The 54,871-nt window shown below is 71.8% G+C and carries 60 protein-coding genes, 1 tRNA gene and 2 pseudogenes (1 of these 63 cut by a window edge); 34 read left to right on the top strand and 29 right to left on the bottom strand.

The window, feature by feature from the left end; genetic code table 11:
- Positions 1-592, top strand: the 3' portion of a protein-coding gene (hemB, locus tag ACFHWU_RS17845) for a porphobilinogen synthase (protein WP_416556247.1). It extends 380 nt beyond the left edge of the window; only the last 592 of its 972 coding nucleotides appear in the window; its start codon lies beyond the left edge, outside the window; it ends in the stop codon at positions 590-592.
- A gap of 36 nt (positions 593-628) precedes the next feature.
- On the opposite strand, the gene ACFHWU_RS17840 is transcribed toward hemB, so the two are convergent.
- Both ACFHWU_RS17840 and ACFHWU_RS17835 read right to left on the bottom strand, forming a co-directional pair.
- A complete protein-coding gene (locus tag ACFHWU_RS17840) occupies positions 629-1,651 on the bottom strand; it encodes a GNAT family N-acetyltransferase (RefSeq protein WP_416556246.1) in 1,023 nt (340 codons plus the stop codon).
- 70 nt (positions 1,652-1,721) lie between these two features.
- Positions 1,722-3,008 carry a lytic murein transglycosylase gene (locus ACFHWU_RS17835; protein ID WP_416591088.1) on the bottom strand — a complete coding sequence of 429 codons (1,287 nt, stop codon included), beginning with the start codon at positions 3,006-3,008 and terminating at the stop codon, positions 1,722-1,724.
- A gap of 57 nt (positions 3,009-3,065) precedes the next feature.
- Between ACFHWU_RS17835 and ACFHWU_RS17830 the strand changes: the two genes are divergently transcribed.
- On the top strand, positions 3,066-3,302 hold the full coding sequence (locus ACFHWU_RS17830; RefSeq protein ID WP_416556244.1) for an FmdB family zinc ribbon protein: 237 nt from the start codon (positions 3,066-3,068) through the stop codon (positions 3,300-3,302).
- A 92-nt stretch (positions 3,303-3,394) separates the two neighbouring features.
- Positions 3,395-6,175 (top strand): ATP-binding protein, encoded by a 2,781-nt coding sequence (locus ACFHWU_RS17825; protein WP_416556243.1) that lies wholly within the window; start codon positions 3,395-3,397, stop codon positions 6,173-6,175.
- Positions 6,176-6,273: 98 nt separating this feature from the next.
- On the opposite strand, the gene ACFHWU_RS17820 is transcribed toward ACFHWU_RS17825, so the two are convergent.
- Positions 6,274-6,804: a phospholipase gene (locus ACFHWU_RS17820; protein WP_416591087.1), complete on the bottom strand. Its 531-nt coding sequence runs from the start codon at positions 6,802-6,804 to the stop codon at positions 6,274-6,276.
- A gap of 255 nt (positions 6,805-7,059) precedes the next feature.
- Positions 7,060-7,218 (bottom strand): hypothetical protein, encoded by a 159-nt coding sequence (locus tag ACFHWU_RS17815; protein ID WP_416556241.1) that lies wholly within the window; start codon positions 7,216-7,218, stop codon positions 7,060-7,062.
- Positions 7,219-7,554: 336 nt separating this feature from the next.
- Between ACFHWU_RS17815 and ACFHWU_RS17810 the strand changes: the two genes are divergently transcribed.
- On the top strand, positions 7,555-8,574 hold the full coding sequence (locus ACFHWU_RS17810; RefSeq protein ID WP_416556240.1) for a potassium channel family protein: 1,020 nt from the start codon (positions 7,555-7,557) through the stop codon (positions 8,572-8,574).
- Between the two features lie 22 nt (positions 8,575-8,596).
- On the opposite strand, the gene ACFHWU_RS17805 is transcribed toward ACFHWU_RS17810, so the two are convergent.
- Together ACFHWU_RS17805 and ACFHWU_RS17800 are read right to left on the bottom strand one after the other, a co-directional pair.
- Entirely contained in the window at positions 8,597-9,661 is a 1,065-nt protein-coding gene (locus tag ACFHWU_RS17805; RefSeq protein ID WP_416556239.1) for a 2-oxoacid:ferredoxin oxidoreductase subunit beta, read from the bottom strand.
- Positions 9,654-11,501 carry a 2-oxoacid:acceptor oxidoreductase subunit alpha gene (locus tag ACFHWU_RS17800; RefSeq protein ID WP_416556238.1) on the bottom strand — a complete coding sequence of 616 codons (1,848 nt, stop codon included), beginning with the start codon at positions 11,499-11,501 and terminating at the stop codon, positions 9,654-9,656. The genes ACFHWU_RS17805 and ACFHWU_RS17800 overlap by 8 nt, the downstream gene beginning before the upstream one ends.
- Positions 11,502-11,826: 325 nt before the next feature.
- On the opposite strand from ACFHWU_RS17800, the gene ACFHWU_RS17795 reads away from it, so the two are divergent.
- A complete protein-coding gene (locus ACFHWU_RS17795) occupies positions 11,827-12,204 on the top strand; it encodes an NADH-quinone oxidoreductase subunit A (RefSeq protein ID WP_278171611.1) in 378 nt (125 codons plus the stop codon).
- Positions 12,205-12,238: 34 nt separating this feature from the next.
- Here ACFHWU_RS17795 and folP read toward each other — a convergent pair whose 3' ends face one another.
- On the bottom strand, positions 12,239-13,108 hold the full coding sequence (folP, locus tag ACFHWU_RS17790) for a dihydropteroate synthase (RefSeq protein ID WP_416591086.1): 870 nt from the start codon (positions 13,106-13,108) through the stop codon (positions 12,239-12,241).
- 166 nt (positions 13,109-13,274) lie between these two features.
- Here folP and ACFHWU_RS17785 point away from each other — a divergent pair, with 166 nt between their 5' ends.
- From ACFHWU_RS17785 to ACFHWU_RS17770, 4 genes are read left to right on the top strand one after another with little or no spacing between them, the layout of a single operon-like run.
- Entirely contained in the window at positions 13,275-13,829 is a 555-nt protein-coding gene (locus ACFHWU_RS17785; RefSeq protein ID WP_416591085.1) for a DivIVA domain-containing protein, read from the top strand.
- Positions 13,826-14,311, top strand: coding sequence for an SRPBCC family protein (locus ACFHWU_RS17780; protein WP_416556235.1), 486 nt, complete (start codon positions 13,826-13,828; stop codon positions 14,309-14,311). Before ACFHWU_RS17785 ends, ACFHWU_RS17780 begins: the two co-directional genes overlap by 4 nt.
- Positions 14,308-14,910 carry a DNA-3-methyladenine glycosylase I gene (locus tag ACFHWU_RS17775; protein WP_416556234.1) on the top strand — a complete coding sequence of 201 codons (603 nt, stop codon included), beginning with the start codon at positions 14,308-14,310 and terminating at the stop codon, positions 14,908-14,910. The genes ACFHWU_RS17780 and ACFHWU_RS17775 overlap by 4 nt, the downstream gene beginning before the upstream one ends.
- Positions 14,911-14,942: 32 nt before the next feature.
- Positions 14,943-15,569: a hypothetical protein gene (locus tag ACFHWU_RS17770; protein ID WP_416556233.1), complete on the top strand. Its 627-nt coding sequence runs from the start codon at positions 14,943-14,945 to the stop codon at positions 15,567-15,569.
- Between the two features lie 52 nt (positions 15,570-15,621).
- Here ACFHWU_RS17770 and ACFHWU_RS17765 read toward each other — a convergent pair whose 3' ends face one another.
- Positions 15,622-16,413, bottom strand: coding sequence for an enoyl-CoA hydratase-related protein (locus ACFHWU_RS17765; protein ID WP_416556232.1), 792 nt, complete (start codon positions 16,411-16,413; stop codon positions 15,622-15,624).
- 48 nt (positions 16,414-16,461) lie between these two features.
- Positions 16,462-17,274 (bottom strand): PaaX family transcriptional regulator C-terminal domain-containing protein, encoded by an 813-nt coding sequence (locus ACFHWU_RS17760; protein ID WP_416556231.1) that lies wholly within the window; start codon positions 17,272-17,274, stop codon positions 16,462-16,464.
- A 190-nt stretch (positions 17,275-17,464) separates the two neighbouring features.
- On the opposite strand from ACFHWU_RS17760, the gene ACFHWU_RS17755 reads away from it, so the two are divergent.
- Together ACFHWU_RS17755 and ACFHWU_RS17750 are read left to right on the top strand one after the other, a co-directional pair.
- Complete coding sequence (locus ACFHWU_RS17755; protein ID WP_007455245.1) at positions 17,465-17,632, top strand: DUF3117 domain-containing protein; 168 nt, start codon at positions 17,465-17,467, stop codon at positions 17,630-17,632.
- Positions 17,633-17,872: 240 nt separating this feature from the next.
- Complete coding sequence (locus ACFHWU_RS17750) at positions 17,873-19,321, top strand: leucyl aminopeptidase family protein (RefSeq protein WP_416591098.1); 1,449 nt, start codon at positions 17,873-17,875, stop codon at positions 19,319-19,321.
- 14 nt (positions 19,322-19,335) lie between these two features.
- Here ACFHWU_RS17750 and ACFHWU_RS17745 read toward each other — a convergent pair whose 3' ends face one another.
- Entirely contained in the window at positions 19,336-19,956 is a 621-nt protein-coding gene (locus ACFHWU_RS17745) for an O-methyltransferase (protein WP_416556230.1), read from the bottom strand.
- 236 nt (positions 19,957-20,192) lie between these two features.
- Between ACFHWU_RS17745 and ACFHWU_RS17740 the strand changes: the two genes are divergently transcribed.
- Both ACFHWU_RS17740 and ACFHWU_RS17735 read left to right on the top strand, forming a co-directional pair.
- Entirely contained in the window at positions 20,193-21,620 is a 1,428-nt protein-coding gene (locus ACFHWU_RS17740; protein ID WP_416591084.1) for a S1C family serine protease, read from the top strand.
- Positions 21,621-21,697: 77 nt separating this feature from the next.
- Positions 21,698-22,144 (top strand): preprotein translocase subunit TatB, encoded by a 447-nt coding sequence (locus ACFHWU_RS17735; protein ID WP_416591083.1) that lies wholly within the window; start codon positions 21,698-21,700, stop codon positions 22,142-22,144.
- A 28-nt stretch (positions 22,145-22,172) separates the two neighbouring features.
- Here ACFHWU_RS17735 and ACFHWU_RS17730 read toward each other — a convergent pair whose 3' ends face one another.
- Genes ACFHWU_RS17730 through ACFHWU_RS17720 form a run of 3 tightly spaced genes read right to left on the bottom strand, consistent with a single transcriptional unit; the run spans position 22,173 to position 25,199 of the window.
- Complete coding sequence (locus ACFHWU_RS17730; RefSeq protein WP_416556227.1) at positions 22,173-23,321, bottom strand: P-loop NTPase; 1,149 nt, start codon at positions 23,319-23,321, stop codon at positions 22,173-22,175.
- A 38-nt stretch (positions 23,322-23,359) separates the two neighbouring features.
- Entirely contained in the window at positions 23,360-23,941 is a 582-nt protein-coding gene (locus ACFHWU_RS17725; protein WP_416591082.1) for a DUF1003 domain-containing protein, read from the bottom strand.
- On the bottom strand, positions 23,934-25,199 hold the full coding sequence (locus ACFHWU_RS17720; protein ID WP_278171595.1) for a magnesium transporter MgtE N-terminal domain-containing protein: 1,266 nt from the start codon (positions 25,197-25,199) through the stop codon (positions 23,934-23,936). Before ACFHWU_RS17720 ends, ACFHWU_RS17725 begins: the two co-directional genes overlap by 8 nt.
- 32 nt (positions 25,200-25,231) lie before the next feature.
- Between ACFHWU_RS17720 and ACFHWU_RS17715 the strand changes: the two genes are divergently transcribed.
- Positions 25,232-26,128, top strand: a complete 897-nt coding sequence (locus tag ACFHWU_RS17715; RefSeq protein WP_416556225.1) for a PhzF family phenazine biosynthesis protein — start codon at positions 25,232-25,234, stop codon at positions 26,126-26,128.
- 52 nt (positions 26,129-26,180) lie between these two features.
- On the opposite strand, the gene ACFHWU_RS17710 is transcribed toward ACFHWU_RS17715, so the two are convergent.
- Positions 26,181-26,696 carry a hypothetical protein gene (locus tag ACFHWU_RS17710; RefSeq protein ID WP_416556224.1) on the bottom strand — a complete coding sequence of 172 codons (516 nt, stop codon included), beginning with the start codon at positions 26,694-26,696 and terminating at the stop codon, positions 26,181-26,183.
- Between the two features lie 125 nt (positions 26,697-26,821).
- On the opposite strand from ACFHWU_RS17710, the gene ACFHWU_RS17705 reads away from it, so the two are divergent.
- Positions 26,822-27,778, top strand: a complete 957-nt coding sequence (locus tag ACFHWU_RS17705; RefSeq protein ID WP_416556223.1) for a DMT family transporter — start codon at positions 26,822-26,824, stop codon at positions 27,776-27,778.
- Positions 27,779-27,890: 112 nt separating this feature from the next.
- Here ACFHWU_RS17705 and ACFHWU_RS17700 read toward each other — a convergent pair whose 3' ends face one another.
- Positions 27,891-28,352: a DUF4190 domain-containing protein gene (locus ACFHWU_RS17700; protein WP_416556222.1), complete on the bottom strand. Its 462-nt coding sequence runs from the start codon at positions 28,350-28,352 to the stop codon at positions 27,891-27,893.
- A gap of 30 nt (positions 28,353-28,382) precedes the next feature.
- A complete protein-coding gene (locus ACFHWU_RS17695) occupies positions 28,383-28,862 on the bottom strand; it encodes a DUF4190 domain-containing protein (RefSeq protein ID WP_416556221.1) in 480 nt (159 codons plus the stop codon).
- 111 nt (positions 28,863-28,973) lie between these two features.
- Here ACFHWU_RS17695 and ACFHWU_RS17690 point away from each other — a divergent pair, with 111 nt between their 5' ends.
- Positions 28,974-29,924, top strand: a complete 951-nt coding sequence (locus tag ACFHWU_RS17690) for an SDR family NAD(P)-dependent oxidoreductase (protein WP_416591081.1) — start codon at positions 28,974-28,976, stop codon at positions 29,922-29,924.
- Positions 29,925-29,932: 8 nt separating this feature from the next.
- Here ACFHWU_RS17690 and ACFHWU_RS17685 read toward each other — a convergent pair.
- From ACFHWU_RS17685 to ACFHWU_RS17675, 3 genes and pseudogenes are all read right to left on the bottom strand, one after another.
- Positions 29,933-30,160 (bottom strand): annotated as a pseudogene (locus ACFHWU_RS17685) (CoA-binding protein); the annotation flags it as partial.
- 30 nt (positions 30,161-30,190) lie between these two features.
- Positions 30,191-31,219: an Rv2578c family radical SAM protein gene (locus tag ACFHWU_RS17680; RefSeq protein ID WP_416556219.1), complete on the bottom strand. Its 1,029-nt coding sequence runs from the start codon at positions 31,217-31,219 to the stop codon at positions 30,191-30,193.
- 49 nt (positions 31,220-31,268) lie between these two features.
- Complete coding sequence (locus ACFHWU_RS17675) at positions 31,269-32,300, bottom strand: LacI family DNA-binding transcriptional regulator (protein WP_416556218.1); 1,032 nt, start codon at positions 32,298-32,300, stop codon at positions 31,269-31,271.
- A gap of 304 nt (positions 32,301-32,604) precedes the next feature.
- Here ACFHWU_RS17675 and ACFHWU_RS17670 point away from each other — a divergent pair, with 304 nt between their 5' ends.
- Complete coding sequence (locus ACFHWU_RS17670) at positions 32,605-33,777, top strand: Gfo/Idh/MocA family protein (RefSeq protein ID WP_416556217.1); 1,173 nt, start codon at positions 32,605-32,607, stop codon at positions 33,775-33,777.
- Between the two features lie 91 nt (positions 33,778-33,868).
- Positions 33,869-34,627: a sugar phosphate isomerase/epimerase family protein gene (locus ACFHWU_RS17665; protein WP_416556284.1), complete on the top strand. Its 759-nt coding sequence runs from the start codon at positions 33,869-33,871 to the stop codon at positions 34,625-34,627.
- A gap of 20 nt (positions 34,628-34,647) precedes the next feature.
- On the opposite strand, the gene trxA is transcribed toward ACFHWU_RS17665, so the two are convergent.
- Complete coding sequence (gene trxA, locus ACFHWU_RS17660; RefSeq protein WP_416556216.1) at positions 34,648-35,010, bottom strand: thioredoxin; 363 nt, start codon at positions 35,008-35,010, stop codon at positions 34,648-34,650.
- A gap of 577 nt (positions 35,011-35,587) precedes the next feature.
- Between trxA and ACFHWU_RS17655 the strand changes: the two genes are divergently transcribed.
- The 9 genes from ACFHWU_RS17655 (at position 35,588) to ACFHWU_RS17615 (ending at position 42,915) form a co-directional block, all read left to right on the top strand.
- Positions 35,588-36,229 carry a TrmH family RNA methyltransferase gene (locus tag ACFHWU_RS17655; RefSeq protein ID WP_416591097.1) on the top strand — a complete coding sequence of 214 codons (642 nt, stop codon included), beginning with the start codon at positions 35,588-35,590 and terminating at the stop codon, positions 36,227-36,229.
- A 160-nt stretch (positions 36,230-36,389) separates the two neighbouring features.
- A complete protein-coding gene (locus ACFHWU_RS17650; protein WP_416568448.1) occupies positions 36,390-37,088 on the top strand; it encodes a DUF6758 family protein in 699 nt (232 codons plus the stop codon).
- Positions 37,089-37,194: 106 nt separating this feature from the next.
- Positions 37,195-37,353, top strand: a complete 159-nt coding sequence (locus ACFHWU_RS17645; protein WP_199757972.1) for a hypothetical protein — start codon at positions 37,195-37,197, stop codon at positions 37,351-37,353.
- A 6-nt stretch (positions 37,354-37,359) separates the two neighbouring features.
- Entirely contained in the window at positions 37,360-38,232 is an 873-nt protein-coding gene (locus tag ACFHWU_RS17640) for a PH domain-containing protein (RefSeq protein ID WP_416556215.1), read from the top strand.
- A gap of 103 nt (positions 38,233-38,335) precedes the next feature.
- On the top strand, positions 38,336-38,974 hold the full coding sequence (locus ACFHWU_RS17635; RefSeq protein ID WP_416556214.1) for a SigE family RNA polymerase sigma factor: 639 nt from the start codon (positions 38,336-38,338) through the stop codon (positions 38,972-38,974).
- 118 nt (positions 38,975-39,092) lie between these two features.
- Entirely contained in the window at positions 39,093-40,388 is a 1,296-nt protein-coding gene (locus tag ACFHWU_RS17630) for a hypothetical protein (RefSeq protein WP_416591080.1), read from the top strand.
- The gene (locus ACFHWU_RS17625; RefSeq protein ID WP_416591079.1) at positions 40,385-41,242 is read left to right on the top strand and encodes a PHP domain-containing protein; all 858 of its coding nucleotides are present in this window, start codon (positions 40,385-40,387) and stop codon (positions 41,240-41,242) included. Before ACFHWU_RS17630 ends, ACFHWU_RS17625 begins: the two co-directional genes overlap by 4 nt.
- Positions 41,243-41,312: 70 nt before the next feature.
- Positions 41,313-41,927, top strand: coding sequence for a MarC family protein (locus ACFHWU_RS17620; RefSeq protein WP_416556211.1), 615 nt, complete (start codon positions 41,313-41,315; stop codon positions 41,925-41,927).
- Between the two features lie 31 nt (positions 41,928-41,958).
- A complete protein-coding gene (locus tag ACFHWU_RS17615) occupies positions 41,959-42,915 on the top strand; it encodes a PD-(D/E)XK nuclease family protein (RefSeq protein WP_416591078.1) in 957 nt (318 codons plus the stop codon).
- Here the strand turns inward: ACFHWU_RS17615 and ACFHWU_RS17610 are convergent.
- The 3 genes from ACFHWU_RS17610 to ACFHWU_RS17600 form a co-directional block, all read right to left on the bottom strand.
- Positions 42,878-43,768: an oxygenase MpaB family protein gene (locus ACFHWU_RS17610; protein WP_416556209.1), complete on the bottom strand. Its 891-nt coding sequence runs from the start codon at positions 43,766-43,768 to the stop codon at positions 42,878-42,880. The two genes, ACFHWU_RS17615 and ACFHWU_RS17610, sit on opposite strands and share 38 nt — an antisense overlap.
- Positions 43,765-44,184 carry a Fur family transcriptional regulator gene (locus tag ACFHWU_RS17605; protein ID WP_416556208.1) on the bottom strand — a complete coding sequence of 140 codons (420 nt, stop codon included), beginning with the start codon at positions 44,182-44,184 and terminating at the stop codon, positions 43,765-43,767. The genes ACFHWU_RS17610 and ACFHWU_RS17605 overlap by 4 nt, the downstream gene beginning before the upstream one ends.
- A gap of 116 nt (positions 44,185-44,300) precedes the next feature.
- Entirely contained in the window at positions 44,301-44,729 is a 429-nt protein-coding gene (locus ACFHWU_RS17600; protein WP_416591077.1) for a translation initiation factor 2, read from the bottom strand.
- A 10-nt stretch (positions 44,730-44,739) separates the two neighbouring features.
- On the opposite strand from ACFHWU_RS17600, the gene ACFHWU_RS17595 reads away from it, so the two are divergent.
- The gene (locus ACFHWU_RS17595; protein WP_416591076.1) at positions 44,740-44,925 is read left to right on the top strand and encodes a hypothetical protein; all 186 of its coding nucleotides are present in this window, start codon (positions 44,740-44,742) and stop codon (positions 44,923-44,925) included.
- A 29-nt stretch (positions 44,926-44,954) separates the two neighbouring features.
- Here the strand turns inward: ACFHWU_RS17595 and ACFHWU_RS17590 are convergent, their stop codons facing one another.
- Together ACFHWU_RS17590 and ACFHWU_RS17585 are read right to left on the bottom strand one after the other, a co-directional pair.
- On the bottom strand, positions 44,955-45,323 hold the full coding sequence (locus ACFHWU_RS17590) for an FmdB family zinc ribbon protein (RefSeq protein WP_416556205.1): 369 nt from the start codon (positions 45,321-45,323) through the stop codon (positions 44,955-44,957).
- A 100-nt stretch (positions 45,324-45,423) separates the two neighbouring features.
- Entirely contained in the window at positions 45,424-46,110 is a 687-nt protein-coding gene (locus tag ACFHWU_RS17585; protein WP_416591075.1) for a 5-formyltetrahydrofolate cyclo-ligase, read from the bottom strand.
- A 126-nt stretch (positions 46,111-46,236) separates the two neighbouring features.
- Between ACFHWU_RS17585 and ACFHWU_RS17580 the strand changes: the two genes are divergently transcribed.
- The 6 genes from ACFHWU_RS17580 (at position 46,237) to ACFHWU_RS17555 (ending at position 52,700) form a co-directional block, all read left to right on the top strand.
- Complete coding sequence (locus ACFHWU_RS17580) at positions 46,237-48,582, top strand: diguanylate cyclase (protein ID WP_416591096.1); 2,346 nt, start codon at positions 46,237-46,239, stop codon at positions 48,580-48,582.
- 9 nt (positions 48,583-48,591) lie between these two features.
- Positions 48,592-49,551 (top strand): UTP--glucose-1-phosphate uridylyltransferase, encoded by a 960-nt coding sequence (locus tag ACFHWU_RS17575; protein WP_416591074.1) that lies wholly within the window; start codon positions 48,592-48,594, stop codon positions 49,549-49,551.
- On the top strand, positions 49,548-50,867 hold the full coding sequence (glp, locus tag ACFHWU_RS17570) for a gephyrin-like molybdotransferase Glp (protein ID WP_416591073.1): 1,320 nt from the start codon (positions 49,548-49,550) through the stop codon (positions 50,865-50,867). Before ACFHWU_RS17575 ends, glp begins: the two co-directional genes overlap by 4 nt.
- A complete protein-coding gene (locus tag ACFHWU_RS17565; RefSeq protein ID WP_416591072.1) occupies positions 50,864-51,505 on the top strand; it encodes a GNAT family N-acetyltransferase in 642 nt (213 codons plus the stop codon). Before glp ends, ACFHWU_RS17565 begins: the two co-directional genes overlap by 4 nt.
- Positions 51,506-51,647: 142 nt before the next feature.
- Complete coding sequence (locus ACFHWU_RS17560) at positions 51,648-52,481, top strand: hypothetical protein (RefSeq protein ID WP_416556200.1); 834 nt, start codon at positions 51,648-51,650, stop codon at positions 52,479-52,481.
- Between the two features lie 142 nt (positions 52,482-52,623).
- A tRNA-Ala gene (locus ACFHWU_RS17555) sits at positions 52,624-52,700 on the top strand.
- Positions 52,701-52,714: 14 nt separating this feature from the next.
- On the opposite strand, the gene ACFHWU_RS17550 is transcribed toward ACFHWU_RS17555, so the two are convergent.
- From ACFHWU_RS17550 to ACFHWU_RS17535, 4 genes and pseudogenes are all read right to left on the bottom strand, one after another.
- Positions 52,715-53,554: an MOSC domain-containing protein gene (locus ACFHWU_RS17550; RefSeq protein WP_282232316.1), complete on the bottom strand. Its 840-nt coding sequence runs from the start codon at positions 53,552-53,554 to the stop codon at positions 52,715-52,717.
- Between the two features lie 77 nt (positions 53,555-53,631).
- Positions 53,632-54,381, bottom strand: a complete 750-nt coding sequence (locus ACFHWU_RS17545) for a thioesterase II family protein (RefSeq protein WP_416557569.1) — start codon at positions 54,379-54,381, stop codon at positions 53,632-53,634.
- Complete coding sequence (locus tag ACFHWU_RS17540) at positions 54,378-54,542, bottom strand: acyl carrier protein (protein WP_416591095.1); 165 nt, start codon at positions 54,540-54,542, stop codon at positions 54,378-54,380. The genes ACFHWU_RS17545 and ACFHWU_RS17540 overlap by 4 nt, the downstream gene beginning before the upstream one ends.
- 17 nt (positions 54,543-54,559) lie before the next feature.
- Positions 54,560-54,808: pseudogene (locus ACFHWU_RS17535) on the bottom strand (IS30 family transposase); the annotation flags it as partial.
- Between the last annotated feature and the right edge of the window lie 63 nt (positions 54,809-54,871).

Here is a 54,871-nt window from a genome sequence, read left to right as displayed (position 1 = left end):
GCATGGGCACTGTGGCCTGCTCGCCGCCGATGGGACGGTGGACAACGACGCGACGCTCGCCGCGTACGCGCAGCTGGCGATCGCGCAGGCCGAAGCTGGCGCGGACATGCTCGGCCCGTCCGGGATGATGGACGGCCAGGTCGGGGTGGTGCGCCGGGCGTTGGACGCGGCCGGGTACACCGACACCGCACTGCTCGCGTACGCGGCGAAGTACGCCTCGGCGTTCTACGGGCCGTTCCGCGACGCGGTGGAGTCGGCACTGGTCGGTGACCGGCGGACCTACCAGCAGGATCCGGCGAATCTTCGGGAGTCGCTGCGCGAGGTCGAGCTGGACGTCGCCGAAGGTGCCGACCTGGTGATGGTCAAGCCGGCGCTGCCGTACCTGGACGTGATCGCGGCGGTCCGCCAGCGGGTGCACGTTCCGGTCGCCGCCTACCAGGTCTCCGGCGAGTACGCGATGGTCGAGGCAGCTGCCGCGAACGGCTGGATCGACCGGGACCGGGTGATCCTGGAAACGTTGACGTCGATCCGGCGGGCCGGCGCGCAGATCATCCTTACCTACTGGGCGACGGAGGTCGCGAACACCCTCTGACCGGGGCTGCCGGAGCCAGCCGCCGACCCGGGTCGTTCAGCTGCGCACGCCGAGCCGGTGCATCAGGGTCGGGATGTCGGCTCCGTAGTCCCACCAGTCCCGGTCGGGCTGGTAGCCGAGCTCGGCATTGATTGCGATCAGATCCTCGTCGCCCTCGGCGTTCCAGGTCTGCACCTCGGCCAGCCTCGGCTCGACGGTACGCAGCTCCAGCAGCATCCGGGCCTTGATCGCCCGGTCGATGCCGTGCCCCAGGTGGGCCTGGGCGACGATGGTGTCGTATTGGTCGGCCCGGGTCGGGTGCTGTGCTGGCACCACCACCTCGGTCAGCCCGGCCACCGCACCACTGGCCAGGTGCCGGGCCAGCACGATGTACGGCGTCATGCCGCGGCGACGCAGGCAGTCGAGGCTGTCCCGGAGCCGGTCCGGGTCGTAGGAGCTGGGCCGCAGATCCAGGTCGCCGTCCTCCGGTATGCTCTGCTCGGCCTTGGTCCGGGCGTACGCATCGACCAGAGCATCCGGCGGCCCGCCCGGATGGAACTCGATCTGGTACCCGGGGACCGGGTCCTGCGCCGTCTTCTCGATCGCGGTCCAGTCGACCGCCGGCAACCGGAGCACGCTGCGGATTTCCCGGAACTGGCGGGCGAACCCCAATGAATCGTAGAAATCGACGGCGCAGGTGCCCCCGATGACCTCGACGCCGACCGAGCTGAACCCCTCGTGGTAGGCGCGGCGTACGGCGAGCGCCAGCAGCTCCCGGCCCAGGCCGGTGCGCCGGGCGTCGGGCCGGACCAGGATCTCGAGCACCCCGATGTCGCCGAGGAGCAGCACGTTGACGTGCCCGTTGACCGGCCCTGGCCGGCCGTCGCCGGCGGCCTCCTCGGCCAGCCAGCAGATCCGTCGGACCCCGGGCATCGTTTCGGTCAGGTACTCCCGCAGGGAGTCTGGCCGCCAGTACGGATCGCCTGGCAGGTCAGCCTCGAATACCCGGTTGAGACAGTCCAGCAGAGATGAGATCTCGGCGGACGACGCGGTTCGGGGGTCCCACTCGCGTACCTTCACGCGTCTAGCTTGCCGCCAAGTCGCCGGTTGCGAAAGTGGCCGGGCCGGAAATTGTGGCTATCTGATTGCACTAAGTACGGCTACGTACGCCGTAGTCGTTGGCGGTGTCGAAGACTGCCTGGGCGTACGGCTGCACGTTGTTGTACGACAGGATCGCACTCCACCAATCAGAAGGTGTGGACAGATCGCGCCCGTTCCGGCACAAGTAGTTAGCAGCGGCGAGGCTGGCGTCATCGATATCCTGCGGATCGATGACACCGTCGTTGTCCGCGTCCACCGCGAATTCCGCCCAGGTGGTCGGGATGAACTGCATCGGGCCGACCGCCCGGTCGTACACCGGGTCGTTGTCCAGCTCGCCGTTGTCGGTGTCGGTGATCCGCTGACGTCCGCCGGCACCGTCCAACGGCAGCCCGGTGATCGGCGGTACGGCGCGGCCGTCGGCGTCCAACCGTGACCCGTTCGCCCGGCCGTGGGTCGACTCGATCATGCCGATCGCGGCCAGCGTGGTCCACGACAGGCGGCAGTCCGGCGTGGTGGTGGCCAGCACCAACTCGGCGTAGCCGTACGCCTCCATCGCCACTACCGGAATGTCGACCCGGCTGGCTGTGCGGGTCGCCCAGGCGGCGAGGACCGTGGCCGGCCGGGTCGGGGCACCCGGGTTCAGCCCGCCGTCGAGCGGGGGAACCGCCGGTGGCTCGAGCAGGTCGGGGTCCGTGGTCTCGGGCAACTGCGGTACGGCGGTGGTGCCGAGCGCCGTGGGCGAGGCGGCCGGTTGCCGGTCGCCGGCAGCCGCTGGGACCAGCACCGCACCGGCGGCACCGCTGCCAGCGATCAGAGCGAGCAGGAGCAGCCCGGGCAGGGCCAGCCGCCCGGCCGGCCGGCGACTCCACGCGCCGGCCGCTCGGGCCGCCCGGCGGAGGCCACGCCGGACCGGTCGCAGCCGCGCCGGGTGCAGCCAGCCGATCCGGGTGCCGAACGGCGCGTCCTCTCGCCGGTGCCGGCCGACCACGGCAAGCGTGGTGGCCGGTGCCGGTGCCGGTGCCGGTGCCGGCCCGGGCAGATCGGTCGCCGGTCGCGCCTGCTCGTCTGCGCAGGCCCCGGTCGGCTGGGTGCCGCTGTCGGCGGTCGGCCGGGTGTCGTCGCCGCCCCCTGCGGTGGGTCCGGTATCGCCGGGTGGTCGGGGCTCGCTGGTCGGTCCGGTGTCGCTGCCTGGTCCGATATCGCCGGTCGACGCGGCGTCGGTCGACCGTACCGGGTCCGGGCCCGGGATGCTTTCCTGCCGCGGTGGCCGGGCAGCCGTCGGCACCGCCGGACGCAACCGATGTGGTGGTGGCGTGCCCGACCCGTCCTCGACCATGCCGTCGAGTATCACCCATCCGGCCGGAAGCGTCAGTTCCCGCCGTACCCTATCCACATGCCCCGGTACGAGTTCCGCTGTCGCGCGTGTGGCGACACCTTCGAGGTCAACCGTCCGATGACTCAGGCTGGCGATCCGGCGTCCTGCCCGCAGGGACATTCCGACTCGGTCAAACTGCTGTCCACCGTCGCGATCACCGGCCGTGGTGCCGGGACCTCCGGTGGAGTGCCGGTCATGCCGCCAGCCCCGGCCGGCGGCGGTGGCGGCTGCTGCGGTGGCGGGTGCGGATGCTAGTTGACCCACAGCGGTGACCGGTTCGCGATGAGCTGGGTTGCCGGACTGCGGCAGCATGAACGCGACTTCCCAGCGGGGCGGAGGTTCCACGGGTGTCGGCACCGATCGCACTGCCGAGCGGACTGGTCACCTTCATGTTTACCGACATCGAAGGATCGACGAGGCTGGCCCGACTGCTCGGCCGCGACTACCGCCCGGTGCTCAGCGAACACCGTCGGTTGGTACGGCGCACCTTGTCGGCCAGCGACGGCACGGAGTTGTTCACCGAAGGGGATTCGTTCTTTGTGGCGTTCGCCGACGCGTCCGCCGCACTGGACGCCTGCCGGCGTGCGCAGCGGGCGCTGGCCGCGCACGAGTGGCCGACCCCGGATGTCGCACCCCGGGTGCGGATGGGGCTGCACACCGGGCACGCCGAGCCGGTCGGGGGTGAGTACGCCAGCCCGGAGGTGCACCGCGCGGCGCGGATCGCGGCGGCGGCGCACGGTGGCCAGGTCCTCTGTTCCGCTGCGACCGCCCAGGCCGCCGATCCGTTGCCGGTCGGCGTCTCGCTGCTCGATCTCGGCCTGCACCGGCTGCGCGGGTTCGACGACCGGGAGCGGCTGTTCCAGTTGATCGCCGCCGGGCTGGAGCGCCAGTTCCCCAGACCGCGTACGGCCGACTCGGCCAGCCACAATCTGCCCAATCAGATCAGCTCCTTTGTCGGTCGCCGGATCGAACGCCAGGAGCTGCGCCAGCTGGTCGCCGAACACCGGCTGGTCACCGTGGTGGGTGCCGGCGGTGCCGGCAAGACCCGGCTGGCGATCGAGGTCGCGGTCGACGCCAGCGGTGACGCCGCGCAACCACCGGCCGTGGACCCGGCCAGGGCCGGCCACCCGGACGGGGTGTGGTTCGTCGATGTTGCGACGGTGACCGATCCCGGCCTGGTCGCGTTCGCCGTCGCCGCGGTGTTCGGCCTGCGGCCGGAGCCGGGCCGGCCGATCCTGGACACCGTCGTCGAGTATGCGGCCGCCCGCCGGCTGCTGCTGGTGCTCGACACCTGCGACGCCCAGCCGGCGGCGTGTGCCGAGGTGATCGCCCGGCTGCTCGGCGGTGGCCGGCAGGTCCGGGTGTTGACGACCAGCAGGGAGCCGCTGGGGGTGCCCGGCGAGGTGGTGTGGCGGATACCGCCGATGTCGGCCGAACCGGGGCCGGCCGGCGGCCCCAGCGACGCCGTGGCGCTGTTGCTCGACCGCACGGCGGCGGCCCGGGGCGGTCACCCGCCGGGTCCGACCGAGACCGCCCAGCTGCATCGGGTGGCGGCTCGGCTGGACGGGTTGCCGCTGGCGATCGAGCTCGCCGCCGCCCGGCTTCGGGTGCTCTCCGTCGGGCAGCTCGTGGACCGCCTCGACGATGTCCTGGGGGTGCTGGACGCGGGGCAGGAGGAGCCGGTCGGCGCGCAGCGCCCTGCCGGGCGGCGGCACGGCACACTACAGGCGACGGTCACCTGGTCCTACCGGACGCTGGCCCCCCGGGCGGCCCGCCTGCTGCGCTGGATGTCGGTCTTTGCCGGACCGATCGATCTGGGCACCGTGGAGTGGCTGCTCGAGGATGATCCGCTGGGGCCGTTGGCGGTGCTGGTCGACAAGTCGATGATCCAGGCCGAGCCGGCGGCCGGCGGCACCAGCTACCGGATGCTCGACCCGATCCGGGCGTACGCGGCACGGCGGCTGGTCGAAGCGGGTGAGGAGCAGGCTGCCCGGGACCGGCACGTGGCCTGGGCCCTGCACGCGTTGCAGCGTGCCTACCTGGGCCCGGACGGCAAGCCGGTCACCCTTTCGCTGTACACCCTCGATCCGTTGGCCGACGAGCTGCGGGCCGCGCTTCGGTGGAGCACCACAGGTGGCAGTGCCCGGCGTGGCCTGCAGCTCGCCAGCGGGCTCGACCAGTGGTGGCGCGAACGCGGCCTGGCCCGGGAAGGCCGGCTGTGGCTGTTCCGGCTGTACGGGCGGATCGCCGAGACCGGCGAGGCGATTCCCGAGGCGGAGTTGGCGGCCGCGTACCACATGCATTCGCAGCACGCGGGCGCGGACGGCGAGTTCGGCGAGGAGATGCGGTTTTCGCACCGGGCGGAGGCCGCCGCCCGGCAGGCCGGCGACGCGGGCCTGCTGGCCCGGGTGCTGGCCGGTCGGGGCGCCTCGCTCATCGATCTCGGGCAGTTCGTCGAGGCCGAGCAGGTGTGCCGGCGGGTGATCGACTGGGCGGCGGCGAACGGCGCGGTCGGCGACGCGCTGTTCGCCGTGTACAGCCTGGCCGAGCTGCTCTGCCGGCGAGGGGCGTTGGACGAGGCAGCCGAGGTGCTGGCTACCGCCCGGCCGGCGGAGGCCGCCCGGCCGGCGGAGCGCGGCCGGCGGACCGTGGACATGCTGCTCGGGCTGGTGGCGTTGGGCCGCCGGGACCTGGTCGCCGCGCACGACCATCTGGTGGTGGCGCTGCGTTCCCGGATGCGGTACGGGTTCCACCGGCGGGCCTGCGACACGCTGAACGCGATGGCGGTCCGGTGCGCGCTGGGCGGTGACCCGTCGACCGCTGCCCGCCTGTTCGGTGCCGCTCAGGCGACCCGCTCGGCGCTGCGCAGCACGGCCGGCATGTTCGGCGGCTACTGGGCGCAGGAGCAGGCCAAGGTACGGTCGGCGATCGGCGACAGGGCGTTCGACGCCGGGTACGCGCAGGGTAGCCGGATGAGTCTGGTCGAGGCGGCGGCGTTGGCGCTCGCCGTTGAGCATCCGGACCTGACGACCGTCGCCCGGTGGCTCGCCGACGAGTCCGCCGGCGCGGTCGGTGACGCCGACCCGCTCGGCGGCCGTGGTGACCGGCGGCCGGCCCGGCCGTGGTGACCGCCGGCCCGGCCGTGGTGACCGCCGGCCGGCCCGGCACTGGGAGAGGGCGGGCCGGCCGGTGCGGCGCAATGCGGCGCGGTGCGGGGCGGTGCCGGTCAATCGGTGCCGGCCAGCCGTGGTCCGGCGGCCCGCAGTTGCCGGGCCCGATCCAGGTCGGCGGCGGTCACGACCGGCGCGCCGAAGATGCGCACCGCCTGGTAGTACGTCCAGGTCAGGCTCAGGCATGCCGGCCGGACGAAGCTGCTGTAGCGGGCGCACGCCCGCTTGAGGTCCTCGTAGAAGGCGCTGTCCACCCGTGCCTTGTTGGCGGAGAACTGGCCGATCGCCTTGTAGTTGCGGTAGCCGAAGTCGTGCCGGTGGCAGGAGAGCCGGAAGTCGAAGCCGAGCGGGTTGTCCGGGCTGGACGAGCAGTAGTCGGTCGACCAGTCGAACTGGTAGGCGGCCCAGGCTCCCTGGTTGAGCCGGGCCGAGTTCCAGGCGCTGTAGCTGCTCGCGCTGGTCTGGGTCCAGCCGGACAGCACTGCGGGCTTGTCAGCGGGCACGGCGGCGGCTGGGCCGGCCGAGCCGAGGGCGGCGGTGAGGCCGAGCAGTGCGGCGGTGAGCAGGGTGGTCAGGCGTCGGGACATCGCGATACCTCCGGTGGACGGCCCGTGGGTGGTGTCGGCGCGCTTGTTACCGGCGGGTCACAAGCGGGTCCACAGTCTCGTGGTATCAGCTAGAGTCGATCCTTAGGTGGCCTGATTGTTTGTCCATCAGTGTGCAAACAGACGAGTCGGCCGGACCGGTCACATCGCCCGGCCGTCTCGGCTGTTCGGCCCTCCCTGCCGTCTGGTCCCCGGTCGCCCGGACGGCCCGTGATCAGCCGCCCGGACGGCCCGTGATCAGCCGACGTCGGTGGCGTCGGCTCGGGTCGCACCGGGCAGCGCGGCGACCCGGACCAGGGCGACCACTCGGCCGAGCCCGCCGCCATCCGTTCCGAGGGAACGTCCGACGATCCACACCCACCGATTGTCGTAATAGACCGACAGATCGGGTCGCATCTGCTGCACCTGGAGTATGAGATTGTGTCCGCCGTACCGCCAGTCGTCCTTGCTGAGTCGTAACACCGTCCCCGGGGCGATCATGGGAATGGCGTTCGGTCGTGGTGGGTGCACAGACTGCTCCGGAAGCTGGCGGATGGATGGCTGCTGGGTGAGCATCGACAACACTGCGTCCCGATGCAATGTCTCTAAGCAAGATTTGAGGCAGCGGGATACGACCGCTTCCGTCCCGGACGCACCTGGCACAAGGTGTTGTCCAGGCGATCAAGATCAGGCGGTACGGAACAGCTATGTTGTGGGCGTGTACGGGGACATGGAGGCGGAGGCGGGCCGGCGGTGATTCACTTTCCCGCCGTACGGCAGGGGCCGCTGCGGGCACTGAGTCTGCGGCTGATGGCGGCGGTCGGACTGGTGCTCGGCGTGGTGGCCGTGGTGTACGCCGACCGCGACGGCTACCGGGACGCCAACGGCGACGGCGTCTCGCTGCTCGACAGCTTCTACTACGCGGTGGTCAGCCTCTCCACCACCGGGTACGGCGACATCGCTCCGGTCACCGAGGCGGCCCGGCTGGTCAACGTCCTGATCATCACGCCCGCCCGAGTGGTCTTCCTGATCATCCTGGTCGGCACCACCCTGGAGGTGCTCACCGAGCAGTACCGGACGAACCTTCGACTGACCCGGTGGAGAAAGAACGTGAAGGACCACGTGATCATCTGCGGCTACGGCACCAAGGGCCGTAGCGCCGTCTCCGCGCTGCTGGAGAACGGCTTCGACAAGCAGCACATCGTCGTCGTGGAGAGCAGCGGGATCGCTCTGCGGCAGGCGACCTCAGCCGGGCTGGTGGCCATCGAAGGATCGGCCACCCGCTCGTCGGTGCTCAACGAGGCGCACGTCAAGCACGCCAAGGCGGTGATCATCGCGACCGACAGCGACGATGCCTCGGTCCTGGTCACGCTGACCGTCCGGCAGTTGACCGCAGGGAAGGTACGGATCATCGCCGCCGCCCGCGAAGCGGAGAACGCGCCGCTGCTACGGCAGAGCGGCGCGCACCATGTCATCGTCTCGTCCGCCACCGCGGGCCGGCTGCTCGGCCTGTCCACGTCGGCGCCGCCGCTGATCGACGTGGTCGAGGATCTGCTCACCCCAGGACAGGGGATGGCGCTGGCGATGCGTTCGGCGAACCGCGACGAGGTGGGCACCTCACCGCGGGAACTGGCCAACCTGGTGATCGCGCTGATCCGGCGCGGCCGAGTGGTGTCGCTCGCCGACCCGGACAGCGTCAAGATCGAGACAGGTGACCTGTTGGTCTATGTCCGCGACGACCGGACCTCGGCCAGCACGCCGTCGATCGGCTGACCGCCGAGCCGACCGGCGCCGGTCAGTTGATCGACCAGGTGTCGCCGCTGCGCAGCAGCCCGGCAAACTGCTCCTCCGGGGTGCCCTCGGCCGCCGCCCGGGCCTGCTCGACCTGGGTCTGGATCAAGCTGTCGTAGCTGGGCCGGGACACGCTGCGGAACACCCCGATGGGCGTGTTGCGCAGATCGGCGGCGGGCAGCCGGGACAGCGCGAACGCGTAGGCGGGCTCGGCGATCGTGGCGTCGTGCACCACGATCTGCTCGGCCGGCACCGACGCGGTCTCGCGGACCTCCAGCCCGAAACCGCCGGGCGGGTGGACCACGCAGAACTGCCCGTCGGCCCCGAACGTGATCGGCTTGCCGTGCTCCAGCCGGATCAGGTAGTCGTCCCGGGTCGCCGGCTCCTTCAACTGCTCGAACGCGCCGTCGTTGAAGATGTTGCAGTTCTGGTAGATCTCCACAAACGCCGAACCCTGGTGCTCGGCGGCGGCACGCAGCACCGACTGCAGATGCTTACGGTCGGAGTCGATGGTCCGAGCGACGAACGTCGCCTCGGCGCCAAGGGCGAGCGACAGCGGGTTGAACGGCGAGTCGGCCGAGCCGACCGGCGTCGACTTGGTGATCTTGCCCAGCTCCGACGTCGGCGAGTACTGCCCCTTGGTCAGCCCGTAGATCCGGTTGTTGAACAGCAGGATCTTGAGGTTGACGTTGCGGCGCAGCGCGTGGATCAGGTGGTTGCCGCCGATCGACAACGCGTCACCGTCCCCGGTCACCACCCAGACCGACAGGTCCGGGCGGGACACCGACAGGCCGGTGGCGATCGCCGGCGCCCGGCCGTGGATGGAGTGCATGCCGTACGTGTTCATGTAGTACGGGAAGCGCGACGAGCAGCCGATGCCGGAGACAAAGACGATCCGCTCCCGGGGCATGTTCAGCTCCGGCATGAATGACTGCACCGCGGCGAGGATCGCGTAGTCACCGCACCCGGGGCACCAGCGCACCTCCTGGTCGGACTTGAAGTCCTTAGCGGTGAGCTTGACCGCCACCGGCGTACCGCCGGGGCGTCCGTTGCGGGCGGGCTCAGACATTCTTCACGACCTCTTCCAGCATGGTTTCCAGCTCCGTGGCGGTGAACGGCAGGCCACGGACCTGGTTGTAACCGATCGCGTCGACCAGGTAACGGGCCCGGATCACGTGGGCCAGTTGACCGAGGTTCATCTCCGGAATCACTACCCGGTCGTAGTTGCGCAGCACCTCGCCGAGGTTGGCCGGCAGCGGTGCCAGGTGCCGCAGATGCGCCTGGGCGACCGACAGGCCACGCTGGCGCAACGCCCGGCAAGCGGCACCGATCGGCCCGTACGTCGACCCCCAGCCGAGCACCAGCGTTCGGGCGTCGCCGTTCGGGTCCTCCACCTCGACGTCCGGCACCGGGATCGCGTCGATGCGGGCCTGCCTGGTCCGCACCATGAAGTCGTGATTCGCCGGGTCGTAGGAGATGTCGCCGGTGCGGTCGGCCTTCTCCAGACCGCCGATGCGGTGCTCCAGGCCGGGGGTGCCGGGGATCGCCCACGGCCGGGCCAGCGTCTGCGGGTCGCGCAGGTACGGCAGGAAGGTCTTGCCGTCGTCGTCGTTGGCCTCGGTGGCGAACTCGACCCGCAGGTCGGGCAGGGAGTCGACCTCGGGCAGCAGCCACGGCTCGGAACCGTTGGCCACGTAGTTGTCGGACAGCAGCAGCACCGGGGTGCGGTAGGTGAGTGCGATCCGGGCCGCCTCGATGGCGGCGTGGAAGCAGTCCGACGGCGACCGCGGCGCGATCACCGCGACCGGTGCCTCGCCGTGCCGGCCGAACAGCGCCATGTTCAGGTCGGCCTGCTCGGTCTTGGTCGGCATGCCGGTAGACGGCCCGGCCCGCTGCACATCGACGATCACCAGCGGCAGCTCCAACGCGACGGCGAGCGAGATGGTCTCGCCCTTGAGCGCCACGCCGGGCCCGGAGGTGGTGGTGACGCCGAGGGCGCCGCCGTACGCCGCGCCGAGCGCCGCGCCGACCGCGGCGATCTCGTCCTCGGCCTGCATGGTGACCACACCGAACCGCTTGTGCTTGCTCAACTCGTGCAGGATGTCCGAGGCCGGTGTGATCGGGTAGGCGCCGAGGAAGATCGGCAGCTTGGCCCGGACCCCGGCGGCCACCAGCCCCAGCGACAGCGCCGCGTTGCCGGTGATGTTGCGGTACGTGCCCGGGCGCATCCGGGCCGGGTTGACCTCATAGCGTACCGAGAAGTCCTCGGTGGTCTCGCCGAAGTTCCAGCCGGCCTTGAACGCGGCGATGTTCGCTGCTACCAGGTCCGGACGCTTGGCGAACTTGCGCTCCAGGAACCGGATGGTGGACTCGTACGGCCGGGAGTACATCCACGAGAGCAGACCCAGCGCGAACATGTTCTTTGCCCGTTCGGCGTCCTTCTTCGAAACGGACAACTCGGCGAGCGCGCCGATGGTCATCGAGGTCAGCGCCACCGGATGTACGGCGTACCCGTCGAGCGAGCCGTCCTCCAGCGGGCTGGCGGCGTATCCGACCTTGGCGAGGTTGCGCCGGGTGAACTCGTCGGTGTTGACGATGATGTCCGCGCCGCGCGGCAGGTCGCCGAGGTTCGCCTTCAGCGCCGCCGGGTTCATGGCGACCAGGACGTTCGGCGAGTCACCGGGAGTGAGGATGTCGTAGTCGGCGAAATGCACCTGGAAGCTGGACACCCCGGGCAGGGTGCCGGCGGGGGCCCGGATCTCGGCCGGGAAGTTCGGCAACGTGGAGATGTCGTTGCCGAGCTGCGCGGTCTCCGAGGTGAACCGGTCGCCGGTCAGCTGCATGCCGTCACCGGAGTCGCCAGCGAAACGGATGACCACCCGATCCAGTTGACGGACCTGCTTGGTCACGTGAGCTGACCTCCTCGATTCCTGCCGGCGGCGTGGATCGCCGGCTGTGCTGGGGCGGTTGCCGGCGTCCTGCGGCTGTTGCCGGCCGTGGCGCTGTCGTTGCCCGGTGCCACGATGGGTGTCCCGGTAAGGGCGTCCTAACCATGGTGACACTCTGAGGGAAGCCTACGTCGGATCGGGTCGGATACCCGGCTCGGGTCCGCCCGGTGGGACTGGAATCACCCAACGGTCGCGGGGCGGTGACGCCGGTCTCCGCCGGTCGTCCGAGCCGGCCCGGACGACCGGACGACCGGACGGTCGGCTGTCGGACGGTAGGCTGTCGGACATGCAGGGCTACCTCGGCTCGTACGCGACGTTGGGGCTGTTGCTGCTGGTCGGCGTCGCCTTCTTCACCGTCGGCTACGGCGCCAACCGGTTGCTGCGGCCGGGGCAGCCGGCCGACCCGGTCGGCAAACGGGCCAGCTACGAGTGCGGCCTCGACCCGGTGGGCGGCGACTGGGCCCAGGCGCAGATCCGCTACTACGTGTACGCGTTTCTGTACGTGCTCTTCGCGGTGGAGGCGGTCTTCCTCTTCCCCTGGGCGGTGATCTTCGACCGGCCGGGGTTCGGCCCGGTCACCGTCGCTGAGATGGGCGTCTTCGTGGCGGTCCTGGCGCTGGGCATCCTCTACGCCTGGCGCAAGAACGTGCTCCGCTGGACCTGACCGCGACCTGACCTGCACCCGTACCCGAACCCGGTCAGGCCAACGCCCGGCGGGACACCGCCGGCGGGCGGTCGCCCCGGATCGACGCCACCATGTCCAGCGCTCGCCGGGTCGCCGCCACCTGGTGCGCCCGGAACACCCGGGCACCCAACCAGGCGGAGACCGCCGTCGCCGCCAGGGTGCCCTCCAGCCGCTGGTCGACCGGCAGATCCAGGGTCTCGCCGATGAAATCCTTGTTCGAGAGGGCGACCAGGACCGGCCAGCCGGTGTCGACCAGTTCGGCGAGCCGCCGGGTGACCTCCAGCGAGTGCCGGGTGTTCTTGCCGAAGTCATGCGCCGGGTCGATCAGGATGCCGTCCGGTCGTACCCCGAGACCGACCGCGCGCTCGGCAAGGCCGGTCACGGTGCCTACCACGTCGGCCACCACGTCGTTGAACGCGGCCCGGTGCGGTCGGGTGCGCGGCGTGGTCCCACCGGTGTGCGAGCAGATCAGCCCCGCCCCGGTCGCCGCCGCGACCTCGGCGAGCCGGGGGTCGGCACCGGCCCAGGTGTCGTTGAGCAGGTCGGCGCCGGCCGCGACCGCCTCACTGGCCACCTCGGCCCGCCAGGTGTCGATCGAGATGACCAGGTCCGGGAAGGCAGCCCGGACCGCCGCGATCGTGCCGACCGTACGGTCGATCTCCTCGGCCACGTCGACGGCGGTCCCGGGCCCGGCCTTCACCCCGCCGATGTCGACGATGTCCGCACCGGCGTCGACCGCGGCGGCGACCGCGTGCAGCGCGGCGTCCGCGGCGAAGGTCGCGCCGCGGTCGAAGAACGAATCGGGCGTACGGTTGACGATCGCCATCACCGCGAGGTCCCCGGGTGCCAGGGACCGTCGGCCGAGCCGCAGCGTACGCCCCATCCGTGCCTCCGATCCCGTCCCGCCTGCCAGGAGGCTAGCCGGCTGCGGTACGCCGACTGCCGGCGGTCGCCGCAAGCGGCGGTCACCGGGGCGGGAGAGCCCGCCGCCGACCGACGACGCGCCGCAGGGGGTCGCCCTCGCCGCGCCGGCATGCCACGATTCGGTCATGGATCAGTTTCTCCTCGTTCTGGTCGCCGCGTTGACCGTCGCCGCAGTCGTCTTCGGGGTCACCGTGCTCGTCACCGGCAACGATCCGGGGCTGGTCCCGGTCGAGCCGGACGGGCGGGCGGTCCCGCTGCCCGGCACCCGGCCGTTGCTGGAGCACGACGTCAGTCAGGTCCGGTTCGACACCGCGCTGCGCGGGTACCGGATGGCGCAGGTCGACCAGGCACTGCGCCGGGCGGCGTACGACATCGGGTACAAGGACGAGTTGATCGAGGTGCTGCAGGCCGAGGTAACCGCGCTGCGGGAGGGGCGTACCGAGGACGCCGACCAGTTGCGGCGGGCCCGGGACGCGGCCCTCGTGCCGGCCGCCGACCTGGCGGGGAACCCGGTGGCCGGTACGTCCGCGACCGAGTCCGGGCCTGCCGACGGGTCGGAGTCCGGGCCTGCCGACGGGTCGGAGTCCGGGCCTGCCGAGGGGTCGGAGTCCGCCCTGTCGCCCACGGCCGACGCAGCCGCCGGGCCGGAGGTCCGCCCGGCGGACGGTGCTGCCAGGTGAGTGGTCCGAACGAGGCTGCCGCCGGCACCCCCGGAGCCGGAGAGGTGACCGCGACGGTCATCATCCGGGCCCCGGCCGAACGGGTCTTCGCCGCCTTCACCGCCTGGGAGCGGCAGTCCGAGTGGATTCCCTTCACCGACGTGAAGGTCGTCTCGGGCGACGGCGGCGAGGGCAGCCTGATCGCGGCGGTCACCGCGGTCGGCCCGGTGGCGTTGCGCGACGAGATGCGGGTCGTCCGGGTCGACGCTCCCTACGAGGTCCGGGTGGTGCACTGCGGCACCCTGCTGCGTGGCCCGGGGGTGCTGCGCTGTACCCAGATGGACCACGACCGCACCCAGGTCGTCTGGCACGAGTGGTTCCACCTGCCCGGCGGCGCCGCGGGCCGAATGGCCTGGCCGTTGCTCTGGCCCGGATCCAAGGTGAGCCTGACCCAGGCGTTGAAGAAGTTCGGCCGGCTGGTCGAGACCGGGGCACTGCCGTGACCGGGCTGAGCGTCGGGGCGGACGGCCTGGCCCGGTGCGGCTGGAGCGCCGGCTCGGCGGACTACCGCCGGTATCACGACCAGGAGTGGGGTCGACCGGTCCGCGACGACGACGCGCTGTACGAACGACTGACCCTGGAGGCATTTCAGTCCGGTCTGTCCTGGCTGACGATCCTGCGCAAGCGGGAGGCGTTCAGGGCTGCCTTCGACGGTTTCCGGATCGAAAAGGTCGCCGGGTACGGCCCGGCCGACGTCGAGCGGCTGCTCGCCGACGCCGGCATCGTCCGCAACCGGGCCAAGATCGAGGCCGCCGTGTCGAACGCGCGGGCCGTGCTCGACCTGCCCACCGATCTGTCCGAGCTGCTCTGGCGACACGCCCCGCCGCCCCGGTCCGCCCGGCTCGCCTCGATGGACCAGGTGCCAGCGGTCACCGCCGAGTCGACCGTGCTGGCCCGGTCGCTCAAACGACACGGCCTCCGGTTTGTCGGACCCACCACCGCGTACGCGTTGATGCAGGCGACAGGGATGGTCGACGACCATGTCGCTGGCTGCCACGTGCCGCCGTCGACGCGGCCCGGCGGTCCGGTCGTGGTCCGGTGATCCGCCGCCCCGCGTCGTGATGAGATAGGAGCATGCGCGAGACCAGCCAGCTCGACGATCAGCCCGCGACGCCCGGCCCGGCCCGGCCCGGCACCGGTGCCTGGGCGGTGGTCATCCCGGCCCAGCGCTACGAGGCGGAGCGGCTGTTCCACCACGACACCCTGGAGGTGACCGGCCTCGACGGTGACCCCCGGCCGCCGTACGGCGCGCCAGTGCTGGTCGTCACCGACGGTGACCCCCGGTTCGTCGTCGCGCTCGGCCGGATCGGTGGCGCCGGCGGCGGCGTCGAGGGCGGGGAGACCCGGGCGGCCGAGCCCGAACCGCTGGTGGTGCACTACACCTGCCGGGCCTTTGACGAGCCGGTGCCGGCGGCCGCCCTGCGGCTGACCGGGGCGGTGACCCCGGTGGACGTGACCACCTACCGGTCGTTGGCCAGCCGGCTCTCCCCGGCCGGTGATCGTCGTGCCTGGCTGGTCAGCCTCGATCTGCCGATCGAGGCACCGACGGCGGCGGAGGCGGTCCGGCTGTTCTGGTCGTACGTGCGTGAGCTCGGCCCCCGCGAACTGCCGGCCTTCGTCTGTCCGAGCGGCAACGAGCTGGCCATGCAGGCGTTCGTGCTCGGTGCCGAGGCCAACCAGGACCCGGAGGAGGACGACTGACGGCTGTGGCCCGGTCAGCGGGCACGCGGCTCCTGGTCAGGCCGTGCCGGCTTCAGTGCCCGTCGAACACCGGCCGCTGCTTGGCGACGAACGCCGCTGTCGCCTGCCGGTGGTCGGTGGTGGCACCACAGATCGACTGGGCCTGCGTCTCCGCAGCCAGCGCGTCGGCCAGCGAACCGGAAGCGCCGATGGACAGCGCCCGCTTGATCGCCCCGTACGCGACGGTCGGCCCGGCCGCCAACCGTTCGGCGAGTTCGTGGGCTACCGGCAGAATCTGCTCGTCGTCGTCGACCAGTTGGTTGAGCAGCCCGATCCGGTGCGCCTCGGCGGCCGGCACCGGCTGTGCCAGCAGCAGCAGTTCGGTCGCCCTCGGGTAGCCGACCAGCCGGGGCAACGCCCACGAGGCGCCGGTGTCCATCGCCAGCCCGACGTTGGCGAACGCCATCAGGAAGCTGGTCCGTGGCCCGCCGATCCGCAGATCGGCCAGCATGGCCAGTGAGGCGCCGGCACCGGCCGCCGCGCCGCGGACCGCGGCGACCACCGGCTTGGACAGCCCGGCCAGCCGGGTGGCGATCGGGTTGTAGTGCTCCCGTACGGTGTCGAGCGGCTCAGCCGTCTCGGATTCCAGCGTCTCGACGTGTTCGCGCAGATCCTGCCCCACGCAGAAGGCCCGTCCGGCGCCGGTCAGCAGCACCGCCCGGCAGCCGGGGTCGGTCTCCACCTCGGCCAGCGCGTCGCGCAGCGCCTCCTTGAGCTCGACGTTCAGCGAGTTGAGCGAGTCAGGTCGGTTCAGGGTCAACGTGACGACCGCACCCCGACGGTCGACGATCAGTGCCTCGGTCACCTCGGACGCCCCTTTCGTTAGGCTGGCTGGAGTTTGCGTCGGTGCGGCTCAGCGCGGGCCGCCGTCGCGCTGGCCGAGCTCCAGGCACTTGTCGACGTACCGGTCGGCGGCCGGGCGCAGCCGGGTGGCGTGCCGGTCGAAGAAGGTCGCCGCGCTCGTCCCAGGCCAGCGTTCCGGCAAAAGCGCCGGGGGGAGTTGCGGATCCCGGAACAGAAACCCGCGCCAGGCGTGGACCAACTGGAACCGGGCGGCGTACGCCTGCTCGTCGTCACTGCGTACGGTCACCTTGGCCAACTGTGGTCGCTGCCCGGCGACGAACCGCTCGTAGGCCTGTCCGATCTCGGTCAGATCCCAGGCGCGGCGGACCAGCGCGGCGGCCCCGGCGGTGCCGGCGGCGTGCGCGGCGGTGAACCGCTCGAACCGTACGCCGGCCTCGGTCAGCATGCCGTCGACCTCGCCGGCGGCCCGGGTAGCCACCCAGGTGTGCTCGTCCAACATCCCGTAGCCGAGGTAGCTCAGGTTGGCGCCCAGCCGTCGCCGCTCCCGCCGACCGCCGGGTGGGTCGAGCACCAGCAGGTCGAACTTGCCGTCCCAGCTGATTCTGCCGGTGCGGTAGATCCGGGCGGCCGCCTCGTCCAGCCGTCGGGCGGCTTTCGGGGTCAGCAGATAGCCCGGGCCAGCGGCCAGCCGAGACGGTTGCAGCCATCCCTGCCGGACCATCCGGGAGACGGCGGTGCGTACGGCGGGCGGCGCGATCCCGAGTGGGGCCAGCAGCTTGACCAGGGCAGCAACGGGCGCGCGACCACCTCGTAGCCGAAGATGGTCACCGAACAGGTCGAAGAGCGCCGACCGTGCCTGCATGACCGCACATTGTGACAGCCCGCTACAAGATAAGCTAGACGCTGTCACAGCATTGTGGCCTCGGTTTGGGTCCGGCGGTGTTCATCAGGGAAAATCGTTGGTCGGCACCGTGGCAGTGGGATGCGGTGAGACTTACGAGGTGGCTGGGGTGCTCCCCAGCGGCCCTGGGGCAAGTCTGAGGGGAGACAACATGGCGGCGATGAAGCCGCGGACGGGCGACGGTCCGCTGGAGGTCACCAAGGAGGGCCGGGGCATCGTCATGCGGGTTCCGCTGGAGGGTGGGGGTCGACTCGTCGTCGAGATGACACCGGACGAGGCCAACGCGCTCGGTGATGCGCTGAAGGCCGCTGCAGGCTGATCGAGCCGGACCCGGGGGCGACGCTGGCCCACGGGCCGACATAGCGACGGTTGACGAGTCCGCCGACCCGGCCCCCGCCGGGTCGGCGGACTCGGTACGCCGTGGGCAGCACCCAATCTCGTACCTGGAGGTAACCCCGGCGTGTTCGCCATCCGTCTGCTGGCGGAGACCACCGCCGCCGGCACCATCGTCCTGCCCGTCGAGCCGGACCCCGGGTCGGCCGGCGCACGGCTCGGACCACTGCCCGACCAGTTGGCGCTCGACGGCGACCGCGCGGAGCTCGCCGAGTCGGCCGCCGCGTTGCTGACCCGTACCGGGCACGACGGCAGCGCCGGCGAGATGCAAGTCCTGCACCGGCCCCGGCACTCGCCGTACCAGGTGATTCTGGTCGGGATCGGCGTGGCAGACGAGGCCGGCTGGCGGGCGGCGGGCGCGGCCGTCGGCGGGCTGCTGCGCCGGGCCGTCGCCGCCGGGCCGGTCGCCGCCCAACCGGTCGCCGGGCCGTGCCTGGCCGCCATACCACCGCCGGCGGGCCCCGCGGCGATCCGCGGGTTCGCCGAAGGTTGCTGGCTGGCCGGCTACCGGTTCACTGCGCCGGGCGGGTCCCTACCGGCCGCAGACACCGACGAGGCGCACGACAGGCTGCCCGTGGTGCTGCTCGCCCATCCGCCCACCCGGGCGGCCGAACAGGCGTTGCGGTACGCCCGGGCGACCGCCGCCGCCACCTGCCTGGCCCGGGACCTGACCAACATGCCGTCCTCGGTCAAGAACCCGGCCTGGTTCGCCGAGCAGGTCGCCGCCGCGACGGCCGACCGGTCCGGGCTGACCGTCTCGGTACGCGGCCCGGCGGAACTGGCCGCCGAGGGGTTCGGCGCGCTGCTGGCGGTCGGCGGCGGTTCGGCGGCGGGCCCCCGCCTGGTGGAGATCGACTGGTCCCCGCCGCACGCCGGGCGGCACGTGGTGCTCGCCGGCAAGGGCATCACGTTCGACACCGGCGGGATCTCGCTCAAGCCGGTGGACGGGATGAAGCTGATGCGCAAGGACATGGGCGGGGCCGCCGCGGTGGTGGCCACCGCCGTCGCCGCCGCCGACCTGGATCTGCCGGTCCGGCTGACCGTGCTGGTTCCGCTCGCCGAGAACATGGTCAGCGGGGCGGCGTTCCGCCCGGGTGACGTGGTGCGGCACTACGGCGGGCGGACCAGCGAGACCACCAACTCCGACGCCGAGGGCCGGCTGGTGCTGGCCGACGCGATCAGCTATGCGGTCAGCAGGTTCACCCCGGACTATCTGGTCGACCTGGCCACCCTCACCGGCGCGAACGCCATCGCCCTGGGCCGGCGTACCGCCGCGCTGTACAGCGAGGACGACGACCTGGCCCGAGCACTGCTCGACGCCTCGGCAGCGGCCGGCGAGGGGGCGTGGCGGATGCCGCTGCACGCCGACTACGTCGAGTACCTGGGTAGCGAGATCGCCGACCTGTTCAGCGCCCCGGACCGGGGGGCCGGCTCGGTGGTGGCCGCGCTCTACCTGCGCGAGTTCACCGGGCCGTTGCGCGACCGCTGGGCACACTACGACATGTCCGCCCCGGCCTGGTCCGACGACGACCACGCCGAGCTGACCCGGGGCGCAACCGGCTGGGGGGTCCGGACGTTGGTGCGCTGGCTGACCGCGCTCGACCCGGCGGCATGACGGCCGGTCGCAGGTCAGCGCCGTACCGCCGCCAGCAGCCCGTCGCCGGCCGGCAGCAGCGCCGGCACCCACTCCTCGGCTTCCCGGATCGACTTGACCAGTTCGCGGATGGCGACCGTGTCGGGGTCGCGCGCCGCCGGGTCGCCGATCCGGCCACCGGCAAGCGCGCCGTGTACCGCCAGGATGCCGCCGGGGCGCAGCAGCCGCAGCGCCGCGTCGACGATCGCGCCGAACTCGGCGCTGTCGCCGTCGACGAAGACCATGTCGTACACCGAGTCGGCCAGCCGGGGGAGCACGTCGAGCGCCCGGCCGGTGATGATCCGGGTCCGCGACGTCGGGTAGCCGGCCTCGACGAAGATCCGCCGGGCCATCCGCTGGTGCTCGTTTTCCACGTCAATCGTGGTCAGTACCCCGTCGGGGCGCATCCCGCGCAGCAGCCACACGCCGCTTACCCCGGTCCCGGTGCCGATCTCGACGACAGCGCGTGCATTGCCGGCAGCGGCGAGCAGCCGCAGCGTTGCGCCGGCGTCCGGCGAGACCGGGCGCAGCCCGACCTCCTCGGCCAGGCTACGGGCGGTACGCAGCACCAGGTCCTCGGCGGCGTACCCGGTGACGAACTGGAGGGCCTGGGGCACCGTCCAGGCAGGGGGTCGGGTGACCGGGTGGATGGAGCACCTCCAGCGGGGGGTCGGGCGGCGGTTGCCGGTACGAGCCTAGAGCGCCGCTGGTCGGCCGGCTGGGCGGGCACCGGGGCACCCCGCTCTTCGGCGACCTCTGAATGTTCTTCGATTATCCGTGCAATCCTGGACGCGGAGCGATGTCGCCGATCGGACCGGTGCCGTCGTGCTGGTGGATGGACTGGGAGGCAACCGTGACCGACGGCGGAAACTGGCGCCAGGCCGACGGGATCACACCGCCGGGGCACCAGCCGCCGGCCGGCGGGTGGGCCGGGCTGCACGGCCCCGCACCGGCTCCGCCGTACCCACCGGTGGCCGGTCCGCCGCCCTACCCGCCGTCGTACGGTCCTTCGGTACCGGTGCACCGACCGCCGGCCGGTTCGCCGTCGTACGGCCCCTCTGCGCCGCCGTCGCCGTGGTGGTCGGACGCGCTGCGGGATCCCTGGCGTGATCCGTACGCGCCGGCTGCAGTGGTGGTCGACGTCCCGCCGGGTGCTGCCGGCACCGGCGATGGTCCGGAACCGGTCGTCGAACCGAAGCCGGCGGTACGCCGTGGGTTCATGCCGTACGTGGTCGTGTCGGTGATCGCCGCACTGCTCGCCGGAAGCCTCGGCGGTGCCCTGGGGTTCGCCTTTGCGGTCCGGGGCGGCGTGGCCGGTGCCGGGACCGTGCTCGGCGGCGCGCCGGCCGATCCGCCCGGGGCGGCGCAGCGGCCGGCCGACTCGCTGGCCGGGGTGGCCCAACGGGTCCTGCCGAGCGTGGTGACCGTGCAGGTGAGCGGGCCGGGTGGGCAGAGCGTCGGCTCCGGCTTCGTCGCCACCGCCGACGGCTATGTGATCACCAACGACCACGTGGTCGGGGTGGGGGCCGAGGAGGCGATGGTGCTGTTCAACGACGGCTCGACCGCGCGAGCCTCGATCGTCGGCCAGGAGCCGGAATCGGACGTGGCGGTGATCAAGGTCGACCGGACCGGGCTGACGCCGGTCGAGTTCGGCGACTCCGAGGCGATCGCGGTCGGCGATCCGGTGCTTGCCTTCGGCTCGCCGCTCGCGTTGACCAACACGGTCACCTCGGGGATCGTCAGCGCTCTCGACCGCACCATCCAGGCCGGTGAGCCCGGCGGCCAGGTGCGTTACTACGCGGCGATCCAGACCGATGCGGCGGTGAACCAGGGCAACTCGGGCGGTCCGCTGGTGGACGCCGCCGGCCGGGTGATCGGTGTCAACTCGGTTATCAAGTCGCTGGCCGCCGACGAGGAGACGGCCGGCAACATCGGTCTCGCCTTTGCCATCCCGATCAACCACGCGAAGCGGATCACCCAGGAGATCATCGACACCGGCACGGCCCGGCGGACGATCTTCGGTGCTCAGGTGACCGACGCCGCCCGTACCCCCGGTGCCGGTGTCCGGCTCAGTGAGGTGGTCGACGGCGGGCCGGCGGACGTCGCCGGCCTGCGGGCCGGCGACGTGGTGCTGCGGATCGACGGTCGGCCTCTGGACCAGGCGACCGACCTGATCGCGTTGGTGCGCAAGTACGCCCCCGGGGCGGTCGTGACGGTCGACTACCGCCGGGGCAGCGAGGCCAGGTCGGCCTCGGTGACCCTGGCCGCCGACGCCAAGTAACACCCGGTCGGCCCTCCCGGACCGGCTGCTGACGTGCGTACCCTTGCCTTCGACGGCGGCACAGGGAGGCCCGGCGCATGTTCGACAACCTGAACTGGTGGGAGATCGGTCTGCTCCTGCTGCTCGCTTTGTTGATCTTCGGTGACCGGTTACCGCAGGTCATCTCCGACGGCCTGCGGATGCTGCGCAATCTGCGCAACATGGCCCGCAACGCGACCTCCGACCTCGGCCGCGAACTGGGCACCGACATCCAGCTCGAGGATCTGCACCCCAAGGCGTTCATCCGCAAGCACCTGCTCAGCGAGGAGGACGAGGCCGCGCTGCGCAAGCCGTTGCAGGGCGTCTACGACGACCTGCGTTCCGACGTCAGCGGGGTCCGCGACGAGCTGCGTGAGGTCGCCGACGCGGCCGATCTGAAGTCCGCCGCGAAGCCGACGACGGTGACCGGTGGCGCCAGCAGGTCAGCTGTCCCGACCAGCCCGGCCGCCGTCCCGCCCAAGCCGTTGGACGCCGACGCCACCTGACGGTTATCAGCCGGACGCCACCTGACGGTCAGCCGGCGGACGGTCGCAGGCCCAAGGGCTTGCCCAGCAGCGACTCGCGGCGGACCGCGAGCCGGTCGGCGACCGCGTCGAGCGCCCGGGCCGCCGGGGCCGGGGGATCGGCCAGCACGATCGGGGTGCCGCGGTCACCGGTCTCCCGTACCCGGGTGTCCAGCGGAATCTGGCCGAGCAGCGGCACCTGGGCGCCGACGGTGCGGGTCAGCGACTCGGCGACAGTGCCGCCGCCGCCGCTGCCGAAAATCTCCATCCGCTCTCCGGTGGGCAGCTCCAGCCAGGACATGTTCTCGACCACGCCGACCAGCCGCTGGTGGGTTTGCAGAGCGATGGCGCCGGCCCGTTCGGCCACCTCAGCGGCGGCCGCCTGCGGCGTGGTCACCACCAGGATCTCGGCGTTGGGCAGCAGCTGGGCCAGGGAGATCGCCACGTCCCCGGTGCCCGGCGGCAGGTCCAGCAGCAGCACGTCCAGGTCGCCCCAGTAAACGTCGGCGAGGAACTGCTGCAGCGCCCGGTGCAGCATCGGCCCACGCCAGACCACCGCCGCGTTGCCGGCGGTGAACATGCCGATCGAGATGACCTTCACGCCGTGCGACTGCGGCGGCATGATCATTTCCTCGACCCGGGTCGGCCGTCCCTCCGCACCGAGCATCCGGGGCACCGAATGTCCGTAGATGTCGGCGTCGATCACCCCGACCGACAGCCCGCGCGCGGCGAGCGCGGCCGCCAAATTCACCGTCACGCTGGACTTGCCGACCCCACCCTTGCCGCTGGCCACCGCGTACACCCGGGTGCGGGACCCGGGCTGGGCGAACGGGATGACCGGTTCGGCGCCGGCGGAACCGCCGCGCAGCTGCTCCTGCAGCGACTTGCGCTGCTCCGGGCTCATCACCCCGAAGTCGACGTCCACCCCGGTGACGCCGGGCACCCGGGTCACCGCCTCGGTGATGTCGGTGCGAAGTTTGTCCTTCAACGGGCAGCCGGCGACCGTCAGCAACAGCTCGACCCGTACCCGGCCGGCGGCGTCGACCGTCGCGGAGCGCACCATGCCGAGCTCGGTGATGGGGCGGCGGATCTCCGGGTCGTTGACCGTGGCCAGGGCGGCGTTGATGGCATCGTTGACGGTGCTGGTCGGTGCGGACATGCTCGCCATGCTACGTCGCGTGTGCAGGTCACCGCCGATCACTGTCCGGGCGGCCGCGGTCCCTTCGACGGCAGGTCCGGTCGGCTGTCCGGCGGCTGAGGCCCCTCCACCGGGCGGCGGTCCAGCCGGTGCCGGCGGTACGCCTGCTCGTCGAGCTCCTCGGCCAGCCGGCTCAGCTCCGACCGCAGGAAGTCCCGGGTGGCCACCTCACCGACCGCCACCCGCAGCGACGCGATCTCCCGGGCCAGGTACTCGGTGTCCGCCTTCTGCATCGCGGCCCGCCGCCGGTCCTCGTCCAGGGAGAGCCGGTCCCGGTCCGCCTGCCGGTTCTGCGCGAGCAGGATCAGCGGCGCCGCGTACGACGCCTGCACCGACAGCAACAGGGTCAGGAACGTGAAGGTGTACGGGTCGAAGCGCAGACTCGCCGGGGCGAGGGTGTTCCAGGCGATCCAGCCGACCACCGCCACGGTCATGTAGACGAGGAACCGGGCGGTACCCATGAACCGGGCGATCGCCTCGGCCCACTGTCCGAACGCCTCCGGGTCGTAGCGGGGCAGCGAGATCCGTCCCGGTTCGCGGGGCTGGTCCAGCCGGCCGGTGCTCCGGCGCAGGTCAGCCATGCCCGTCCCCACCCTCCAGCGGTGTGTCCCGGTCCCGCCAGTCCGGCGGCAGCGAGTGGTCCAGCACGTCGTCCACGGTCACCGCGCCGACCAGCCGGTTCGCCGGATCGACCACCGGCATCGCGACCAGGTCGTAGGTGGCCATCCGGCGGGTGATCTCCAACAGCGGAGTCTCCGGCTGCAACGGGTCGATACCGCTGTCCACCACTCCGCCGAGCAGCTCCGCCGGCGGCTCCCGCAGCAGCCGCTGGAAGTGCACCACACCCAGGTACTTACCGGTCGGGGTGGCCATCGGCGCCCGCGCGACGAAGACCTGGGCGGCGATCGCCGGCGGCAGCTGCGGCTCCCGGATCCGGGCCAGCGCCTCGGCGACCGTGGCGTCCGGGGTCAGGATGACCGGCTCGGAGGTCATCACGCTACCGGCGGTTCCCGCCTGGTACTGCAGCAGCTGGCGTACCGAGTCAGCTTCGTCCGGCTCCATCAGGTCCAGCAGCACGTCCTGCTCCGGTGGCGGCAACTCGGCCAACAGATCCGCCGCGTCGTCCGGGTCCATCTCCTCCAGCACGTCGGCGGCGCGTTCCCGGTCCAGGGCGGTCAGGATCGACACCTGGTCGTGTTCGGGCAGCTCCTCCAGCACGTCGGCGAGCCGTTCGTCGTCCAGCGCCGCGGCGATCTCCTGCCGTCGGCTGTCCGGCAGATCCTGCAGAGCGTTCGCCAGGTCCGCCGCGCGCATCTGGTCGAGTACGGAGAGCAGCCCGGCCGTGCCCTGGGTGTCCGGCAGCCCGATCAGCCCGCGCACCCGGTGCCAGTCGAGCTGGTGCAGGTGACCGCGTCGGGTCAGCCGTCCGGTGATCTCCCGGACCGCGACCCGGGTCAACGACCACTCGCCGACCCGGTTCGCCTCCATGGCGACGTCCACCACCGAACCGGGCTGGTCCTCGGGATCGAACCGGACCCGCCGGTCCAGCAGGTCCTCCAGCACCAGCAACTCGTTCGGCCGTTTCTCGAACCGCCGCAGGTTCAAAGTGCCGGTGCTGAGCAGCACCGACTCCGGGTCGATCGCGGTCACCCGGCCCATCGGAAGGAAGATCCGCCGACGCATCGGCATTTCCGCTACCAGTCCGACCACCTGAGGTGGCCGGTTGGTGGTTCGCAGCCGTACCACCGCGTCCCGGACCCGCCCGACCTGGTCGCCGTTGGGGTCGAAGACGGCGAGCCCGGCAAGCCGGGCGACGTACACCCTGGTCGCCGTAGTCACGGCCACAGCGTACGGGCCGTAGGGTTTGTTCCATGTCCAGCCTCGGGTACGAGATCGTCGACGTCTTCACTGACCGGCCGTTCACCGGGAATCCGCTCGCCGTGGTGTTCGGTGCCGATGCGCTGGCCGTCGACCAGATGCAGTCGATCGCGCGGGAGTTCAACCTGTCCGAGACGGTGTTCGTCCTACCGCCCGGCACCCCGGACGCCAGCTACCGGGTGAGGATCTTCACACCGGAGAAGGAACTACCGTTCGCCGGGCATCCGAGCATCGGTGCGGCGGTCACCGCCGGCCGGCGAGGTCTGGTGAAAGCCGGGATGGTGACCCAGCAGTGCGGCGCCGGGTTGCTACCGGTCGAGCTGACCGAGCACGGGTACGCCACACTGCGCGGCGGCGAGCCGACTCTCGGGACACCGGTCGACCCGGCCCCGCTGCTGGCTGCGGTCGGCCTGACCGCGCAGGACCACGCCGGTCCGGCACCCCGCCGGGCCGGCTCCGGTCTGGAGTTCGACTACCTGTGCGTACGTCCCGATGCTCTGGCCCGGGCCAGGCTGGACGCGGCGGCTGCGGCCCGGGGCGGCGTCGGGATGGTCAGCGTGCTCACCTGGACGATGGCCGGCTCCCCGGCGGGGGAGCCGGAGCGGTCGACGGCGCACTGCCGGGTCTTCTGCCCGGGAGCCGGGGTGACCGAGGACCCGGCTACCGGGTCCGCCGCCCTCGGCCTCGGCGTCTGGGCAGTGGGCAGCGGTCTGCTGCCGGCCAACGGGCAGTCACGGTATCTCGTCCGGCAGGGGGCCGAGCTGGGCCGCCCATCGATGTTGGACTGTACGGTGACCGCGCTGGGCGGCCGGGCGCGGAGCGCGACCGTCGCCGGTCAGGTGGTGCCGATAGCCAGCGGGCAGATCGCCGTACCGCCGTTTGTCGGCTGACCGTCGACCCGGCGCGGGCCGCCCGGTTGTCCGGATCGCGGCCTGGCGTGCTTCAGCGTCGGCGGACCCGGTGCAGGCGGAACGGACGACGGGTCGGCCGGGTGACCGTGCTGGGGCGGGGCGGCGCGGCGAGCGATCCGTCCGGCAGTGACGCACCGGCCGCCACCGGCGGACCGGCCGGGGCCAGGCGGTACAGCTGGCACTCGTCGGCCCACCGCCGCACCAGGTCGGCCGGGTTGCCCGGGGCGTTCAGCCGCTTGGCGGCCACCTGGGCCGCGATCGACTCCCAGCCGGGGTCGGCCGGCTCGATCAAGGTCACCTCAGCGGGCCAGGACACGATCCGGCCGCCGTGATCGCCCCGCAGCGTCACCGTCGCCGGTACGCCGGCCGCCAGCCCGGCGGCGGACTGCTCGCCGGTACCGGTCACCACGTGCAACGAGCCGTCGGCCGGCACGCACCACAGGGCGCGGGCGGGCGCGCCGTCGACCGAGACCCACGCGACCGCGGCCTTCTTACCGGCTTCGTCAACCAGTGGGGCGGGCCCGCCGGTTTCTGCTGGGTCGGTCATGTCGACCATCCTGCCGTAGTCCCGGCGCGGTGTCGCGCCGGAGCCGGTCCGCAAGGTGACGCGGTGGCCGGTCGACGCGGTCCCGGTGCATGGACCCGGTCGGTGGTCTGTGAGGATCAGACCCCGTGTCCTCCGGTGCCCACCCCTCCGGTCCGGGCGGCCGGGGTGAGCTGCTCGCCACCGGTGCCACCGCGATCGCCGTACTCGCCGTGTCCACCTCGGCGCCGCTGATCGCCTTCGCCGCCGCGCCCGCCCTCGCCGTCGCCTTCTGGCGCAACGTGCTGGCCACCGGTGCGGTCGCGCCCTTCGTACTGGCCCGGCGCAGGCCCGAGTTGCGGGTGCTGGCCCGACCGGGCGGCCGTAGCCAGGCCGGCTGGAGCGCGTTGGCCGGTGTCGCGCTCGCCGCGCACTTCGGTACCTGGATGCCGAGCGCACAGCTCACCTCGGTGGCGACCGCAACCGCGCTGGTCGCCACCCAGCCGGTCTGGCAGGGCCTGATCGCCCTGGCTCAGGGCCGGCGACTGCCACTGATCACCTGGGGCGGGATCGGTCTCGCGGTGCTCGGCGCGGTGCTCGCCACCGGGGCCGACGTCGGGTTCGACGCGCAGGCGGTCCTCGGTGACCTGCTGGCCCTGGCCGGGGCGGTCTTCGCCGCCTGCTACACCGCGCTCGGCGAGCAGGCCCGGCAGACGATCAGCACCACCACGTACACCACGATCTGTTACGGGGTCTGCGCCGGCGTGCTGCTCGTGGTCTGCCTGGCTGGCGGGATCCAACTGACCGGGTTCCCCGGCTCGGCCTGGTTGGCGGTCCTCGGCCTGGTGGTCGGTGCCCAACTGCTCGGCCATTCGATGTTCAGCTACGCCCTGCACAAGATCCCCGCGACCACCGTCAGTGTGCTCATCCTGCTGGAGGTGCCCGGTGCCGCGCTGATCGCCTGGCTGTGGTTGGGCCAGGTGCCCCGTACCGCCGTGTTGCCCGGGCTCGGGCTGTTGCTGGTCGGTGTCGCGGTGGTCGTTCTCGGTGGGACCCGCAGCCGCACGCCGCCGCCGCTGCCGCCGGAGGCCGGTCCACCGGCCTGACCCGGACCTCGCCCGCGCACCGCCCTGCCCGACGGCGCGGCCGTCTGACCGGGCGGTGCGCCGATGGACCGCTGTCTGACCGGATCGCTGCCCGACGGCGCGGCCGCCAAGCTCAGAAGCCGGCCGTGGTGCTGTTGAGCATGGTGATGATGAATCCGAAGTAGACCACCATGAACAGTGCCATCAGCACCCCGAAGCCGACCCCGCACCAGCCGATGATCACGCCGGCCTGGGCGAGCCCGTCGCCCTGCTGGCCGGTCCGGCGAATCTCGTCGCGGGCCCGGCGCCCGAGGTAGACCGCGACCCCACCGAGTAGCGGGCAGCTGAACAGGCTGACCAGCGACACGATGAACGACGCGAGTGCCATGCTGTTCGTCGGTTGCGGCGCGGCGTAGCCGTACGGGTACCCGCCGTACTGGTATCCGCCGGCCGGATTGCCCGGTGGCGGGTACTGGCCCGGCGGCGGTAGCTCGCCGAGTGGCGGTTGTCCGCTGGCCGGTGCCGGCCCGGCGCCGGCCGACGGGGACTGCGGTGATGGCGGGCGGATCTGGCCGCCGGCGTCTGGCTCCTTCACCCGGATCTCCTTCTGTGGGCCCGGCTGCTGCTAGCTCTGGCTGATGCTGGCTGCGATCGCGATCGTGACGAGAACCGCCCCGGCCAGCCCGAGACCGAAGGCGATCCAGCCGGTGATCACCCCGGCCAGTGCCATCCCGTCGCCCTGCTCCGGACGACCCTGTTCGGTTGCGGTGCGGATCTGATGCCGGGCGGAGTGCCCGAGCAACGCGCCGACGATGCCGATCAATCCGGGCACCAGGTAGCCGCACAGTCCGACGATGCCGAGGACGCCGAGGACCAGCGCGGCGATCGCCCGGCCGTTCATCGGCATCGGGGCGGGCGGCGGATACGGGTAGCCCGGCGCGGCGTACCCGGCTGGCGGGTAGCCGGGCGCCGGGTAGCCGGCCGGCGACTGGCCGGGTACGCCGTACCCGGCCAGCTGCTGGCCGGGCGCCGGGTAGCCGGCCGGCGGCTGGTGGCTCGGCCAGGACGGATCGCTCCAGTTGCCCGGCTGCTGGGGTTGGCTCATCGGCGGTGGTCTCTCTGCGGGAGGGTTCGCCCGATCAGAGTAGTCGGTACTGGCGAACTGCTCACGGGCAGCGTCGTTGCCCGCGACGGCACCAGCAGGCAGGATCAGCCCATGGTTTCTGACGTACGAGCCGTGGTCGGCAGCGCTGGACAGGACGCCGGCCCAAACCAGTCCCCGGTCGCTACCCCGCGCCCCGGACCGGATCAGCGGTCAACCGCCGTCCCGTCCAGTCCGGACCGGGACGGAACCGATACGGACCGGACGGCTCCGGACCGGGCGGCCGGGCCGGCACCCGAGCTCGGCACGTTTCGTCTGGGCGGCCGGGTCGCACTGGTGACCGGTGCCGGCAGCTCGGACGGGATCGGCTACGCCACGGCCCGAAGACTCGGCGAGCTCGGTGCCCGGGTGGCGATCGTCTCCACCACGCGGCGGATCCACGAGCGGGCGGCGGAGCTCGGCGCGACCGGGTTCGTCGCGGACCTGACCGACGAGGCCGAGGTCGGCGCGTTGGCGGACGCAGTGTCCGAACAGTTGGGCGACGTGGAGGTACTGGTCAACAACGCAGGACTGGCCAGTCGGGCCAGCCCGGAGGTGCTGCGGCCGGTGGCCCAGCTCACCTTCGAGGAGTGGCGGGCGGAGATCGACCGCAACCTCACCACCGCGTTCCTGTGCAGCCGGGCCTTCATCGGTGGGATGTCGGAGCGTGGCTGGGGCCGGATCGTCAACCTGGCAGCCACCGCCGGGCCGGTCAACGCACTGCCCACCGAGGCGGGGTACGCGGCCGCGAAGGCCGGCGTGGTCGGGCTCACCCGGGCGCTGGCGATGGAGATGGTGGCCGACGGCGTGACCGTCAACGCGGTCGCACCGGGCACGATCTACACGGCCGCGTCGACGGTCACCGAGCTCAAGCAGGGCATGGGTACGCCGATCGGCCGTCCCGGCGCCCCAGACGAGGTGGCCGCCGCCATCGCCTTCTTCTGCTCGCCGGCCGCCTCCTACATCACCGGCCAGATGCTCGTCGTCGACGGTGGCAACAGCGTTCGGGAGGCCGAGTACCGCTGATCGGGGCAGCCGGCCCGGGTGAGGTTACCGAGGGCCCGTTCGACGGCCGTGCACCGGTCCTCGACGTAGTCGATGCCGGCCGCGGCGGCGATGTCGCGGGCGACCGGCGAGGCGATCCCGCTCTGCAGCCACACGGCGGGGGCACCGATTCGCACCGCGGCACGCACCACCTCGACGGCCTCCGGTACCGGCCGGAAGACGTTGACCAGATCGACCGGTACATCGAGGTCGGCCAGGATCTGCTGCGGAGTCCTCACCCGTCGAGCCTAGTTCCCGGTGGCACCGCCCGCCTCGTCGAGCCGCCGGGCGGCACCCGGGCCCGTGGGGGACAGGCCGTGCCGGCGAGCGGCCATCCGCACCCGGCCCACGACCTCCCGCTGGTACGCCTGCGGCAGGTAGGACCCGGAGCGGAACAACGCACGGTAACGCGGGACGAGATCGGGGCGGGTCCGGCCGAGCCAGGCGGCGTACCACTCGCGGGCGCCGGGGCGCAGATGCAGCGGCAGTGGGGTGACGCTGACCGCGCCGGCCCGGGCGATCGCGCCGACGGTGGCCTCGATCGACTCCGCGTCGTCGGTCAGCCCGGGCAGGATCGGCGCCATCAGCACCCCGACGTCGAAGCCGGCGTCGGTCAACGCGCGGACCGTGTCGAGTCGTCGGGACGGGCTCGGCGCGCCGGGCTCGACCGCCCGCCACAGGGGCTCGTCGACGAACCCGACCGACATGGCCAGGCTGACCCGGGTGACCTGGGCGGCCCGGCGCAGCAGCGGCAGATCCCGCAGGATCAACGTGCCCTTGGTGAGGATGGAGAACGGATTGGCGGCGGCACTCAGGGCGTCGATGATCCCGGGCATCAGCCGGTAGCGTCCCTCGGCGCGTTGGTAGCAGTCGACGTTGGTGCCCATCGCGATCGGCCCGCCCGACCAACTGGGCGCGGCCAGCTCCCGGCGGAGCAGCGCCGCGGCGTTGACCTTCACGACGATCTTCGTGTCGAAGTCGAGGCCGGCGTCGAGGTCCAGGTAGGTGTGGGTGTTGCGGGCGAAGCAGTATGTGCAGGCGTGGCCGCAGCCGCGGTACGGGTTGACCGTCCACTCGAACGGCACGCGGCCGGAGCCGCGTACCCGGTTGATGATTGACCGGGCGTGAATCTCGTAAAAGGTCATCCCGGCGAAGCCGGGCGTGTCGAAGGTGCGCTGCGCGGCCTCGGGCAGCGCCAGCGGCAGGGGCGGGGCCGCCGGCGCTGCCCCGGAAGGGACCTGCTGGTCGGGGGGTGCCGACAAGGGGTCCCAACGCATGGCCACCATTCGAACATACGTACGAAGCTGGAGCAAGTCGGCGCGCCGGTCAGATCACACCCGTCCGGGGCGGCCCGGCGCTGTCCCGGCGGACGAGCTCGGCGCCGATCTCCTCGATGAGCGGTGGGCGGGCCCCGCCCGGCGACTGCAGCGCCAGCGTCATCGCCCGGGCGCCCATCTCGGCCAGCGGCAGCCGTACGGTGGTCAGCGTCGGCGTCACGTCCCGGGCGACCGGCATGTCGTCGAAGCCGACCACGCTGAACTGGTCGGGTACGACGATGCCGCGGGAGCGCAGCAACGCCAGCACGCCGATCGCCATCGAGTCATTCAGCGCCGCGATCGCGGTCAATCCGGGCTCGGCGTCCAGCAGGCTGGCCGCGGTCGCGGCGCCACTGGCCCGGTCGAAGTCGGCGTACGCCACCCGCCGCGCCGGCAGCTTCTGGCCGTGCTCGCGGGCGGCCCGACGCAGCCCGGCGAGCCGGTCGGTGGTGGTGGTCAGTACCTTCGGCCCGGCGACCACCCCGAAGTCGGTGTGCCCGAGGGAGTAGAGCTCGGCACCGAGCAGGTAGCCGCCCATCTCGTTGTCCGGCACCACGGCGTCGCCGGCGTGCTCGTGCCGACCAATCACCGCCACCCGTCCGCCGGTGCGCTCGTACACCCGCAGCTTGCTGGCGAGCGTCGCGGTGAACGTCTCGTCGTGGTAGCCGGATCCGGCGAGGACGATCGCCGCCACTTGATGGGCGCGGAGCAGCTCGACGTACTGCAGCTCCTTGTCCGGATCCCGGTAGCTGTTGCAGATGATCACCAGCCGGCCGTGTTCGGTCGCCACCCGCTGCAGGCCGCGGGTGATCTCCGCGAAGTACGGGTCGGACACGTCGTGCACGATGACGCCGATGGCGCTGCGGTGCGACCGGGCCAGCGACTGCGCGTGGGCATTTGGGACGTACTGCAGCTCCTCGACCGCGGCCAGCACCCGCTCGCGCAGCGCTTCGGTGACCGGTTTGCTGCTGCCGTTGATGATCCGCGAGGCGGTGGCCGGGGACACGCCGGCGCGTCTCGCAACATCGGCCAGTGTGGCCACGACCCGCTCCTTTCCCGGGCTCCCGTAGCCGAGTGGGAGCCGGCCAGGCCGGATGCTCGCGGCATTGCGCGCGGTCCGGAATGCTTGCGGTGAGGATAGCGTGACTGGCCGGCGGCCAGCCGGGAAAGCCCTTGCCGAACGCTGCGGAGAGGCAGTAGCGTACGCCGGAAAGCGCTTACCTCGCCCGGGTCCGCCTACCTCGCTGACCTGTGCCACACACCCACGGCTCCCGTCAGCACAACTTTTCGCCAGCACAGCTCGCTAGGACAGATTCCCGCCACCACCACTTCGAAGGAGGCGAGGCATGGCCCGCACCACCATCGGGATCATCCTCAACGGCGTCACCGGTCGGATGGGATACCGGCAGCACCTGGTCCGGTCCCTGCTCGCCATCCGAGACCAGGGTGGACTGTCGCTGGCCGACGGCACCCGGCTGTGGCCGGAACCAGTACTGGTCGGGCGGAACGAGAACAAGTTGCGCGAACTCGCCGACCGGCACGGCCTCACCGAGTGGACTACCGATCTCGCCGCCGCGCTGGCCCGCCCCGACCTGCAGGTCTACTTCGACGCGCAGGTCACCGCGCAGCGGGAGAAGTCGCTGCGGCTGGCGATTGAGGCCGGCAAACACATCTACACCGAGAAGCCCACCGCCGATGATCTGGCTGGTGCGGTCGACCTGGCCCGGCTGGCCGGCGCGGCCGGGATCAAGCACGGCGTCGTGCAGGACAAGCTGTTCCTGCCGGGCCTGCGCAAGCTCGACCGGCTGGTCAAGGGCGGCTTTTTCGGCCGAATCCTGTCGGTACGCGGTGAATTCGGGTACTGGGTGTTCGAGGGGGACTGGCAGCCCGCGCAGCGGCCGTCGTGGAACTACCGGGCGGCGGACGGCGGCGGGATAACTGTGGACATGTTCCCGCACTGGCACTACGTGCTGGAGCAGATCTTCGGCCGAGTGACCTCGGTGACCGCGCAGGTGGCCACCCACGTCGACCGCCGCTGGGACGAGTCAGGCGAGCCATACGACGCCACGGCGGACGACGCCGCGTACGGCATTTTCGAAATCGACCGGCCGGGGCCCGGCGGCGGCCGGATCATCGCCCAGATCAACTCGTCCTGGGCGGTCCGGGTGTACCGCGACGAACTGGTGGAGTTCCAGGTGGACGGCACCGAGGGCAGCGCGGTCGCCGGGTTGCGCAACTGCCGTGTCCAGCACCGCTCGACCACGCCGAAACCAGTCTGGAACCCGGACCTGCCGGTCACCGAGGAGTTCCGTGCGCAGTGGCAGACGGTGCCCGACAACGAGGAGTTCGACAACGGGTTCAAGGCGCAGTGGGAGCTTTTCCTGCGGCACGTCGTCGAGGACGCCCCGTACGGCTGGGACCTGTGGGCCGGCGCGCGCGGGGTGCAGCTCGCTGAGCTGGGCCTGCGGTCGGCGCGCGAGGGCCGGCGGATCGAGGTGCCGGAGCTGACCGGTGAGTGACCCGTTCGCCGGGATCGAGGTACCGGCGGCCGGTGTCGGGCCGGCGCCGCCCCGGTTCGCGCTCAACGCGGCGACCACCCGGCGCTGGCCGATGCCGGAGCTGGTCGCCGGCTGCGTCGCCGCCGGGGTTCGCGGGGTCGGCCTGTGGCGCGAGGAGACCGCCGCGTACGGACTGCGCCGCACCGCCGAACTGTGCCGGGATGCCGGTCTGCCGGTCACCTCGCTGTGCCGGGGCGGCTTCTTCGGCGCGGACGACTGGTACGACGACAACCGGCGCGCCATCGACGAGGCCGCCGAACTCGGTGCCCCGGTCCTGGTGCTGGTCTCGGGCGGCCAGGACGGCCGGGATCTGGATGGTGCCCGGGCCCGGGTCGGTGACGCGGTAGGCCGGCTGGTTCCGTACGCGTTGCAGGCCGGGGTGACCCTGGCGATCGAACCGTTGCATCCGATGTTCTGCGCCGACCGGTGCGTGGTGTCGACGCTCGGCCAGGCGCTGGATCTCGCTGAGCCGTACCCGGCGGAGGCGGTCGGCGTGGTGGTCGACACCTACCATGTGTGGTGGGACGACCAGGTGTGGGCGCAGATCGAGCGGGCCGGTCGGGCCGGTCGGATCGCCTGCTTCCAACTCGCCGACTGGATCACTCCGCTGCCGGCGGGGGTCCTGCTGGGGCGGGGTCTGCCGGGCTCCGGCTGCATCGACCTCGGCAGGTTCGCCACGGCGGTGGACGCGGCCGGCTACACCGGGCCGGTCGAGGTCGAGGTGTTCCACGAGCTGGTGTGGCAGCGACCGGGAGCCCAGGTACTGGCGGCCACGGTTGCGGGCTACCGGTCAGCGGTCGGCGACCGGTAGCCCGCCCTGGCCGTGCACGGTCAGTGGTCGTGCGACGCCAGCTGCTTGCGAACGTCGTCCATGTCCAGCGCCCTGACCTGCTCAATCAGGGACTCCAATGCGGACTCCGGGAGCGCGCCGGGCTGCGCGAAGACGACGACGCCGTCGCGGATGGCCATGATCGTCGGGATCGACCGGATGTCGAACTTGGCGGCGAGCGCCTGCTGTGCCTCGGTGTCCACCTTGCCGAAGGTGATGTCGGTGTGCTTGTCGGATGAGCGCTCGTAGACGGGAGCGAACCGTACGCAGGGTCCGCACCAACTCGCCCAGAAATCCACCAGGACGATGCCGTCGCCGGAGGTTACCTCGTCGAAGTTCTCGGCGGTTAGCTCAGCGGTTGCCATCGATGTCTCCGATCGCCAGATGTGGGGCCGTGATTCCCCGGTCTACCGTGGGAAACCGCTCTGCGTGCTACAGCATTCCCGATCGATACCTCGCGAAACGCGCCAGCTAGCGGTCACTGATAGTGATGGGAGCGTTTCCAGTCGTTTTCGCAGGTGGTGCGCGGTTTTGTCGAACAGTAGCGGGGTGACTAGGATAAACGCCGCTGGCGGTGGATCGGTTGGATCTTCAATTCAACTACGCAGCGTAATATAACAAAACGATAACTGTGACTTCCGTCTCCGCTCCTGCCCTTCCCGAGCCGGGGTGGGTCCGGCAGAATCTCTAGATATCAGAGCGTGGACGGCGGGTGCCGGGGAGGGCCCCGCCGTTCATTGCGTCCAGGCCCGGAAACGAGGCCCGTTCAGCAAGCGCGCGGATGCGAAGTCGGCAGCCCGACGGCGCCCCTGGGCAGTGATGTCCCGCATCCTGGCGCCGGCGACCGGTCCGTAGGCTCTGCAGAGCGTGGAACAGTGGCAGAGCACAGCGCGGTCGGGTCCGCCGGTCGGCGACGGAGTGAATGACGACGCCCGGACCGGCGTGGCGCAGATCGGCGTCGGCCCGTGGCCCGGTGACTGGCCCTCGGACCCGCGTTACGACCCCGAACTGCTCGCCGCCGGGGACCGCCGCAACGTCGTCGACCGTTACCGGTACTGGCGCCGCGAGTCGATCGTCGCCGACCTCGACCAGCGCCGGCACTCGTTTCACGTGGCGATCGAGAACTGGCAGCACGACCTGAACATCGGCACGGTGGTCCGCAACGCGAACGCCTTTCTCGCCGCCGAGGTGCACATCGTCGGGCGGCGTCGGTGGAACCGCCGGGGTGCCATGGTCACCGACCGGTACCAGCACGTCCGCCACCACGTCGATATCGCTGGCCTGCTGGCCTGGGCAGGTCGGCTCCAACTGCCGGTCGTCGGGATCGACAACCTGGCCGGTTCCCGGCCGATCGAGACGGTACGGTTGCCGCGCCGCTGCGTCCTGCTGTTCGGACAGGAGGGCCCCGGTCTGTCCGACGACGCCCGGGCCGGCTGTGAGCTGCTGTTCTCGATCGCCCAGTACGGTTCCACCCGGTCGATCAACGCTGGGGTGGCGAGCGGCATCGCGATGCACGCGTGGATCCAGGCGCACGCCGGGCCGCCGCCGGACCCTGCCGAGACGCCGGCGGCGACCGGGCGGTGACCGCGTCGACCGGGCTGAGGCGGCGTGGATTGGCCGGTAGTGGCGAACGTCCTGGCCAGGTGGGGCGTACCGACCCGCGACAGAGGGAAAGAACAACCGAAAAAGCGGGTTCGCTTGACGGGGGAGCGGCACGGCGAGCAACGTGGGTGGCGTGGGTGTGATGGTGAGCTGTCCTCGTTGCGGAGGCCCGGTGCGGCCGCCCGACCTGATGCACACCGAGTCCCGCTGCGACGGTTGCGGGCCGGTGCCCCCGTTGCACGTCGCCGAGCACATCGGGGCTGAGATCGTCGCGAGTGTGGCGCACCGGCTGCTGGCCACCGCCGGGCCGGGCCGGGCCGGGCCGGTGCCACTGTGGGCGATCTGGCCGCTGCTGGCGGGCTGGACATTGACCGGTGTCGGCTGGGTCGGCGACGACCGGGAGGCGGTCCGGGCGACGGTCACCGCGTTCAGTGGCCCCGCTCCGGTCTCCGGCGGGCCGGCCGATCTGGTGCTGGTCGCCGAGGAGCCCGGGGTGGGTCTGGGCACCCGGTTCGCCGGACTGCCCGGCCCGGACCCCGGGCAGCTACTGACCGGGGTGCTCGGTGACCAGCAGACCACCGCTGGCGGTCCGGGCGGCGGCGGTCCGCACGCCAAGCTGCGGGCTGGCGGACACCCAACTCCCTTGTGGTCGGTTCCGGCCGAGCCGGACCGCTGTGCCTACGTCGGTGAGGCGTGCGGCCGGTGGCTGTACGCAGTGGCCTGGCCGGCGAACGCCGGCTACCTGCTGGCCGAGGAGATCGTCCTGCACGACCTGTCCGAGGAGGTGCCGACCGGGATCGTGTACGGCGCACCGTCGCCGTACCTGCACGGGAAAGCGTGAACACCTTTTCCCACGATCAACTACACCACCGCGGGACGATGGGCTGATATTCTAGTATCGCCGGGACGAGCGTCGCGGCGCGCCACACGGAGGGGGATGGCCCGCAATGGTCAAGAAGGTCCTCACCTGGGGCGGAATCGCGTTCCTGATTTTCTTCGTCGCGTTCCGGCCCGACTCGGCGGCCGACGTGTTCAAGTCGGTGGGCGGCGGCATCGTCGACATTGCGCAGGGGTTCGGCGACTTCTTCACCAGCCTCGTGGCCTAGTCGTCCATGGGCAACCCCTCCGAGCCCCCCGACGCTGACGACGAGGCCGCACGCCGGCGCCGTCAACGCGACACCGAGCCGATTCCGCAGATCCGTCCGGAGGACGGCCCCCACTTCGGTGCGGGGCCGTCCTACGGGGACGGCCCGGCGTACTCGGATGGCCCCGCGTACGCCAGCGGCGCCGGCTACGGCGGCGGCACCCGCCAGGTGCCCGACGAACCGATTATCAGCTACTCGCCGCCGGACATCTCCGCCGACGAACTCGCCGGCCTCCAGGCCGACGCCTCCGGCATGCCGGTGCAGCCACGCCGGGTGCTGCCCCTCGAGGACGAGCCCACCTCGCTGGTCGCGCGGTATCTCTTCCCCACCGAACGCTACCGGGGCGAGTGGAAACGGCACTGGATCCACCTGTCCACCCCACTGCTGATCGGGGTGGTCGCGACCTTCGTCCTCGGCTACCTCTCCGGCTTCCTCGCCGGTCAGGACGTCGGCGGCCTGACCACGGTGGCGGTGCTGCTCTGGCTCGGTGTGCTCGGCTGGGTCGGCTGGAAGATCGCGGACTGGTGGTTCGACCGCTTCATCCTCACCAACAAGCGGGTGATGGTGGTCAACGGCATCGTCACCCGTAACGTGGCGATGATGCCGCTGCTGCGGGTGACCGACATGAAGTACGAGCAGTCACCGCTCGGCCGCTTCCTCAACTACGGCACGTTCATTCTCGAATCGGCCGGCCAGGAGCAGGCGCTGCGCGAGGTCAAGCACCTGCCGAACCCGAACGAGCTCTACCTCCGGGTGGTCGAGGAGATGTACGAGCCGCAGGCTGTCGAGGCACGGTTGAGCAAGGACGAAGCCGCCGCCAAAGCGGAAGACGGAGCGTGACAGCGTCGCGGTTGTGTCCTTCCGCCCGGCCCCACCACCGGTCGGTCCGACCTCGACGGTGTCCTGTTCGGCGTACCGTGTCCGGTGACGGGGGAGGTAGCCGATGACGCCCAGCAACTCCGTGGAGGAGGACTTCCGCGAGTTCGTCGCATCCCGATCCGGGGCGCTGCTGCGTACCGCCTATCTGCTCGCCGGTGACTGGGCGACGGCCGAGGACCTGCTGCAGACCGCGCTGACCAAGACGTACCTGGCCTGGAAGCGGCTCGGCCAGATCGAGGCGGTGGAGCCGTACGCCCGCCGGGTGCTGGTCAACACCGCGACCAGCTGGTGGCGTCGGCGCTGGCACGGTGAACGTCCGACGGAGACGCTGCCGGAACGGGCCGGCCCGGACCTCATCCAACAGCAGCTGGACCGGGACGTCCTCTGGCGCCATGTCAAGGCGTTGCCCGCCCGACAACGTGCTGTGCTGGTGCTGCGCTACTACGAAGACCTTTCCGAGGCCCAGACCGCGGCCCTGTTGAACATCTCACCGGGCACGGTGAAGAGTCAGACCTCCCGGGCGCTCGGCACGCTGCGCAAACGGCTCGCCGCCGAGGAACCACACCTTGTTCCGGCCACAGTCGCCCCGGCCGTCGCCGCATCCCGCTCGGCCCGGCCCGCCGTGGCGGTGCCGACCACCGCCCGTCCGCTGCCGGCACCAGCGCAGGCGGCACCGGTGCGATCCACCAGAGTAGTGGTGTAGCGAACCGGTGACTTCCTTTCCCAGGCCGCCCAGCGACGGTTGCTTCAGGCCGCGCAGCGACGGTTCCTCCGGGCCGCCAGGCGACAACCTTCCACCGACACGGCGGCGTCCATCTGTCGTGGCGACCGACGACCTTGAGCGAGCGCTGCGGCAGTCTCTGAGCGACCAGGCCGTCGACCCGCCTGCGGTCGCCGATCTCGCCGACCGTGCGATGCGCCGGGCCCGCCGGACTCGTCGGGCCCGCAACGGAGCTGCTGCGGCGTTCTGTCTCTGCCTGTTCGCCACTGCCGGCGTCGTCGGTGGCCACCTGCTGCTCGTTGACAGCTCGGAACCGCCGGCCCTTGCTGAACCGCTGATGGTGACCGGCGGGGACGTCACAGCGAGGACCCCGGCCGCTCCGGCTGCCCCGCTGCCGTTCAGCGAGGACCTGCGCAGTCAACCGCTGGCCGCCACCACCCAGGCACCCCCGGTCGACCTCGTGGTGGCCGGCGAACTGCGCACCGCCGACGGCCAACGGATGGACCTCGCTCAGGTCGGTGGCGTCGCCCAGGCCAGCCGGTTGACGGACGGTTGGCTCGTCGTTACCGAAACATCGGCCGACGGTGTGGCCGGAGTGTGGTTCGTGGCGCCCGACACCACCCCGCAAGTGATGCTGGCCGGTGTCGACGCGGTCGCGGTTGATCCGGTCGGGACCCGGATCGCCTGGCTGCACGGCGCCGAGCTGGCCGTGGCCTCGGTGGTGCACGGTGAGCTGGCCGGCACCAGACGCGGTCGAGCACCGAAGCAGAGCCGGCCGGTCGGCTTCGCCGGCGACGCCGTACTGCTGGAACGCGACGGCGACGGCGGCGGCGAGCGGCGCCGCGGCTACGGCGTCTGGCGGCCCGGCCAGGCTGAGTCTCGGACCAGCTGGAGCGAGGCCGCCAGCGTCGTGTACGGCGTGTTGCCGGACGGGCAGACCGTCGTCGCCCAGGTGCACGACGCGTCCGGCGGTCCCTGCCTGGCCCTGCTGGACGTCGAACAAGACCTCACTGCGGTGAAGACCGCCTGCACAGTGCCGTTGACCGGCGACGGCCGGGGAGCGGTCTCCGCGGACGGCAGGTGGCTGGTGGCCAACGGGGTCGCGGACGCGCGGGTGGCCAGCGAGCCCGAGCTGGCCCTGCTCGTAGACCTGAACCAGGTCTTCGACGACCAGATCGGCGCGGTGCGGGAAGCCGGGCAGCGGCTTGCCGGCAGCACCGTCTGGGCGGATCATGACAGCGTGGTGCACGCTGCCGGCGCCGACCAGCTGGTCCAGATCAACGTGGACCGGATCAGCGCCGGCCAGGGTGGTGCAGTGGAGCACATCGCCGTACCGACCCCGGCCGCCATCGACGCCGAACCGGTGCTGGTGGCCGGTGCCCCGGACCGCAGATGACCGTCGACAGCCGGATCGACCTGCACACCCACTCCACCGCCAGCGACGGCACGGTCGACCCGGCGGACCTGGTTCGGCAGGCCGCCGCCGCAGGTCTCGCGGTGCTGGCGCTCACCGACCACGACACCACCGCCGGCTGGGCACCGGCGGCCGCGGCCCGCCCGGCCGGGCTCACCCTGATCCGCGGCGCCGAGATCTCCTGCCGGTGGTACGGGACCGAGCCGTCCATCCCGCTGCACCTGCTCGGCTACCTGTTCGATCCGACCTACGGCCCGTTGACCGCCGAGCTGGACCGAGTCCGGGCAGCCCGGACGGTACGCGGCGAGCGCATCGTCGATCAGCTGCGCGCCGACGGCTTCGACATCAGCTGGGGCGCGGTGCTCGGCTACGCCGCTGGCGGCTCCGTCGGCCGGCCGCACATCGCCCAGGCCCTGATCCGGGCCGGCCTGGTCGCCGACACCGACGAGGCGTTCCGGCCCGAATGGCTCGGCCAGCGTTACCGGCTGCCCAAGGACGACCTCGACGTCTTCACCGCAGTCCGGCTGGTCAACGAGGCAGGCGGGGTCACGGTCTTCGCCCACCCGGCCGCGACCAAGCGAGGGCGGACCGTGCCGAACAGCATGATCGCCGACCTGGCTGCGGCCGGGCTGACCGGCCTGGAGGCCGACCACGCCGATCACCGGCCGGACCAGCGGGCACATGTACGCCGGCTCGCCGATGAGCTCGGGCTGGTCGCAACCGGTTCCTCCGACTACCACGGCAGCCACAAGACGGTCCGGCTGGGCGAGTACACCACCGCCCCGGCAGCGTACGAACGGCTGGTCGCGGCGGCACACGGCGTACCACCGATCTGATCTGACCCCGACCAGGACCCGGGTCCGGACCCGTCCGGACCGGCGATCCGTCGGTCACTAGGTTGACCTGGTGGACTTCAAGCTGTTCGGCGAGGTCTTCGTGACCCTGCTGGTGATCACCGATCCGCCCGGCATGGTGCCGATCTTCCTCGCACTCACCGGAGCGTTGCCGGTCCGGGAACGCCGTCGGGCCGCCTGGCAAGCGGTGGCGCTGGCCCTCGGCGTGATCGTGGTCTTCGCGGTCGCCGGGCAGACGCTGCTCGCCTACCTGCACATCGAGTTGCCGGCGCTGCAGGCCGCTGGCGGACTGTTGCTCATCCTGGTGGCGCTGGAACTGCTCACCGGCAAGGCCGACGACCCGGGCCAGCAGTCGACGTCCAACATCGCGTTGGTCCCGCTGGGCACCCCGCTGCTGGCTGGTCCGGGTGCGATCGTGGCGACCATGCTGTTCGTGCAGCGTGCCGAGACCGCCGCCGACCATCTGGCGATCGCGCTCGGCATCGTCGCGGTGATGGTGGTGGTCTGGCTGACGTTGCGGTTCTCCGGCGGCATCGTCAAGGTGCTCCGGCCGGGCGGCATCGAGGTGCTGACCCGGATCGCCGGCCTGCTGCTCGCCGCGATCGCCGTCCAGCTGATCGCCGACGCCGTCGCCGCCTTCGTCCGTTCCTATGTAGCCGCCGGCTGACCGTCGGCGGTCCCGTGGCAGGATCAGGGACGTGTCCCGACCTTCCTCCCCGTCGGGCCGGCGGCCCTCCGGCGCCGCCCGTCCGGCCACGGCTGCCCGTCCCGCCCAGGCCGAGCAGCTCGGTTTCGACGGTATGCCCGAGCGGCTCTTTGTCTGTACGCCGAGCAAGCTGGCCGCGTTCGCGGACTGTCCCCGTCGCTACCGCTACAGCTACGTCGACCGGCCGGCGCCGCCCAAAGGCCCGCCGTGGGCGCACAATTCACTCGGCGCCAGCGTGCACACCGCGCTGCGGGCCTGGTTCGCCCGCCCGGCGGAGCAGCGCCGTCCAGAGGCGGCGGCAGCCCTGCTCAAGGGCACCTGGGTGCGTGACGGGTACCGCGACGAGGAGCAGGAACGCGCCGCGTACCGGCAGGCCCTGCAGTGGCTGGAGGCGTACCTGGACCAGCTCGACCCGGCCGTCGAGCCGCTCGGTGTCGAACGGGTGGTGGCGGCTAAGACGTCGGTGCTGGCCTTCAACGGTCGGGCCGACCGAATCGACGCCCGGACCGGCCCGGACGGTCCGGAGGCGGTGATCGTCGACTACAAGACCGGACGGGCCGGGCTGACGTCCGACGACGCGCGTGGCTCGCAGGCGCTCGCGCTCTACGCGTACGCCGCGCAGCGGGTCTTCCGCCGGCCCTGCCGGCGGGTGGAGCTGCACCATCTGCCGACCGGTACGGTGAGCTCCTTCGAACACAGCAGCGAATCGCTGGACCGGCAGGTCACCCGGGCGGAGGCGACGGCCCGGGACATCACCGGTGCGGCGCGGGCCGTCGCCGACGGCGCAGACCCGGACGAGGCGTTTCCGGCGTCGCCGGGCACGCTCTGCGGCTGGTGCGACTACCGGCGGGTGTGCCCGGCCGGCGACGGCTACCCGGAGCAGCAGCAGTGGGCCGCCGTCGAGCGGCTGCTCACGGCGCCACCGCAGCCGCGTACGCCGCAGGAGTGACCGGGGCGGCGGCCCGTTCTGCCCGGCTGCGCGCGGCGGCGCGGATCGGTCCCTCCACCAGGTTGCGCGGCACCGCCCGCAACGCCAACCGCAGGCCCCGGGCGGCGACCGCCGCGCAGCGGTCGGTGGTCGGCAGGCCAAGGCCGCCGTACATGCGTCGGGCCCAGGCCGGCAGCAGACCGATCGCGGTGGCCGCCACACCCAGGTACGCCAGCCGGGGCGGGCCGAAACCCAACCCGAGCCGCCACGGCAGACTGAGCTGACCGGGTACCGGCGGGGCGGTGAGGAACAGCGCGGTGTCGGCCGCCTCGCGGGTCATCCGCAGGTCCGGTCGGACCGCTCGGTAGTACGCGTCGACATCGGCCGCGCTGCCGGGGACACTGTCCGGGTCGAGACCGACCAGTGCCGCGCTGCGCCGTTGCTCGGCGTAGTAGCGGTCCGCCTCGGCCGGGGTCAGCCGCAGGCCGGCGCGGGTGGCGGTGTTTAGGAACGACTCGACCTCGGCGACGTGTACCCAGCGCAGCAGGTCGGGCTCGTCGACACGGAACTCGGTGCCGGTGGACGGGTCGGTGGCCCGCAGGCGGGCGTGCAGCCGGCGGATCCGGGCGGCGGCGGCGTCCGCCTCGGCGGTGGTGCCCCAGACCGTGGTCGCAACATAGGTGGACGTGCGCATCAGCCGACCGAACGGGTCACTTCGGTAGCTCGAGTTCTGCGCCACTCCGGCGATCGCCCTCGGGTGCAGCGCCTGCAGGTACAGGCTGCGTAGCCCGGCGACGACGAGAATCGGCTCGTCGTGCACCCGCCAGGTGACCGATCCGGGACCGAACAGCCCGAGGTCGTCGTCGGCAGTCACCGGGCCGCCCTCGCCTGGCAGTCGGGACACAACCCCCAGAAGGTGACTTCCGCCTCGTCGATCACGAATCCGTGGTCGGCGGTCGGCTCCAGGCATGGCGCGGTGCCGAGCGCGCAGTCGACGTCGGCAACCACGCCGCACTCGCGGCAGACCACGTGATGGTGGTTGTCCCCAGTGCGTCGCTCGTAGCGGGCCGCGTCACCGGCCGGCTCGATCCGCCGGGCCAGACCGGCTTCGGCGAAGACGTTCAGCACGTCGTAGACCGCCTGGGTGGAGACCGAGTCGATGCGGCTGCGCACCTGGCGGGCGATTTCGTCCACGCCGAGATGCCCGCCTTGCGCGAGCACGTCGAGGACGGCGAGCCGCGGCCGGGTGACCCGCAGACCCCGGCTGCGCAACTCCTCCTCGGCCGGCATCTGTCCATCGAAACACGCAGGTGGGCGCGGTACAAGATAGAACCATGGGCATCGTGGCGGTGGCCACAGCGGGTTCGGGTGGTTGCCGCGCGGTGCGCCTGGGCCAGGTCCGCCGGTCAGAACACCAGCCGGGAGCAGAGCAGACAAGTCAGGATGATCATGACAGCGGCGGCGATCATGCCGACGCCGTAGGTGACCGTGCGGGCGTTGCGCTCCGCACCGTCGAGCGCGGCCAGGTCCTGCGGCGGCAGCGTGCCGGGCGGAGCCGGATTGACCACCACCGGCGGACGCCAGCCGGGCGGCGGCGGGCTGCCGACCGGTGGCCCGCTGTAGCCGACTGGCCCGGCACCGGCCGAGCTGCCCGGTCCACCGGCGGGGGCGTCCGGGTCCGGGCGCCGCCAGTACGCGTCGTCGCCCGCGCCGTCATCTGTGGTCACGGCAGACGACGCTATCAATTCACCGGCCCGCTCCGACGGCTCGGCCAGCGCGGTGCCGGGCTCCGACGGCTCACCGGCCGGGGCGGTAACCTGGTGGGGTGCGAACAACGGATGAGCGGTGACCGGCCTCACCGTGCCGGACGGCCGTCGTGACGACGATCGTCTCGTCGACCTGAGCGACGACGACGACGCGCCGCTGCTGCCCGAGCAGACCAGCGACGACACCGACCTGGGCTGGGGCGAGCGGACCACCAGCTCGGACGACGCCTGGTTGTTGGCCGAGCGTCCACCGCACTGGAGCTGACTAGTCGGTCTGCCCGCCGTCGGTCCGGGTCAGCTGTTCGTCGATCCCGCTGCGGCAGGTGCCTTGGTCGAGCCGCCGGACGTCGAGGTGCCGCCGGAACTGTTCGACGAGCTGCCACCGCTGTCGGTCTTGCCGCCGGTGGACGCCGCGGCGTCCTTCTTCTCCGCGGGCTTGTCCGACGACGGCGCCGAGGAACCGTTGGTCGAGTCGCCGCCCTGGCCGTTGCGCGAGTCGGTCCGGTAGAAGCCGGAGCCCTTGAAGACAATGCCCACCGAGTTGAACACCTTGCGAAGTCGCCCGGTGCACGACGGGCAGTCGCGCAGGGGCTCGTCGGTGAACGACTGCACCGCCTCGAGCTGGTGTCCGCACGCGGTGCAGGCGTACTGGTACGTAGGCACGGTCTCCTCCGACACTGGCTAGGCCATCTGGCACTCAACCCATTCGAGTGCCAATGATCCGCCATCGGACCCCACTACGTCCAGCGGGAAGCGGCAGAGCTCACCGTGCGGGAGTGAACCAGCGCACCTCCGACGGTGTGATCACCGCTGACACTGGTCGGTCGTGCGGCTCGGCCGGGACGTGCGGCAGCAGCTCGCCGTCGTGCAGCAGGGCGACCACCGGTACGCCACCGGGCACCCGGGCGAGCGCGCGGTCGTAGGAGCCGCCACCACGACCCAGCCGTACGCCGTGGTGGTCGACGGCGAGGGCCGGCACCACGACGAGCTCGACGTCGGCCACCGCCGCGCGGCCCAGCCGGGGACCGGCCGGTTGCCGCAGTCCAGCGGTGCCTTTCCGGTCGGAGGTTCCTGTCCGGCCGAACGCGCCGGTCTGGCCGGATGTGCCGGTCTGGCCCGACGTACCGGTCGGATTCGGCCCGTCGAACCGGGCCCAGTCGAGGTCCCGGTCGGGCAGCAGGACCGGCAGCAGCACCCGGTCCGGTCCGCCGACCGCCTCGGCGAGCAGGCCGGCGAGCCCCGGACCACCAGGTTCGCTGCCGATCGGCAGGTACCCGGCGACCTGCGCCGGCCTGACCAGATCGATCAGCTGACGTACGGTGGCCCTGACCCGGCTACCGGCCAGGGTGAGCTGGTCGGGCGTCAGCTTGCGCCGCTGGGCGAGAATGTCAGCACGGAGTCTGTCCTTGATCGATGAACAGGCGTTCGCTCCATCGGGAAAATCCGACACTCAACACTCCTGGTGGCAACCGCTGCGGAATATCTGGCTTGTGTCAGCATCGCACCATCAGGTGCAGAATCCTCTGGGGGAAGCGTGACCCTGCGCGGACGGTTGACCACCGCTTTCCTCACGGTCGTGCTCGGGCCGGTCCTGCTCGGGGCGTTCTTTGTCGGCGCTACCGTCGCGGCGGTCGGGCAGAGCCGTTCCACCGAACGCCTCGACCTGGCCACCGCCAGCGTCGGCACCTCGGTCAACGCGCTGTGCAGCCAGCTGGAGGCTGCCGCGGGCGCGGTGGCTCTGCTGCTGCCCGATCCGGCCCGACTGGCCGTTGCCGCCGACCAGGCGGTGGCCCGTGGCCTCGCCTCCGCAGTCCAGGTGATCGGCCCGGACGGTGCGTCGATCGTGGCCACCGCCGACCCGCCGTCGGCGCCCTGGGTCGACTGTGCGAGCGGGCAGGACGACAACGGTGGAAGTGGCAGCACCGGTAGTGGACAGTCGTGGCAGGCGCCATCGGCGGACACCGGCACCGGGTCGCCGGACGGTGCCGGGTCAGCGACGGTGCCCGCGCCGGACGGCACCGGTGGCAGCGGGGCGATGCCGACCCTCGCGGCCTTCGCCGAGGTCCGGGACGAGAACGGTGCCCTGGTCGGTCAGGTGTCAGCGGTCAAACTGCTGGACGCCGACCTCGTCGCCCGGCTCGCCGCGTCCACCGGCGTGGGCATCACCCTGCTCGCCGACACCGACCGGGCCACGGTGGTGCACAGCACCGAGCCGTCCCAGGTGCGGGGCAACGTGGTGGCCACCGCCGGCCGGCTCGCCGACGGCGGGACCAGCTGGACCGACGGCGGCCGGCAGGTGCGCCGGCTCGGCCCGGACGACGGCCAGCTGTTGCCGATGGTGCTGTCCACCCCCCGGGACCAGCTGTCCGGTCTGTACGCGGTGCTGGTGGCGACGGTCGTCCTGGCAGGACTGCTCGCGGTGGTCGCCGCCTGGTGGCTGGCCCGGTCCACCACGCAGCCACTGGCCGAGCTCGCCGACGCCGCGAGCCGAGTGGTCGACGGTGACCTGGCCGCCCGGGTTCCGGTACGCGGCTCGGACGAGGTGAGCGAGCTTGCCACCATCTTCAACCGGATGACCCGCGAGGCGCAGGCGTACGTGCAGGCCCTGACCGCGAGCCGGGACCAGCTGCGCGGCCAGCTGACGATTCTGGGCGACACCCTGTCGAGCACCCACGATCTGCAGCGCATCCTGCGGGTGATTCTGCAGACCGCGCTGGCCGCGACCGGGGCGCGGGACGGTGCTGTACTGGTGCTCGACCCGGCGGCCGGGGTGCTGGTCGGCCAGTCGTCCGACCGGACGACCCCGGCCGGCACCGACCCGGCCACCACGTCGTCGGGCACCGGCCCGGCGGTCGATCAGCCGGCGGGACCGGACCCGGCCGCCAGCCAGGCGGGGCCGGACGGGACGCTGCACGTGCCGCTCGGCAGTGGACTGCTCGGCACGGTGGCCGTCAGCGGTCAGCCGAAACGGGGACGGATCGAACGCGACGGTCCGGCCCTGTCGGCGTACGAGCCGGCCTGCCGGACCTATGTCGCGGTGCCCTTCTCGGTGCCGAACTGGACCGATGAGCTCGGCGTGGGGGTGCCCGGGGCGGGTGGGCAGCGTGCCCCCGGCCGGCATGGTCCGGGCGCGCCCGCCGCGTTCGGGGTGCTCGCCGTCTACGACCGGCTCGGCGGCGACGAGTTCGACGACGCCGATCTGATGACGCTGCGGACCTTCGCCGGGCATGCGGCGGTGGCGGTCAACAACGTACGGATGCACAAGGAGGCCGAGCGGCTGTCGGTGACTGACCCGCTGACCGGGCTGTGGAACTACCGGCACCTGCGGGAGTCGATCCACCGGGAGATCGAACGGGCCAACCGGTTCGGTCGGATGCTCGCCATACTCGTGCTCGACCTGGACCGGTTCAAGGACATCAACGACACCTACGGGCACGCGGCCGGGGACAGTGTCCTGGTCGAGTTCGCCCGCCGGATCCGCGCCGAGATCCGTGAGGTGGACCTGGCCTTCCGGCAGGGCGGCGAGGAGTTCGTGGTGCTGTTGCCGGAGACCGACGTCCGTGGCGCGGCCACCGTCGCGGAGCGACTCTGTGTCGCGATCCGCGACCGCCCGATCCAAGTCGAGCCGTACGCTGGGGCCGGCCGGCGGGCACACGCCACCGTGTCGGTAACGGTATCGATCGGCATTGCCGTCTACCCGGACCACGCCGGCGACGGCGAGGAGGTCCTCGACGCCGCCGACGACGCACTGTACGCCGCGAAAGCAGCTGGCCGGGACACTTTCCACGTCGCTGACCGGGCGCCGGCCCGGTCGACCCGGGTACCGGCGGGCGGCGGCGCGGCCACCCCGGAGGGCGGACCGTCGCGCGGTGGCGGCGCGTCTTTCGGGCCACAGCCGCCGCGACAGACCCGTGGCCGATAGTCTCGCGGCATGTCGGAGCATGCAGCCACCCCAGCAACGACCCTCACCGCCAACGCGGATCAGCGGGCGGTAAAGGCGGTCATCCCCGCCGCCGGGCTCGCCACCCGGTTCCTGCCGGCCACCAAGGCCGTGCCGAAGGAACTCCTCCCGCTGGTCGACCGGCCGGTCCTGCAGTACATCGTCGAGGAGGCCACCGCCGCCGGGATCAACGACGTACTTTTGATCACCGGCCGTGGCAAGACCTCCATGGTTGACCACTTCGACCGGCAGCCCTACCTGGAAGGCCGGCTCGCCGACAAGGGCGACCAGGAGCGGCTGGCCGCGATCCGGCGGCCGAGCGAGCTGGCCGAGATCTATACCTGTCGCCAGCACGAGCCGCTCGGACTGGGCCACGCGGTGGGCTGCGCGCAGAGCCACATCGGCAACGAACCGTTCGCGGTGCTGCTCGGCGACGAGTTCGTTGACGAGAACGACCCGCTGCTGCCGGCCATGATCGACCTGCAGGCCCGAGCCGGCGGGATCGTGCTGGCCTTCATGGAGGTGCCGCCGACCGAAACGAAGCGGTACGGCATCGCGTCGGTCGAACCGGCCGCCGAGTCGGTGCAGAACGGTGCCGACATCGTCCGGGTGACCGGGCTGGTGGAGAAGCCGCCGGCCGAGAACGCTCCGAGCAACCTCGCGGTGCTCGGCCGCTACGTGCTGCCACCGAGCATCTTCGAGGCGATCAAGCGGACCAAGCCGGGCAGCGGCGGCGAGATTCAGCTGACCGACGCGATGGCGATGCTGCTGGCCGAGGGGACACCGGTGCACGGCATCGTCTACCGGGGCACCCGCTACGACACCGGGGCGCCGCTGGGCTACCTGCAGGCCGTGGTGCAGATCGCCTGTCAGCGGGAAGGGCTTGGTGACGAGTTCCGGGCGTGGCTGAAGGAGTTCGTGGCCGACGCGCCAGGGGTACCCTCTACATGACCGCGACGGCCGGTGCCGAGGCGGCCTTCAACGAGCTGACGCCGCTCGCCGAATACCTGGGCAGTGTGCTGCGCAGGATTCGGCCGCTGCCGCCGCTCGACCTCGACCTGACCCAGGCGCACGGCAACCTCCTCGCTGAGGATGTCGTGGCGCCGCACGCCTTTCCCGCGTTCGACCAGGCCGTCATCGACGGCTACGCGGCACGCTGGGAGGACATCGCCTCGGCCGGCCGGGGGAGCAGGGTGATCCCGGCCAGCCGCCCGGCGACCCCGGGCGTACCCCGCTCGGTGCGCCTCAACGTGGTGGGCGACCTGGGCGCGGCGAGCTGGCGGCCGGTCCGGCTGACCCCGGGCACCTGCTTCTCGGTGGCGGCCGGGGCGCCGTTGCCGATCGCCGCCGACGTGGTGGTGCCGATCCACTGGACCGATCAGGGCATGGCCGCGGTGGAGATCTTCCAGGTGCCCCGGCGCGGGTCAGGGCTGCGGCGGGCCGGCGACGAACTGCCGGCCGGGGCGGTCCTGGCCCGCGCCGGCTCCTACGTGACGCCGGCGATGGTGGCGGTCTTCGCCGCCACCGGGATCGGGCACGTGGTGGTCCGGCCCAGCCCGCGGGTGGTGATCGTGGCGACCGGTGACGAGTTGGTCGACGTGGGCCGCAGCAGCCAGCCGGGGCAGGTGGTGGATGCCAACTCGCACGCGCTCACCGCAGCTGTCGCCGAGGTGGGCGCGCTGGCGTACCGGGTGGGTATCTGCGACGACGATCCGGAGGGGCTGCGGGGGCTGCTCGAGGATCAGGCGATGCGGGCCGATCTGATCATCACCACCGGCGGCACCGGCACCGGGCCCGGCGACATGGTCCGGCGGATCTTTAGCCGACGGGAAGGGGGCCGCGCGGGGCCGGTCACTTTCACCGAGGTCGCGCTCTATCCCGGAACAGCCCTCGGATTCGGTACGGTCGGAGCCGAGGAGGTGCCCGTGGTCTGCCTGCCCGGGGAGCCCGGCTCCACGCTGGTCGGGTTCGAGGTGCTGGCCCGGCCGGTGATCCAGTTGCTGGCCGGTGCCGAGCCGGTGTTCCGGCCGAGTGTGCGTGCCCATCTGCTGGAGACCGTGTCGTCGCCGGTCGGCCTGCGGGAGTTCCGTCCGGCCAACGTCGCGGAGCGGCGCGGCGGCGGCTACACCGTGCAGCCGCTGCCCGGCGGGCCGTTCACCCTGTCCGGGCTGGCCGAGGCGAACGGCCTGCTGGTGCTCGGTGAGCGGGTGACCACCGCCGCCGCCGGGTCTACCGTCGACGTGTTGCTGCTGGACCGGCAGCGGTGATCGGGGACGAGGCTCCGGGCTGGCCGGTGGTGCTCACCGACGGTCCGGTGCTGCTGCGCCCGTACCGTCGCAGTGACGCCGCCGAATGGTCGGCGGTCCGGCGGCGTAACCAGCCCTGGCTGGCCCCGTGGGAGCCGGCGCCGCCAGGCCCGTGGCACGAGCTGAACTCGCCGGACGCGTTCCGCTACCTCTACCGTGACCAGCGTCGACAGTCGCGACGCGGTGAGAGTATGCCGTTCGCGGTATGTCTGGTCGAGACGGGTGCCGAACGGCTGGTGGGCCACCTGAACATCGGCAACATCGTGCGCCGGGCGTTCTGCTCCGGCTACGCCGGCTACTGGGTGGACGTTTCGGTCGCCGGGCGGGGGGTGATCCCGACCGCGTTGGCCCTGGCAGTGGACCACGCCTTCGCCGCCGGCGGACTGCACCGCATCGAGGTCAACGTCCGACCGGAGAACACTCCGTCACGGCGTGTAGTCGAGAAGCTGGGTTTCCGTGAGGAGTCCTACCATCGTCGTTACATGCACATCGACGGTGCCTGGCGTGACCACATCGGATATGCCCTGACCAGCGAGGATGTGCTGGTCGAAGGGGGACTGCTGGCCCGCTGGCGACGGCTGCAGGCCAGCGCCCACTGAACACAACCGCCGGCCATGGTCGGCGCGGCGTACAAAATTCCTGGTCGGACGCCCGTAACCTCAAGTAACGAGAAGGTACGGCAACCTATCAAGCCTTCATGTCCGTGCATGGGTGGCGGGTTGCCTCGGGGTGACGGGAGGGGTGAGGGTGCCGACCTCGGTGCTCCTCGCCGTCCTCGCCGCCGCCGGGCTGCTCGCCCTCGCACCGGCGCTGGTCCGCCGGTACGACGCTACCGAGCGCCTGGTGGCGGAGCGGGCGCAGTCGACGGCGCGGGTGCTGCAACGCCGCCGCCGTCGTCGCACCGTGCCCGGGAAACGGCCGGTCAACCCGCCCCGCCGGCTCACCGTGCGCCGCGCTGCCGGTCCGGAAGGTGGTACGGCGCCCGACGCCGGGTCGTTCAACGATCCGTCCGCTCCGCTGCCGGCCGGCGGTCGGCCAGGCGCCGGTCGACGGGGTGGCCGGCTGCGGCTCGTCCCGACTGCCGGCGTCCGACCGCGCCGTGCCCCAGCCCGTCGGCACACCCCGGCAGTGGTTCGCCGCCGGCGGGTCTTCGCCGCCTTGCTGCTGCTCAACCTGGTCGAGCTGATCGGGGTGCTGGTGGTCGGCCCCGGCTTCTGGATCAGCTTCGCGGTCACTGCGGTGCTGCTCGCCGTGTACCTGGTGCATCTGCGCAACCGGGCGATCGCCGACCGCCGTCGCCGCCGGCACCGCGCCCGGGAAGCGGCCTGGCTGGCCGCCCGGCAGGCCGAGGTGCGCCGTGAGCAGGCCCGACGGGCCGCTGCCCGCCGGGAGCAGCAGCGCCGGCTCGCCGCCCAGCGGGAGGTGATGCGTCGCGCCGCGATGGGCCTGGACCGGCCGCGTGACCTGCCGGCGGCGGCCAGCGGTGGGGTCGGCGGGTCGGTCTCCTACCGCCGCACGGGCGGACTGCGGGGCCGTGCCTACGAGGCCGGCCGCAGCTACGACGGCCGGTCCTGACCGGCAGCGAGGCGTGGTGAGAGCCGGGTTGCGTGCCGGGTAGACCAGCGCGCCCGGGCGGGATCGATTCGCGCGTCGGGTGCCCGACCTGTTAGCCTTGTCGCCGGTCCACTGCTGGTCTGGCAGCGGATCACCCGATTCTGGGGCTGTGGCGCAGTCCGGTAGCGCACCTCGTTCGCATCGAGGGGGTCAGGGGTTCGAATCCCCTCAGCTCCACCACCGTACGTGTAAGGTCAGCAGAATTCGACCGGGTCGTCGGAGCGGATGACGCCGAACTCCAGCGGGCGCGCGTACACCCCGGCGCACGGCAGGGATCCGACGGCCTGCAGCCGGTTGTGCCGGCTCAGCACCTGCAGCAGCGCGATGTCCGGCTCGTCGTCACCGTGCCGCAGCGCCGGAACCACGCACCGCGGGGTCGGGATGACGACCTCCGCGACCACGTCGGGGCCGATCCGCAGCCGACGGCCCGGCCAGAGGTTCTCGACGAAGCCGGCGTTCGCGTCGGGCACCTCGACGACGATGTTGGGTCGGAAGCGCTGGCCGTGAACGGGCCGACCCGAGTGGGTCGCGAGGCCGGCCAGCGTCGCGGTCGTTATCAGGTGCAGGGGTGCGAAGTCGAAGAACGTGCCCGGTGGAGAGCCGGCAGCCAGACCAGAGCTGCCGGTCTCCGCGCGGCGCAGATCGTCCTCGGTGCGCACCTGGGTCGGGTCCATCCGCTCGATGCACGCGCCCGGTGCGGCCCGGTCGATCAGGCGCACATCCCGGCCCAGCAGCTTGGACAGCGCCGGATCGCGGTGGCCGGTCACCGTCGCGGTCTCGGTCGTACCGTCCGCCATGGTCAACCGGACCGCCGGGGCGCCGGTGGAGCCGGGGGGCGTCAGCGTGGACCGGACCGTCAGCATGTCCCGCCACAGGCGCGGGTTCTTCGCGCTGGCCACCTTGCCGGTGAGACAGTCGAGTACGGCGAAGGCCCGGTCGCCGGCGATGCCAGCCTCGTCCACGTACGCCTGGTCCAGATCCTCGCCCAGCATCGACTTGACCGGATAGCGCGACAGCTGCCGAACCCTGCCCACCTGACCATCGTGGCTCATGCCTGTGGAACCTAGCGGACCTGCTTCGGTGCTGGGTGGCCGTTCGCCCGGCCGCGCTCTCACCTCGCCTTTTCCAGGTGACGGGCCAAGACCCGCAGCAACTGTTCCTGCGCCGGCTCATCCCGCAGGTAGAAGTGTCCGCCGGGAAGGGTGTACAGGTCGAAGCCGCCGGTGGTGTACTGCTGCCAATCGGCCAGCAGGGCAGACGGGATGTAGTCGTCGGCGCCGCCGACCACCGTCATCGGGCACGGCAACGGCTCGCCCGGCACATACTCGTAACGCTCGAACATCTCCAGATCGGCGCGGTACGCGGGCAGCACCAGCCCGAGCAGCTCAGGTTCGGACCGGATAGCCGGGGGCAACCCACCGAACTGCTCGCTCAACGCGTCGATGAACTCCTCGTCCGGCAGCACGTGCAGTGGGGCACGTTGCAGGCCGTGGTGCGGCGGGGTGCACGCCGACAGCACCAGCCGGCGCGGGCCGGGAAGGCCACGGGCGCGCAGCTCCCGGGCGGTGTCGAACGCTACCAGCGCGCCGAGGCTGTGCCCGAAGAACACGAAGGGCTCAGTGAAGGTGAATTCGCTGACCAGCGCACTGACCAGGTCGGGCACGGCGGTGAAGAGCTTCTCGGTCAGCCGGGAACCGCGGCCGGGCAACTGGATGCCCAGAACCTCCGTGCTCGGCAACCGCTGTGCCCAGCGGATGTACTCGCCAGGCGATCCTCCGCTGTGTGGGAAGCAGTACAGGCGTGTCGGGGCATCCGGGCGTCGGGCCCGGAGCAACGCCCACGGTGATGTCGTGCCGGTCATCGAGAGCTCACCTCTCCGATCGCGCTCATCCGTTCCTCCACCAAATCTGCGATCCGGGCGGCGGTGGGGTTCGTCAGGACCTCCTTGGCGGAGAACTCCACGCCGAACGCCGTCCTGGTCCAGGCCGCCAGACGTGTCGCGATCAGGGAGTCTCCGCCCAGATGGCGGGATCAAGTGATCATGGCGACACTGCGTTCTTGACCAGATCGTTGAAAACTTCGATCGGCTTCAGCCAGTTCAACGTCTGACGCGGTCTGCCATTCAACTCTGCAGCGACCTTATCAAGATCCTCCTGGGTGTGCAAGGAAAGGTCCGTACCCTTCGGAAAATACTGCCGGAGCAGACCATTCGTGTTCTCGTTGCTCCCACGCTGCCACGGCGAATGCGGATCACAGAAATAAACCGGCATCCCCGTCCGAACCGTGAAATCGGGTCTTCGCATTTAGTCGGGGTGGTGTTGTGGTCCGGTTACCCAGAGTCGATTGCGGTT

It is taken from the genome of Micromonospora sp. LOL_015, from assembly GCF_048060275.1.
In the GTDB taxonomy this organism is placed as follows: Bacteria; Actinomycetota; Actinomycetes; order Mycobacteriales; family Micromonosporaceae; genus Micromonospora_E.
The sequence above is the reverse complement of the archived record's forward strand: the minus strand, read 5'-3'. Positions and strand labels throughout refer to the sequence as shown.

Bases quoted from the DNA above. Each gene is read 5' to 3' on its own strand.
- ACFHWU_RS17835 (WP_416591088.1), bottom strand. From the start codon at position 3,008: ATGGTCGAGGACGGGTCGGGCACGCCACCACCACATCGGTTGCGTCCG.
- ACFHWU_RS17830 (WP_416556244.1), top strand. From the start codon at position 3,066: ATGCCCCGGTACGAGTTCCGCTGTCGCGCGTGTGGCGACACCTTCGAG.
- ACFHWU_RS17820 (WP_416591087.1), bottom strand. From the start codon at position 6,804: ATGTCCCGACGCCTGACCACCCTGCTCACCGCCGCACTGCTCGGCCTC.
- ACFHWU_RS17815 (WP_416556241.1), bottom strand. From the start codon at position 7,218: ATGCGACCCGATCTGTCGGTCTATTACGACAATCGGTGGGTGTGGATC.
- ACFHWU_RS17805 (WP_416556239.1), bottom strand. From the start codon at position 9,661: ATGTCTGAGCCCGCCCGCAACGGACGCCCCGGCGGTACGCCGGTGGCG.
- ACFHWU_RS17795 (WP_278171611.1), top strand. From the start codon at position 11,827: ATGCAGGGCTACCTCGGCTCGTACGCGACGTTGGGGCTGTTGCTGCTG.
- folP (WP_416591086.1), bottom strand. From the start codon at position 13,108: ATGGGGCGTACGCTGCGGCTCGGCCGACGGTCCCTGGCACCCGGGGAC.
- ACFHWU_RS17785 (WP_416591085.1), top strand. From the start codon at position 13,275: ATGGATCAGTTTCTCCTCGTTCTGGTCGCCGCGTTGACCGTCGCCGCA.
- ACFHWU_RS17770 (WP_416556233.1), top strand. From the start codon at position 14,943: ATGCGCGAGACCAGCCAGCTCGACGATCAGCCCGCGACGCCCGGCCCG.
- ACFHWU_RS17760 (WP_416556231.1), bottom strand. From the start codon at position 17,274: ATGCAGGCACGGTCGGCGCTCTTCGACCTGTTCGGTGACCATCTTCGG.
- ACFHWU_RS17755 (WP_007455245.1), top strand. From the start codon at position 17,465: ATGGCGGCGATGAAGCCGCGGACGGGCGACGGTCCGCTGGAGGTCACC.
- ACFHWU_RS17735 (WP_416591083.1), top strand. From the start codon at position 21,698: ATGTTCGACAACCTGAACTGGTGGGAGATCGGTCTGCTCCTGCTGCTC.
- ACFHWU_RS17730 (WP_416556227.1), bottom strand. From the start codon at position 23,321: ATGTCCGCACCGACCAGCACCGTCAACGATGCCATCAACGCCGCCCTG.
- ACFHWU_RS17725 (WP_416591082.1), bottom strand. From the start codon at position 23,941: ATGGCTGACCTGCGCCGGAGCACCGGCCGGCTGGACCAGCCCCGCGAA.
- ACFHWU_RS17715 (WP_416556225.1), top strand. From the start codon at position 25,232: ATGTCCAGCCTCGGGTACGAGATCGTCGACGTCTTCACTGACCGGCCG.
- ACFHWU_RS17710 (WP_416556224.1), bottom strand. From the start codon at position 26,696: ATGACCGACCCAGCAGAAACCGGCGGGCCCGCCCCACTGGTTGACGAA.
- ACFHWU_RS17695 (WP_416556221.1), bottom strand. From the start codon at position 28,862: ATGAGCCAACCCCAGCAGCCGGGCAACTGGAGCGATCCGTCCTGGCCG.
- ACFHWU_RS17690 (WP_416591081.1), top strand. From the start codon at position 28,974: ATGGTTTCTGACGTACGAGCCGTGGTCGGCAGCGCTGGACAGGACGCC.
- ACFHWU_RS17680 (WP_416556219.1), bottom strand. From the start codon at position 31,219: ATGCGTTGGGACCCCTTGTCGGCACCCCCCGACCAGCAGGTCCCTTCC.
- ACFHWU_RS17670 (WP_416556217.1), top strand. From the start codon at position 32,605: ATGGCCCGCACCACCATCGGGATCATCCTCAACGGCGTCACCGGTCGG.
- ACFHWU_RS17665 (WP_416556284.1), top strand. From the start codon at position 33,869: ATGCCGGAGCTGGTCGCCGGCTGCGTCGCCGCCGGGGTTCGCGGGGTC.
- trxA (WP_416556216.1), bottom strand. From the start codon at position 35,010: ATGGCAACCGCTGAGCTAACCGCCGAGAACTTCGACGAGGTAACCTCC.
- ACFHWU_RS17650 (WP_416568448.1), top strand. From the start codon at position 36,390: ATGGTGAGCTGTCCTCGTTGCGGAGGCCCGGTGCGGCCGCCCGACCTG.
- ACFHWU_RS17645 (WP_199757972.1), top strand. From the start codon at position 37,195: ATGGTCAAGAAGGTCCTCACCTGGGGCGGAATCGCGTTCCTGATTTTC.
- ACFHWU_RS17640 (WP_416556215.1), top strand. From the start codon at position 37,360: ATGGGCAACCCCTCCGAGCCCCCCGACGCTGACGACGAGGCCGCACGC.
- ACFHWU_RS17635 (WP_416556214.1), top strand. From the start codon at position 38,336: ATGACGCCCAGCAACTCCGTGGAGGAGGACTTCCGCGAGTTCGTCGCA.
- ACFHWU_RS17625 (WP_416591079.1), top strand. From the start codon at position 40,385: ATGACCGTCGACAGCCGGATCGACCTGCACACCCACTCCACCGCCAGC.
- ACFHWU_RS17605 (WP_416556208.1), bottom strand. From the start codon at position 44,184: ATGCCGGCCGAGGAGGAGTTGCGCAGCCGGGGTCTGCGGGTCACCCGG.
- ACFHWU_RS17575 (WP_416591074.1), top strand. From the start codon at position 48,592: ATGTCGGAGCATGCAGCCACCCCAGCAACGACCCTCACCGCCAACGCG.
- glp (WP_416591073.1), top strand. From the start codon at position 49,548: ATGACCGCGACGGCCGGTGCCGAGGCGGCCTTCAACGAGCTGACGCCG.
- ACFHWU_RS17545 (WP_416557569.1), bottom strand. From the start codon at position 54,381: ATGACCGGCACGACATCACCGTGGGCGTTGCTCCGGGCCCGACGCCCG.